Consider the following 57,671-nt stretch of genomic DNA (forward strand, 5'->3'; position numbering starts at 1 on the left):
ATTAGTTGAACCAATCGGGCTTTTATGGGCAGCCTGATCCCCACCTAACTTATTAGCTTCCGCTGAATTTTAAGGTGGGGGGCTTACTGCCCGTTAGTTCATCACTACCCACGAATTACGCGAATTGCTTCACCGCGGTCTTTTTGATTGTATACTGCTGACCCAGCTACAAGTACATTTGCTCCTGCTTCCACACAAAGTCTTGCTGTTTCAGCATTCACACCACCATCAACTTCAATTTCTACTTCTAGATTACGCTCTTTCACCATGTCTGCAACTTGTTTAATTTTCGGTAATACAGAATGGATAAACTTCTGTCCACCAAATCCAGGGTTTACTGTCATAAGTAATACCATATCTATATCTTCTAATACATGCTCAATCACTGAAACTGGCGTATGCGGATTTAATACAACGCCCGCTTTAATACCATGAGATTTAATTAACTGAATTGTACGATGTAGATGCGGACACGCCTCTACATGAACAGTAATAATATCCGCTCCCGCTTGTGCGAAAGTTGGGATATAGTTATCAGGATTTTCAATCATTAAATGTACATCTAATGGTAATGATGTAATCGGACGAATAGCTTCTACAATTAACGGTCCAATCGTAATATTTGGTACGAAATGTCCATCCATTACGTCAACGTGAATGTAATCCGCTCCGCCCTTTTCTACATCTTTAATCTCTTCCCCTAATTTTGAAAAATCTGCTGATAAAATCGATGGTGCAATTTTAATCATAACTAATACCTCGGCTTTCTCTCTCTAATTTCTTCCACGAATTGTTTATAGTTCTTATAGCGATATTCTGTAATCTTCCCTTCTTCAACCGCAGCTTTCACAGCACATTTCGGTTCAGAAAGATGTGTACACCCTCTAAATTTACAGTATTGACTCGCTTCTTTCAACTCTGGAAAACAATATGTAAGATCTTCTACTTCTATATCTATGAAATCTAACGAACTAAAGCCAGGTGTATCTGCAACTAGTCCACTCCCAATTGCAATTAATTCTACGTGCCTTGTCGTATGCTTCCCGCGTCCTAAATGGGAGGAAATATCATTTGTTTTCAGTTCTAATTCTGGACGTAGCACATTAAGCATTGAAGATTTCCCAACACCTGATTGACCCGCAACGACAGAAACACAATTTTCTAAGTATGGTTTTAATATATCAATACTTTCTGACGTATTGATAGAAGTAAATAACACATCATAACCCATCTCACGATAATCGTTCGCATAAGCTTCAACAGTTGCTTTCATCTTTTCATCCACTAAATCCATCTTGCTAATACAAATAATCGGCTTAATGTTATGATATTCAATCAGCACTAAAAATCTATCTAACAGTCCAGGATTAAAATCTGGTTCTACTGCAGAGAACACGAGGATCGCTTGATCAACATTAGCAATAGGAGGTCTAACAAGTTCATTTTTCCGATCAAACACCTCAAGCACATAACCTTCAGTTGGATTATCCGCCTGAAAAACAACTTGGTCTCCTACAAGTGGTGTAATTTTATTTTTTCTAAATACACCTCGCCCACGACATTGCGTAACCCCTTCTTCATGCTGCACGTAATAAAACCCACTTAAAGCTTTTATAATTTTTCCTTCTGGCATAGAATTCTCCTTTTTTGTATAAGGTGATGCTGAATTTAAAAATGAATGGATTTTAATTTTCCAAATAACGATTTCAAAATCTACCATATATACTTTCGCTAATATACATTAATTTTTTTCATTAAATGTAAAAAACATCTACAGCTGCATCACTTTACTAGCTTTTTGAATCATATATTATTGCCTGCTATACCGTCCACTTTGTAGACAGCATAACAGGCAATAATAATAATAATAAGTAGACTTTCACTATTATTGAGTTGGATATGGTACTTCTTTGTCAATAATGGTTACTCCATCTCGTACAATTTTATAGTGTCCCTTTGAACCTTCTTGAATTACAAATTCTAAAGAAATAGTCGCTGATTCAGTAATCGTTCTCGTTTCAACCGGTCTATCCATTTTTTGCTGCATATCTTCTTTATAAATTTCTATTGTTTGCGGCTTTTTCTCACCTGTTACAGCAGGCTCATATGGGACAGAAATATTGTCCACTTTTACCGTTTTAGTCACTTTAGGCTTTGGACCATCAGAGATAATAATAGTTACTTTATCTCCCTCTTTTAACGGCGTACCTGGCTTTGGAAATTGCGAAATTACAAGTCCTTTTTCAACTGTATCTGAATACTCTCGTTTTATATCCGAAGTTAGTTTTCTCTCATTCAAATAACCAGTTACACTATTTTCGGTCCACCCCGAAAAATCACCTGGTCTAATTTGATAAGGGCCTTTACTTACCCAGATTTTCAGTTCTTGCTCCGCTTCTATAACCATTTGATCAGGTGTCGGGATTTGCTCTACAATTTCACCTTTCGGCTTATCATTTTCAATATAATTTACTGTAACTTGTTTATATTTTTCTTCTAACTCAGTTTTTACACTCTCAAAGTTTTGTCCTGTGAAATTCTTCATCTTACTTTTCTTTTTTCCACCTGATTGATAGATAGTAATTTTAGCGTTTTCTTTTACGACTCTTCCTGCTACAGGATCTGTTTTTATTACATTCCCAACCTCAACATCATCTGTATATACAATATTAGGCTCCGTCACCTCAAAGCCCTTTTCTACTAATGTATTCACAGCTGTCGTGTATTTCATACCAGCCACATCAGGAACTTTCACATCTTTCGGAATAAATAATCCTGGAATAACCGTAAGCGCTAATGTTATTCCTATTGCTAAAAATAAAAATGTTGAAATTAAAACTTTAAGCCACTTGTTACTCCGTTTTTTCTTCTTATCTAACTCAGCTGCTTCTGCTCTTATTGGTTCCTCCACCTTACTCCCTTTTAAAACAATCGTTTCATCACTTACATTTGCAAATAATTGTTCTTGTTGAATAATTGGAATCGCTTTCGTCGCTTCCATATCTTCCGGTATGTAAAATGGTTGCTCATTTATCCTCTCTGGATATAGCGCAGTTTCAATATCTCGCTTCATCGCATTGGCAGATTGATATCGATGGAACGGATCTTTTGCAGTTGCCTTTAATATAATATTTTCAACACTTTGCGGAATATTTTCATTCCATCTTTTTGGTGATGGGATTTCACTTTGTAAATGTTTTAAAGCTATAGCAACAGCAGACTCGCCAGAAAACGGTTGTCTTCCTGTTAACAATTCAAACATAACTATTCCAAGAGAATAAATATCCGATTGTTTATTTGCTATCCCGCCGCGTGCCTGTTCTGGTGATAAATAATGGACTGAACCGAGTACTGAATTTGTATGTGTAATTGTTGTTGCACTTGTAGCTGTCGCAATTCCAAAATCTGTTACTTTTATTATTCCATCAGCTCGAATTAAAATATTGTGCGGCTTTATATCACGATGCACAATTTCAAAATGATGGGCGTGTGCCATGGCGGAGGTTAACTGCTCCATAATATCAAGAGCTTCTCCTATAGGTAACATACCTCGCTCAATTATGTATTGCTTCAATGTTTGCCCAGGTACATATTCCATGACAAGATAATATATACCATCTTCTTCTCCGACATCATACATATTCACAATATTTGGATGCGACAACGTTGTAACAGACTGCGCTTCTCGATGGAAACGTTTAATAAACTCTTCGTTATTTGAATAGTCGAGTCTTAATATTTTTACCGCTACATCTCGGCCAAGTATATCATCATGAGCTAAATATACATTGGCCATTCCGCCACCACCAATCATTTTCAGCAGCTTATAACGGTCATTTAAGCGTTTTCCAATCAGCACGTTGCACTTCACCTACTTTCGTTTGTCGAACCCGCATAATCAATAAGAACAAGTGTGATATTATCTTCTCCACCGCGATCATTCGCCAATTGAATGAGACGCTGCCCTTTACCTTCAAGCTGTTCATTTAACTGTAAAATTTGTTGCATATCATCAATAGAAACTTTGTTTGATAACCCATCAGAGCAAAGAAGCAACTGATCATCTTCCTCAAGCACCAACGTTTTAACATCCAATCCAACTTTTTCTTCTGTTCCTAATGCTCTTAATAAAACATTCTTTTTCGGATGATACTCTGCATCTTCCTTTGAAATTTCACCATGTCTCACAAGCTCATTTACAAGCGAATGATCTTCCGTTACAAGCGTCATTTCTCCTTCTGATACCATATAGCAACGACTATCTCCTATATGCCCTATTGTCACAAAACTTGGTGTACAAACAGCTATTATAAGCGTTGTTCCCATACCATTACATTCTACATTTTGCTGAGCGTATTCATATATACGCTCATTAATAATCCCAACACTAGTATGTAACCATTGTTCTACTTTTTTCGGTTCATTCATATTATGCGTTTGCTTCCAATAATCATGGAATAATTGAATAGCCATCGAGCTAGCTACATCACCAGCTCGATGACCTCCCATTCCATCTGCTACTACCGCTAAAACATTTCCATCTAAATTGTGAAAAACTCCTGCACTATCTTCATTATGTTGACGAACTTTTCCTTTATCCGATAGAAATACGGCTTTCATCTCGTCACCTCGTCTCTTCTTTGCGCTCCTTCGCACGCAACTGACCGCAGGCTGCGTCAATATCATGACCTTGTTCACGGCGAATCGTTACATTCACTCCACGATCTTTTAACGTTTTCTCGAACAAGAAAATTTGCTCACGTGGTGTACGTACATAATCACGTTCAGGTACGTAGTTTACCGGGATTAAGTTTACATGACATTTTACACCTTTTAAGAGCGCAGCAAGCTCTTCAGCGTGCTCAACTTGGTCATTTTCTCCTCCAAATAATCCATATTCAAAAGTAATACGGCGCCCTGTTCTATTTACATAGTATTTAATAGCTTCCATTAAATCCGGTAATTTATAAGCACGGTTAATCGGCATTAATTTTGAACGTAATTCTGAGTTTGGAGCATGCAATGAAATCGCAAAATTAATTTGTAGTTCTTCTTCAGCAAACTTATAAATTTTCGGGATAATTCCACTCGTCGAAACAGTCATATGTCTAGCACCAATATGAAGTCCTTTTTCATGGTTAGTGATGCGTAAGAATCCCATTAAATTATCGTAGTTATCAAATGGTTCTCCAATTCCCATAACAACAAGAGAACTTACACGTTCTTCTGTTTCATCAAGCGCACGCTGAACTTCTACTACTTGCGCTACGATTTCTCCAGCTTCTAGGTTTCGTTTTAGTCCACCAAGTGTCGAAGCACAGAACGTACATCCAATACGACAACCAACTTGCGTTGTTACACAAATGGAATTTCCATATTCATGTCGCATTAATACCGTTTCAATAGAATATCCGTCATATAGTTGGAATAAGAATTTAATCGTTCCATCCGAAGACGTTTGTTTTACTAACGTGTTTAAAGTAGTAATATCAAAGGAATTCGACAATTTATCACGCAATCCTTTAGAAAGGTTTGACATATCCTCATAATTTTTTACACGTTTTTTATATAGCCAGTCAAAAATTTGTCCAGCGCGGAACTTCGGTTCTCCTTGTTCCTTTAACCAATCTTGCATTTCATGAAGTTGTAAAGAGTAAATTGATGGTTTCTTCGTTTCTACATTTTTCTTTTGTTTTCTTACAGTTGTTTCCATGATGCTACACCTTCTTCCTTAAACAAGCAATATAAAAGCCATCCGTTGCAAAATAATGCGGTAAAATTTGTACTTGACCTTCATTAATATACGGACTTAATTTTTCTGGCATACGTTCTTTTATCGTAGTATCCCATTCAAATTCAGGATGTTCTTTTAAAAATTTATCTATTACTTGTTCATTTTCTATTTTCTCAATTGTGCACGTACTATAAACAAGACGACCGCCTTGTTTTAATAATGGTGCTATTTTTTCTAGTATCGCAAGTTGAATCGTCGATAATCTTTCACTATCGCCTTTATCTTTTCCTAACTTAATATCAGGCTTGCGTCTAATTACACCAAACCCAGAACACGGTGCATCTACCAATATTTTATCAAACGTTTCATTTGCAAAGTGCTCTTGCACTTTTCTAGCATCTAGCGCTTTTGTTTCGACATTTTCTAAACCAAGTCGCTCTGCTTGCTGTTTAATTAAACGTACTTTGTGTGCATGTAAATCAAGGGACATTACTTTACCAGTTCCCTTTAAACGCTCTGCTATATGCGTAGTTTTACCACCAGGAGCCGCACAACTATCAAGAACTGTCTCTCCCTCATTTGGTTCTAAAGCGCGTGCTACAAGCATAGAACTTTCATCTTGAATAGAAAGAAATCCTTTTTTAAACGCTTCTGTATGCGCTACATTTCCTCTTTCAATCTGAATTGCATCATCTGACAAGTCACCACGTTTTGCTTCTATACCTTCACTTGCCAACAACTCAATCGCTTCTTCTACCGTTATCTTATCAACATTCACACGTGCTGTTGGTACAGGTGGTAACATGTTTACTTCGCACATTTTCTCTGCAGTTTCTAAGCCAAATGCAGAAGTCCACTCTTGTACAAGCCAAACTGGATGACTCGTCGCAATTGCAAGACGTTCTACTGGATCCTTGATTTCATCTACAGAAGGTACACCTTCTCTCTGAATCGAACGTAATACACCGTTCACCATACCAGCAATTCCTTTATGCCCGCGACGCTTTGCAATCTCAACCGCTTCATGAATAGCCGCTCTTTCTGGCACTCGGTCTAAATAAATCATTTGATATAAAGATAAACGAAGCAATACTCTTACCCACGCCTCAACCTTCTTTTTTAAAAAAGGCTGTAAATAATAATCTAATGTGTCACGACGTTGAATCGTTCCATATACAATTTCAGTTAATAAACCAATATCTTTTCGATCAATTGCACTTTTTTCAATTAGATTATTTAAAAGTAAGTTGCTATATGCACCACTTTTTTCCACTTGAATTAAACCATCAAGAGCTAATTCACGAACATTTTGTCTCATGCATTTTCTCCTAACTTCGTTCCAATTTCAGGTTTTGTTCCACGTAAAAATTGTGAACAACTCATACGCTTTTTACCAGAAGGTTGCAATTCAGTAATTTTAACACCTGTTTCATTACTAGTTGCTACAACAAAACCATCTTCTTCGATTGCAACAATCGTACCTGCTTCAGCCGGTTCAGTTACAGGCACTTTTTCTCCCCACCATACTTTAACAACTTGTCCTGCTAAAGTTGTATAAGCAACTGGCCATGGATTCAATCCGCGAATGTGATTGTATACTTCTTCACCTGTTTTTGTCCAATCAATTTTCTCTTGCTCACGTTTTATATTGTACGCAAACGTTACTTCTTCTTCATTTTGCTTAATCGGTTCTAGCTTACCTTGAATTAATAAAGGTACTGTTTTAGATAGAAGGTGTGCTCCTGCTTCACTTAATTTATCAAATAATAAGCCTGTCGTTTCACGCTCTTCAATTTCCACTTCCACTTGCGTTAAGATATCACCAGCATCCAATTTTTCTACCATATACATAATTGTAATACCAGTTTTTTCTTTACCTTCCATAATTGCATAATGAATTGGTGCACCACCACGAAGTTCAGGAAGTAAAGAAGCGTGGACATTAATACATCCATACTTTGGTGCTTCTAAAATTTCATTTGGTACAATCTGACCAAATGCAGCTGTTACAATTAAATCTGGCTCTAATGCCAATACTTTTTCATATTCATCTTTTTCACGAATTTTTAACGGTTGTAACACAGGGATACCATGTTTTTCCGCTTCAACTTTAACAGGTGTAGGTGTTAATACTTTTTTTCTACCTACTGGACGATCAGGTTGCGTCACAACACCTACTACCTCATAGCCATCTTCAATAAGACGACGAAGCACCGGCACTGAAAAGTCCGGTGTTCCCATAAACACTACTTTTATCATTTAAAAACCGCTCCTTTTAACACCTATTCTAGTTCGTTTTCTTCATAATATCTTGTCACTTTCGATGTAAATAAAACACCGTGTAAATGATCGATTTCATGTTGAATTGCACGCGCTAAAAATCCTTCCGCTTCCAATAAAAATACTTTCCCACGGCGATTTTGCGCTCTTACTTTAATATAATCGGCACGTTCTACTTCACCATAAAGTCCCGGGAAGCTTAAACAGCCTTCGGGACCTACTTGTTCACCACGTTTTTCTAATATTGATGGATTGATTAACTCGATTTTCCCAGTATCATCATCGACATCAACAACCGCTACTTGCAAGCTTACACCTACTTGAGGCGCAGCTAAACCGACTCCGTCCGCAATTAACATTGTTTCATGCATATCTTTCAACAATTTCACTAACTTTTTATCAAAGTTAATTACTCTTTCGCATGGTGTTTCTAACACTTCATTTGGATGCTTTATTATTTCTAAAACTGCCATATTTCCCTCCGCTACATTAACATTGTTGGATTAAAATCAATTGAGATTTGTAGCTCTTTTTGCATTTCTGCTTGATAATGTTCATTTACCATTTTGAGCACGTTCTTTAAGTTTGGTTCCCATTTGTATTTTATCATGCATTGATAACGATATCTATCTTTTATCCTTGGAATTGCTGAAGCAACTGGTCCTAACACCATTGTTTGCTGTGAGCAATGCGTTCGTAAATACGAGGCAATTTTTTCCGTCACTTGCACCGCTTTTAATAATTCTGGATGAGATACGGTTACGAGTACAACATAGTAATATGGGGGATATTGTCTTGTTCGTCTCATTTGCATTTCTTGGTCAAAAAACACATCATATTGTTGGTTCTTCGCTAACTCTATACTGTAATGTTCTGGCGTATACGTTTGAATCACAACTTCCCCTGGCAATTCATGTCTACCCGCTCGTCCACTTACTTGCGTCAATAACTGATATGTCTTTTCACTTGCCCGAAAATCAGGTAAGTGAAGCATCGTATCCGCAGTTAAAACCCCAACAAGCGTTACTTTCGGAAAATCTAATCCTTTAGCAATCATTTGTGTTCCAAGTAATATATCTGCTTTTTCTTCCCCAAACGCCTTTAATAATTTTTCATGCATTCCTTTTCTACTTGTCGTATCTACATCCATTCGAATGACTCGCGCCTCTGGAAATAGTTTTGTAATTTCTTCTTCTACCTTTTGTGTACCTGTACCAAAGAAACGAATGTATGTACTTTGACAAGCTGGACACTCAGTTGGCATATTTTCTTCGTGACTACAATAATGACATTTTAAACGATGATTCATTTTATGATATGTCAATGAAATATCACAATGCGGACATTGTACAACATACCCACAATCACGGCACATAACAAATGTAGAATGACCTCTTCTATTTAAAAAGAGTACCATCTGTTCTTTCTTTTCTAATCGATCTGCTATTTTTTCATGCAGCGCCTTAGAAAACATTGATCGATTCCCGTCACGAAGTTCTTCTCGCATGTCAACAATCTCTACTGTTGGTAAAGCTTGTTCATTCATACGTTTTTCCATTGTTAGTAGTTCATAAACACCTTTTTTCGCCCTTGCAAACGATTCAAGTGTTGGTGTCGCACTACCAAGAACGATAGGACATTTATGATATTGCCCTCTCCAGACAGCTACATCTCTTGCATGATACCTCGGATTATCTTCTTGTTTGTAACTTGATTCATGCTCTTCATCAATAATGATAATCCCTAAATTCTCAAAAGGCGCAAAAACGGCTGAACGCGCACCAACTACAACTTTCACTTCTTTTCTTAAAATCTTACGCCACTCGTCATACTTTTCTCCAACAGACAACGCACTATGAAGAACTGCAACTTGCGAACCAAACCTACCTTTAAAACGATCCACCATTTGGGGCGTTAGTGCAATTTCAGGAACAAGAACGATAGCTTCTTTTCCTTTCTCGAGCACTGCTGCTATAGATTGTAAATATACTTCTGTCTTTCCACTTCCTGTAACACCATATAGTAAAAATGGATTATAAGTTTCATTTGTAATTGATGATAAAATCGGTGTAATAACTTGTTTTTGTTCCTCCGTAAGTGGAAATGGTTTCGTTTGTTCAAAATCATCATCGTCATACGGATTTCGGTATACTTCCACATACTTTTCTGAAATGAAGCCCTTTTTAACAAGTGCTTTTATTGGAGCATCTGTTATTTGTAACTCTTCTGTAATTATTTTCAACGGTACACTTTTATAATTTTCCACAAAATAATAAAGTACATCTTGTTGTTTTTTACTTTTCAGTTCAAATGCTGCTAATTCCAATTTATCTTCTGGCAACTCCGGCTGAACAACTCTTTGCTTCTTCTTTTGTACTTTATCTTTCACTTGATAAACGACTTCAACCGTACCATTTTTAATTTCTTGTTGAATAGTCCGGTATAAATGTGGCTGCTGCTCGATTACTTCAAAATCAATTGCTTCTTTATCCTGAAATAAATATAGTATTTCAGGTACTATTTCTTCCTGCTTACAAATTTGTAGACGTTTTTTATACGTTGCTTTTATCGCAGTTGGAAGCATCACTTGAAAAGCTGAAATCATGTAGCATAACGTTTCACTTGTAAGCCAATATCCAAGCTTTAATAATTCATCATTTAAAACCGGTGTTACATCTAATATTTCATGGATTGTCTTTAACTTCTTACTTTCTACATCCACCGAATCTTTAATCCCAATAATAAAACCTTGCAATTTCCTTGGCCCAAACGGAACTACTACACGCATTCCTGTCTGTACAATATCTTCCCATTTTTCAGGGATAATGTAATCAAATGGTCGATCTGTCTGACGGGCAGGTACATCAACAATTACACTTGCAAATTTCATAAACGATCATCTTCTAACATCATTTCAATTTGCTTTAATATTTCACTAGCTACCTCTTTTTTCAATAAAAGTGGTAACTCAATAACTTTTCCATCTTTTCTATACATTGTTACAATATTCGTATCCGTGCCAAATCCAGCTCCTTGCGCTTTTACATCATTCGCGACAATCATATCTGCATTTTTCTCACGTAGTTTTTTCGTTGCATATTCCTCTACATTTGTCGTTTCAGCAGCAAAACCGATAAGTAACTGTTTATCCTTTTTCTGACCTAACGTTTTTAAAATATCCACCGTTCTTTCGAGTTCAATGACAGCATCACCATTTTGCTTTTTCATTTTATTATCATGAACATATTTCGGACGATAATCTGCAACTGCTGCTGTTTTAATGACAACGTCTACGTTTTGATAATGTTGAAGAACTGCTTCTAACATATCTTGTGCAGATTCCACTTGCACTGTCGTTACATGTAACGGTGGATTTAATGCTGTCGGTCCTGAAACGAGTATAACATCAGCGCCTAAATTCGCCGCCACTTCTGCAATCGCATACCCCATTTTTCCAGAAGAAAAATTCGTCATAAAACGAACTGGATCAACTTTTTCACGTGTTGGGCCAGCAGTTATTAATATTCTTTTTCCCTGCAATGGTTTGTGTTCTGAGAAAGCTTCCTCTAACCGTGCAATAATTGCTTCAGGTTCTTCTAGTCGTCCCTTCGCTACATATCCACATGCTAAAAAGCCTTCCCCAGGCTCAATAAATGTATATCCTAGCGTTTTCAATGTCATCATATTTTTTTGAACAATTTTATTTTCATACATATGCACATTCATAGCAGGCGCAATCCATACCGGGGCTGTAGTAGCTAACAGAGTAGTTGTAATCATATCATCTGCAATACCACCAGCTAACTTTCCAATACAATTGGCAGTAGCAGGTGCGACAAGTACAACATCCGCCCAATCTGCTAAATCAATATGAGCAATAACAGCCGAGTCTTTCTCATCAAACGTATCCGTATATACATCATGGCGAGAAAGCGCTTGGAATGTAAGAGGCGTAACAAACTTCATTGCCGACTCACTCATCATTACTTTTACAATCGCGCCAGATTGTGTCAATTTACTCGTTAACGCAGCTGCTTTAAAAACTGCAATGCCTCCTGTTACACATAGAAGTATCTTTTTCCCTTTTAGCATATGACTCGTCCTCTTTCTTTTTCAAACTTATAATACTGAAATAGAATTCCCAGCTCGTCAGTACCAATATTTCATTCCTTTCGTAAAAAAATAACAACCTACTTGTAAATAGGTTGTTACCGTTACATAGAAAATTATAAAGTCTATGTTTTATTTTGTCGAAGGCAAAGGCTTATTCAGCTACTTTATCTTCACTTGGTACGTAGCTTAATGCTTCTGCATCGATTTCTTCTAATGCTTTACCTACACATTTATGAGAAACAGGTTGCTCTACAACACAGTTATTAGCAAGTTGCATTTCACGTGCGCGTTTTGCAGCCACTGTTACTAATGTGTACTTAGAATCGATTTTTTGTAGTAATGAGTCAATTGATGGATTTAACATAATTATAGACCCTCCGTCATTTCTTTATAATATTTTGCTACCCTTTCGCGGCGGCAATGTTCGCCAACCACAATTGCTTTAATTCTATCACAAGCTAATTCAACTTGATCGTTTTCTACTACATAGTCGTAAGCGTCCATCATCTCGATTTCTTCTTTCGCTACAGTTAAACGATTTTCAATAACATCTTCAGTCTCTGTACCACGTCCGACAATACGGCTCTTTAGTTCAGATAAACTTGGAGGTGCTAAGAAAATAAATACACCTTCTGGGAAAGCTTTCTTAACTTGAATTGCTCCTTGCACTTCAATTTCTAAGAATACATCTTTTCCTTCTTGTAATGTTTTTTCAACATAGTCAATCGGTGTTCCGTAATAATTACCTACGAACTCAGCCCACTCAAGTAATCTTTCATTACGAATCATTTCCTCGAATTCTTCTCTTTCTTTAAAGAAATAATCCACACCATCTACTTCACCTTCACGCGGCTTACGTGTCGTTACTGAAATAGAGTACTGAAAACGTGTATCCTCATGGCTAAACAGCTCTTTACGAACCGTTCCTTTTCCAACCCCAGAAGGCCCTGAAAGAACGATGAGCAATCCTCTTCTACTTCTCATAAATATGTAAAACCTACCCTTCCTCACTTAAATCTTCTTTATTATTCAAACGATGTGCAATCGTCTCTGGTTGAATTGGACTTAATACAACATGCCCATCATCCATAACAATAACCGCCCTTGTTTTTCTCCCATACGTAGCATCAAGCAAAGCATTATGTTCGCGTGCTTCCTGTACTGTTCGTTTAATAGGAGCTGACTCCGGACTTACAATAGCAATAATTCGATGAGCAGATACAATATTTCCGTATCCAATATTTAAAAACCGCATGGCCATAGTTTGCGCCTCCTAGTAAGTCTATCCGATTTCTCCACCACGTATAACTTTATATATTTTTTTGAAAGCTACTCAATATTTTGTACTTGTTCACGAATTTTTTCAAGGTTATTTTTCATTTCTACAACATATTTTGAAATTGTTAAGTCATTTGCCTTAGAACCAATCGTATTAATTTCTCTATGCATCTCTTGCACGATGAAATCCATTTTCCTTCCAACAGGCTCTTCAATCTGCAATGTTTCACGAAATTGCTCTAAATGACTTTGCAAACGAACTAACTCTTCATGAATATCACAACGCTCTGCAAAGATTGCGACTTCTGTTAGCAATCTTTGTTCATCTAACTCTTGATTATGTAATTCTTTTAAGCGATTTTCTAATCGTTCACGATATTTTTGTGTAACAATTGGTGCATGTGGAATAATTGCATTTACACAATTGCTAATCTCTTGTAAACGATACGCTATATCTTTATGTAATCGTTCTCCTTCGCCATCTCTCATCGTTTTCAACATATGAGCAGCTTGACGAACAGCCTCATATAAACTGTTCTCAAAATGTTCATTTACATTTTCTATTTCTTCAATTGCTGTTACTTCTGGCATTGCCATTAATTGCTCGAGTGTAATAGAATCTTGTAATTGAAACTTTCCTTTTATATCTTCCATCATCGATTGGTACTGCTCAAGAAGTGACCAATTCACACTTAATTTTCTTTCAACAAGTCCTTCACCTGCTATACTAATAGACACTTCAATGCGTCCACGTCGAACTTGCTGTGCAATTATTTTACGAATTTTGTCCTCAAATACCATCATTTGCTTAGGAAGTCGAATACTCATCTCTAAAAAACGGTGGTTCACCGATTTCATTTCTACTGTAATTTGAAAAGTATCACTTTCTACTTTCGATCTTCCAAACCCTGTCATACTAGAAATCATTTTTATCACATCCAAGCCATAAAATAACTCAATGAAAAAGGTAATAGAGACAAGGCTCTACTACCTTCTGTAAATTATATCACATTTTCATAACATTGACTATTTCAAGTTTAATCCCTTCTTATATAACATTGGCTTTTTCTTTTTCGCCTTTTTCCCTGTTAATAAAGAACCTACTAGTAAAAAAGTCGGAATTGATGACAAACCTCCAATTAATAACCAATCTCTTACTTGTATCGGCATTGTGCTAAAAATCGGTTGTAACGGTGGATAATATATCACCACTAGCATGAGTAGTAATGAAATGATAACCGCTCCTACTAAATACACGTTCCCAAATGGATTACGATGAAAGACAGAATGCTCACTACGACAATCAAATACATGAATAAGCTGAGCAAGTACCAACGTCGCGAACGCTAAAGTTTGTGCATATTTCAGTTCATTTGGATGTTGGTTATACGCAATAATAAACGCTACTAACGTCACTGCCCCAATTAAAAAACCTCGACTTATTATTTTCCACGCAAGCCCTCTAGCGAACACCCCTTCTTTCGGGTGGCGCGGCGTTCTCTTCATCACATCTCCTTCAGCCTTATCCAAACCTAATGCCATCGCTGGTAAACCATCAGTAACTAAGTTCACCCATAAAATTTGAATAGGAACCATCGGCAGTGGTAATGCAAGTAACATCGCAAATAACATAACTAAAATTTCTCCAACATTTGATGCTAATAAATATCGGATGAACTTACGTATGTTCTCGTATATATTTCTTCCTTCTTTAATCGCTGACTTAATTGTAGCAAAATTATCGTCTAGTAAAACAAGTGAAGAGGCTTCTTTTGCAACATCTGTCCCTGTAATCCCCATCGCTATCCCAATATCCGCTGTTTTTATAGCTGGAGCATCGTTCACTCCATCACCTGTCATCGCTACTATATGCCCTTGATTTTGCAGTGCCTTAACAATTTTTAATTTATGTTCAGGTGATACACGAGCGAATACATACGTATCTTCTACAACATTTTCTAATTCCTCCACATCCATATTCGCGAGTTCTACTCCTTCAACAACGCGTCCATCTGGTGGCAAAACTCCTAATTGTTCAGCAATCGCCATTGCTGTCACTTTATGATCACCTGTAATCATTACTGTTCGAATACCAGCTTCTTTACACTCTTTTACCGCCTGCGCCACTTCTGGTCTTGGTGGGTCAATCATACCTTGTATCCCAACCAACATAAAACCTTTTTCAACGTCTCTTTCATGTTCAATAGAATCCGTTATTTTTAAAGGTTTAAACGCTACTGCAATTGTTCGAAGCGCTTGACTACCTAAGCTATGAATAGCCGCCTGTACTTCTTTTCTATATAGCTCACTTAACGGCTGTTGCTTATCCCCCCATAAAATCGTTTGACTCATTTGTAAAAGAACATCCGGTGCTCCCTTCGTAACAATAAACTTTTTCCCCTCTCGATCTCGTACAATAACACTCATCATTTTTCGAGTTGAATCAAATGGAAATTCACGAATAACTTCAAATTTCCCTTTCAATGCCTCACGTGTTATCCCAGCTTTCATTGCTGCAGCTACAAGCGCTCCCTCTGTTGGATCTCCATCTAATACATACGCCTTTTTCTTTTGAATAATATTCGCATTGTTACATAGTGAACCAAATGTAAGTAGCTGATAAAGTGCTTTTGTCTTAGCTGGATTCACTTCTTTTTCACCTTTCATAAAAGAGCCATTAGGTTCATATCCTTGCCCTGTCACTTTCCACAATTCTCCGCCTGACCACATATGTGTTACCATCATTTTGTTTTGCGTCATTGTTCCCGTTTTATCAGAACATATAACGGAAGCACAACCTAACGTTTCTACGGCTGGTAACTTTCGTACAATTGCTCTCTTCTTTATCATACGCTGTACACCAAGTGATAAAGCTACTGTAACAATTGCTGGCAATCCTTCTGGAATAGCCGCAACAGCTAGCGATACGCCAGCTAAAAACATATGATATACTTCATTCCCTTGATACACACCAGCCAATACAACGAGTGCTGTCAAAATAAGAGCCACAATAATTAATATTTTTCCGAGCTGTTCTAACCTTCTTTGCAGTGGTGTTTCCATTTGCTCTGCATTTTGCAACATATTTGCAATTTGCCCCATCGCTGTATTCATACCAGTTGCTACAACGACTCCTGTACCAGATCCTCGCGTAATCATTGTCCCCATAAAAGCCATATTTTTTTGATCACCAATTGCAACATCTTGCCCTTGCAATGCTTCGACCTTTTTTTGTACAGGTACGGACTCCCCTGTCAAAGCAGACTCTTCAATATATAAACTTGATGCTTCAACAAGACGCACATCAGCCCCAATACGATCACCACTGGAAAACTTAATAATATCACCTAAAACAAGTGCTTTAGATGGTGCTTTTACCCACTTTCCATTCCGCATTACAGTAACTTGCGGAGCGGCTAGTTCCTTTAAAGCTTCCAATGATTTTTCAGCTTTTCTTTCTTGAAAAAAGCCGAGAATACCATTGATAATAACAATGGCAACAATAGCAATAGAATCAATGTATTCACCTAAAAACGCAGAAACAATTGTTGCTCCAAACAAAACGAGTACCATGAAATCTTTAAACTGTGCTAAAAATACCATTAGTGCAGAAGGCCTTTTTGCTTCTTCTAATTCATTAGTACCAAATTTCTTTACTCGCCCTTCTGCTTCTTTCTCTGTAAGTCCAACCTTTACATTCGTATTCGTTCTTTCTTCCACTTCATGTGCCCGCATTCCATACCAGTTCATCCTGCCATCGACCTCCTGATTCCAGACATACTCTATTGAAAGCTTATTCAGCCTCGTCCAAAAAAATGCTATAATTAACTTTTAGTTAGAAAGGAGTGTTCATTTATGGCATTCGATGGATTATTTACAAGAGCAATTACACATGAAATTGCAAATTCTCTTTACACAGGAAGAATTTCCAAAATATATCAACCTTCAAAGTATGAGATTTTATTACATATTCGAGCAAACGGAAAGAACCAAAAACTAATTCTTTCGTCTCACCCTACATATGCGCGTCTGCACTTAACGAATCAAAACTACGATTCACCAGCAATACCGCCAATGTTTTGTATGCTTCTTCGTAAACATTTAGAAGGTGGGTTTATTGAAAAAATTGAACAAATTGACTTAGAACGTATTATTCAAATTACAGTTCGCAGTCGGAATGAAATTGGAGACGAATCATTAAAAACATTAGTAATCGAAATAATGGGCCGACATAGTAACATTATCTTAGTAGATACGAAAACAAACGTTATTTTAGATAGCTTAAAACACATATCTTTAGCGGTAAACCGCCATCGTACTGTATACGCTGGAGCTGAATATATTGCACCACCAGCACAACATAAAATTAACCCACTTCAGATTGAAACAAATGATGAATTTATTAGACCACTAGACTTTCTATCTGGAAACATGGATAAACAGCTTGTCGGCACCTTTACGGGAATATCCCCGTTATTCGCAAAAGAAGTAGTAAAAAAAGCTGGTATGGTAAATGAAAAAGCATTAGCGGATGCATTTTTCTCCATACAAAAACCATTATTAACTCATACATATTCACCAGCAATGACTACTTCAAATGGGAAAGAATTCTTTTATCTTTTTCCTCTTGCACACTTGCAAGGAGAAGATAAGACGTTCTCATCTGTTAGTGAATTGCTAGATCGTTTCTTTTTCGGAAAAGCAGAGCGCGATCGTGTAAAACAACAAGCTCATGATTTAGAACGCTTTATGCAAAATGAAAAAAATAAAAACGAGAAAAAACTCATTAAACTCGAAAAAACACTGCAAGATGCTGGAAAAGCAGATAAATATCAACTATTTGGAGAGCTACTTACAGCTAATATGTACGCTGTGAAAAAAGGGGATAAAGATATTGAAGTCGTTAACTATTACGACGAAAATGGCGGAACTGTAAAGATTACATTAGATCCATTAAAAACACCATCTGACAATGCACAACGCTATTTCCAAAAGTATCAAAAAGCAAAAAATTCAGTTGTTGTTGTAGAAGAACAAATCGAAAAAACAAATGAAGAAATTCTTTATTTTGATAGCTTACTTCAACAAATGGAAGCTGCTTCTTCAAAAGATATTGAAGAAATTCGTGAGGAATTAGCTGAAGAAGGTTATGTGCGCAATCGTAAAACGAAAAACGCAAAGAAAAAGCCTACTAAACCAGTATTAGATAAATATTTAGCAAGTGATGGCACAGAGATTTTCGTTGGTAAAAACAATAAACAAAATGATTATTTAACAACGAAGTTTGCCCGCCGTGATGAAATTTGGTTACATACGAAAGACATACCTGGCTCTCACGTTGTCATTCGTTCTTTAGAGCCTGCTGAAGAAACTTTACTAGAAGCCGCCAAAATTGCTGCCTATTACAGTAAAGCGAAAGAGTCTAGCTCTGTACCTGTTGATTTCACGAAAATACGCCATGTCAAAAAACCGAGTGGTGCAAAACTTGGTTTTGTTACGTACGACAATCAGCAAACCGTATATGTAACACCAGATGCTGATATTGTAATGAAATTAAAAGCGTAAATACAAAAATGCGTTGCTTATAAGCAACGCATTTTTTATATTCGTTCACACTAGTTCATATACCCATTTACTAATTCATAACATCTTGCTTTTGTCATCTTGTATTTCTCTTCTGAAGCTTCTATACGCCTCATCGTTCCGTTATTTGTATCAGTACCAATTGCTTTAACTTTACTTTCTTTTTCTTTAACCCACGCAATTTGTTTCGTTTTTAACGACTGGAACGCATCAGGTGACATCGTACTTTTTAATGTACTGTAAATTTCATTTAGTTTATTATCCCACAGTTCATAATTTCCTTCTATTTCATTTACTATATCATTGGTTGACATAGCATTCGTATGTTTTTCTTGTTTATCTATAGCAGCTAATTCACTTAAAACATTTGCTCTATCTATCTTTGAAGAAGATTCTTTTTGTGATTGTTTCTCTTCTTTTGAGCCTGTATACGCACTCGAATCCTTTCTCTGTACTTGTTCTGTTTCTTGAATATTTCTTTCTTTCGTTACCTTTTCATACCTATTTTTATCTACATTGTATGAAATAAGAGATGTTTTCGCATTTACAGTAATTAATCCGTTACTATCTTTGAATATGTATTTCTTATCGCCACTATTTTCTTCACTTACAAATGACACATTCTTATCGTCTGGCATTTTTAAAATTCTATTCGCTTCTTCTTTTGTAAGTTTTAAATCTTCAGGAAAAACGAATGACCATTTATCCATTAACCATTCCCCTTCTTTATACATCAAATGAAATTCCCAATCTTGGGCCGCATGACCTATTTCATCTTCTAAACTTAATGTATGTACCGTTAAATTTTCTTTATCTTGTGAAGAAGAAAATCTTATTTCAGTTTGAAAATAATTCGGGAATGGTAACATATCAGTCTCTCTCGATCTATTAAAGTTAGCAAGCAATTCAGGAAGCTGATTCTCTACAAACTTTTCTGAAACTAATCCCTTAACTCCTTTTTTAGCTGTCTCTAAATCCCCAGGATTATTTCGGCTCCATCCATTTGCTTTTTCCATCTCACTAAACGCATTTGCTATTCCATCTACACTCTTTCTTACAATCTTTTTCGCTTCTTTTTCTGTCACTTCTGGCGCTTCATCAAGCTGTTCAATCGTTTCATTTACTTGAACTTTGTGTTCACTTGTTTCACACCCCGTTATAACAAGCATACTAGCGGCCAAACAAAATGACATTACTTTACTTAATTTCTTCATACACTCACATTCCTTAACCCAATTTTTTTCGTTACATCTCTTTACCTATAAAAAACGTAACAATCCCTTATTATACCAATTAACTTAATTTGTTTATATAAAAAACATAATATTTAAATTAAAAAGGTTTTCGTTTGCGAGTTTATATTATTGTTCAGTCACATAAAAACTTACTGTAAAAATTTTATATATATTTATTTTACATTCGTCTAGTTTTTTTGACACACAGCTACCCTCTTCTCTTTTATTCTAAATAAATATACTGGCACAATTCTTGCTTTATTAATGTAAAAAGGAGGAATTAAAATGAATGTAAGAATAACTAACATCCAAAAACAACTACATAATTACGGAATCGACGGGTTACTTATTACAAAAAAAGAAAACCGTCAATACGCAACAAACTTTACAGGTAGCGCAGGCGTTGTCTTAATCGCTGCGCATAAAGCTATTTTCATTACTGATTTCCGTTACGTAGATCAAGCAAAAACGGAAATAAAAGCAGCAGAAATTATTATGCATAAAGGAAATTTAGAAGAAGAAGTTGCAAATCAAGTATCAAAATTAAACATTCAAAAACTTGGTATAGAAGACAATAATATGACTTTGCAACAATTTAAGAAACTACAAAAATATATACATACAGAAATGGTTCCAGTGTGTGAGATCATTGAAGATATTCGACTTATTAAAGACACATCTGAAATAGAAACAATGAAAATCGCAGCTACGATCGCTGACGAAGCATTTCACCATATTGTTACATTTCTAAAGCCTGGAATAAGCGAGACTGACGTTCGAGATGAGTTAGAATTTTTCATGCGAAAAAAAGGGGCTACATCTTCTTCATTCCAAATCATTGTAGCCTCAGGCGTTCGTTCTTCACTTCCCCATGGAGTTGCATCAAATAAAATAATCGAACGAGGCGATATCGTTACATTAGACTTCGGTGCACTTTACGACGGATATTGTTCCGATATAACACGTACCGTAGCAATCGGGGAACCATCGGAAAAATTCCAAAAAATATATAATGTTGTACGTGAAGCGTTAAAGCGTGGAACTGAAGCAATTAAGCCTGGAGAAACTGCGAAAAGTATCGATGATATAACGAGAGATTACATTACAGAACATGGATACGGTCAATACTTTGGCCACTCTACCGGGCACGGTCTTGGGTTAGAAATACATGAACCACTTCGCCTATCCCAAGAAAGCAAGGCAACTTTACAAGAAGGTATGGTTGTTACAGTTGAGCCGGGCATTTACATACCGAACTGGGGCGGTTGTAGAATCGAAGATGATATTGTCATCACCAAAGATGGTTATGACGTTATTACAAAATCAAATAGAGAACTAATTATAATCCCTTGTTAATATTATGAAGGTTTAACAAAACTTTTTCTTTGCACATAGAATTCCTTCTCTGGAGTATTCATTTAAAGAGGGGGAATTTTAATTGAATTTTGTAATTGATAAATTGGAGGGTTTACATGTAGAATTTTCAAAGCTTGTTTCCATGATGAATTACGCTCGCTATACAACAATGCAAGCAGTGGAAAGTTTAACAATTGAAGAACTTGATTATTTATATGATAAGGAAGCAAATTCAATTGGCATGTTATTGTATCATATGGCTGCTATTGAATTTTACTACCAGATTCATACTTTTGAAGACCGTGAACCAACGGAGGCTGAATTAGAACGCTGGTTACCTGGCATTGAATTAGGCGATCTTGGGCGTGAGAAAATAAAAGGAAACGCTATAGAATTTTACATAAATACATTACAAGAAGTACGTTCCAAAACAATCGAGACTTTTCAATCGTTATCTGATGAATGGTTATTTAAAACGACAGACTTTTGGTATGACAAACCAGCAAATAACTAATTTAAGTGGTTTCACGTTTTTGAAGATGAAATCAATCATCGTGGACAAATTCGTTTAATTAAAAAGATGCAAAAAGCTCATGCAGTAAAATGAGGAAATGCCACCGAATAAGGTGGCATTTTCTTTTATTCATTAACGAATAGCTTTTCGTTTACTATTTTAGTGACTACCACTACCAACATTAAAATGCATATTAAATATAGCATTTTCGCAATAAACAACCACCCTTGAAACATTACAATTCCATCTATTATCTCATTTCCTTTCCATAACAAAAACGGAATTGTGCTGATTATAATGACAAATTCGATGCTGAAAACAATTTTCTTTTTGGGGCTATATGATTTCCATTCATTCCAGCGATACATAGGAGCAAAAATCAATACTCCTATACATAATATAACTGGTACCCATTCACTGTTAAGAAATTGTCCTGAAATAACTGATAATAGTAAACAAACTAGCACACCATAATATCCTATTTTTTCTCTCATTCGTACTCCCCCATTCTACTTCTCCTTTAATATGTAACTTGCTATACTTATAACAATTCTTAGAAAAATAACAACTATAATTACAAGATAAAGACCGTTTGCAGAAGACATCCATTCTTGAAAAATAGATATTTTCTCCATTTGTTTCTGACCCTCTATTAAAATAACCCCTGCGAACAATGAGCAAACAACGATGATACCTATCATAATTCCAATGCTTTTCTTATTATGTTGTTTCATGTCATCCCATCGGTATAACAGTATAAAAACAAACCCAAAAGGAGGGATGATACTTATCCATTCATTGTTTGTAAATAGATTTAAAATGATTAATAGACTACAAGAAATAATAAATCCCCAAAAACCAATTTTTTGCACATACGCCCTCCTCTAATTCCATTTTTAGGATTAATTGTATTTTATCATCCATTTTTCATTCTTACCATTACAGTACATGAAATTTCACTTTTTTCTGTTTCTTATACTCACATACTTTCCCTACTTTCATACAATAAACTACACGATTGCCTAAGGATGTGAATGTTATGGGAGTTGAATTAACTCTGTTGCACGCTCTCTATATTCTTTGTTTACTCACTATTATTACCTTTTTTATTCTCCGGAAAGATACGACGATTATTTGTATCGTTTTCATCTTTTTATTAGCATTAACCGCTACAAGCTCTATCCCTCTTGCCGTTAGCGGGATCTTTCAAAGCTTCATTTACGCTATCACTGAACTATTACCAACTATATTAATCATTTCCATTATCGTATCGATGAGTAACCTACTCGTTCATACCGGCATAAATGATACGATGATTTCACCATTTACAAAGATGATCCGTACCCCTACCCTCGCCTACTGGATTATTGGCCTTTTGATGATGACAATTTCTTTCTTCTTTTGGCCTTCTCCCGCTGTCGCCTTAATGGGAGCTATTTTATTACCGGTTGCTGTACGCGTCGGTCTCCCCCCAATTGGAGTAGCAATTGCTATGAACTTATTCGGTCATGGGATTGCTTTATCCGGCGACTTCGTTATACAAGGCGCACCAAAATTAACCGCAGACGCTGCTGGTCTCCCTGTTTCCAGCGTCGTATCTGCAAGTGTTCCACTCGTTATCGTTATGGGCGTTGTGACAACTTCCGTCGCTTTTTTCTTCTTACGAAAAGAGTTTCATACAGGCTTAGCTATACAAGAATCTATTCTATCAACTGAGTCTTCTAAAACGCTCACTTCATTATCTCCTCGCACAAAGAAATGGCTCGCTATTTGTATCCCTATCGTATATATCATTGATATCCTTTGCATGATTCAATTTCAACTACAAGGAAGCGACGCAACTGCACTTATCGGCGGAACAACTGTTATTATGATTATCATCATTTCTCTCATCGCCTACAAAGGTAATGGACTGAATAAAACGACCGATTATTTCATAGAAGGGCTCCAATTTGGCTTTAAAATTTTCGGACCAGTTATTCCAATTGCTGCACTTTTTTATTTAGGAGATAGCGGCTTTGCGAAAATTATCGGGGACTATTTACCGAAAGGTTCACACGGAATCATTAACGACTTAGGAATCGCCTTATCTCAAACTGTTCCTTTAAATCAATATGTATCGGCAGGGACATTAACTATCGTTGGTGTCATTACCGGCTTAGATGGATCAGGATTTTCCGGCATTTCACTTGCTGGTTCAATTGCAAATCTTTTCGGAACAGCACTTGGTCACGGAACAGCTACATTAACAGCACTCGGGCAAATTGCAGCAATCTGGACCGGGGGCGGGACGTTAATTCCTTGGGCACTTATTCCTGCTGCTGCGATTTGTAAAGTCGATCCATTTGAACTTGCACGCCGAAACTTTTTACCGGTTGCTATCGGTTTAATTGTCACCACGATCGGTGCGATGTTTATCCTATAACGTAAGCAAGTGTTCTCTTGCTTACGTTTTTTGCTTGTAAAATTCATCATGAATTATCAGTTTTCAAGAGGGATTCGTTATTACTTAGCGAAATTATATTAGGAGATTAATTATTTCAAAACGTTTACGAGAAACAGATTACTGCAATTAGAAAAGGGGACATACCTATGAATGAATTGATTTTCGTCTTATTAATTTGTCCATTATTTATCTTTATCGTATCTGTTATTGGAACACGCAAAACGAAAACGTATTACGTAATGCCGATTGTAACGTTTGCTAGTTTTTTAATAATAGGTGTTATCGCCTTTACTCCAAAATTTTTCTTTTGGGTTGGCATGTATAGCATCTTCTCATTTATTGTTTCTTATATGACGCTATTGTTTGTGAAAGGATATGAGGTTGCTGAAAACGCTAAATAGTTGTTAGCAAGGAGACAGGAATATGATTTTCTTTGATATTGATGGAACTTTACTTGATTATGAGGCTGCTGAAAGAAATGGTATTATAGATTTTTTTCAAATATATAATACTATTTTTTCAGGCAATGAATTAGAGGCAACGAAAGTCTGGCATGAATTATCAAAAGAATATTTCAAAAAATTTTTATCCAGGGAATTATCTTTTCAAGAACAACAAGTAATGCGAATGTATCATTTATTTAAAACATATGGAGTAAACCTATCACCCAAAGAATCTCAGCACAGATTCAAACAATATATGGAACTATATAAGAACAACTGGACCGCGTTTGAAGATGTACACTATACATTACAGACCTTGCAGCAAGGCGGTCACTCATTAGGTATCATTAGTAATGGTGACTATAAACAACAAGTCGAAAAATTAACTGCCCTAAACATTTTAAAACATTTCAAATATATATTTACTTCTAGTGAACTTGGTATATCGAAACCAGATCCTGAAATTTTTCACAGAGCCGTATTACAATTGAATCTTGAAATGAAAGATTGCTATTATATTGGCGATTGATTAGAGACTGATGCGATTAGTAGTACAGCAGCTGGGATGCAAGGGATATGGTTAAATCGAGATAACTCACAACTCAAGTACGATATTCCTACTATCTGTTCTTTACATGAAGTTTTAACAATAATATAAAAAACGACCGCGTTCCCCCGCGGTCGTTTTTTTCATGTTACGCTGTGATCCAAGCTTCGTTAGCTGGATTTTTACGCCACTCTTGTAATTTTTTCGTTTCAGCTTGTCCGATCATACCTTTTTCTGCTGCAACTTCAGTTAATGCACTGTAATCACTTAAAGAATATGATGCTACGTTAGCTGCTTCTAGCTTTTCTTTTCCTGCTTCTAGCTCGTATGTGAAGATTGATACGATTCCTAATACTTCACAGCCAGCTTCGCGAAGTGCTTCTACACATGTAATTGCACTCCCGCCAGTTGAAATTAAGTCTTCTACTACTACAACTTTTTGACCTTTTTCAGCTTTTCCTTCGATCTGGTTCCCTTTACCGTGTCCTTTTGCTTTACTACGTACGTAGCACATTGGTAAATCCATACGATCGCTTACCCATGCAGCGTGCGCAATACCAGCAGTTGCTGTTCCTGCAATAACTTCTACAGTTGGGAAGTGCTCTTTAATTAACTCTTCTAATCCAGCTGCAATCGCTTGACGTACTTTTGGATAAGATAAAGTTAAACGGTTATCACAATAAATTGGTGATTTCATACCTGAAGACCATGTGAATGGATCATTCGGTTGTAAAAATACTGCTCCAATTTCTAATAAATGCGATGCGATTTCTTTTTTCATACTGTTACACCTTCCCACTGTTGTTTTACTGTTTTATACGCTTCAAGCGGATTTTCTGCTTTTGTAATACTACGTCCAACTACGATGTAGCTTGAGCCAAGTTCCCTCGCACGTTTCGGTGTTGCTACGCGCACCTGGTCATTTACATCATCGCTTGCAAGACGAATCCCCGGTGTTACTGTTACAAATTCATTTCCGCATACTTCACGTAATTTTGGAACTTCAAGCGTTGAGCAAACAACGCCATCAAGTCCACTTTCTTTCGTTAGTTTTGCATAATGAGCAACCGCTTCTTCTAACGTCTTCTCAATGCCGATCTCTTTTTTCATCATAGCTTCCGAAGTGCTTGTTAGTTGTGTAACTGCAATACAAATCGGTCTCTCTTTTCCTTCTTGCTTACCTTCCTCTAATCCCTCAATCGCAGCTTTCATCATGCTGCTTCCCCCAGCAGCATGAACATTTACCATATCAACATCTAGACTAGCTAGGCTATGCATAGCGCTTTTTACTGTATTCGGAATATCATGAAGTTTTAAATCTAGAAAAATCTTATGTCCTTTTTCTTTTAAGTACGTAATAATTGCAGGGCCTTCTTTGTAAAATAACTCCATACCAACTTTGACAAATAACTCTTCCCCTTCAAAGTGGCGCAAGAATTGTTCTACATCTTGTTTCCCTGGAAAATCTAGTGCAACGATTAACGACTGTGACATTTTTGCTTCCAGCTCCTTCCTTGACATTCCGAAATGTGATCAAATCCTAATTCATCTAGTAATGCTGGTAACTCTTCAATAATTGTCGGACATACGAACGGATCGATAAAGTTCGCTGTACCTACTGCAACTGCGCTTGCGCCAGCGTAGAAGAATTCAATTACATCTTCCGCTGTTTCAATACCACCCATTCCGATAATTGGAATGTTAACCGCTTGGCTTACTTCATGTACCATACGAATTGCTACTGGCTTAATCGCAGGACCTGATAATCCACCTGTACGGTTTGCTAAAATTGGTTTAGCTGTTTTTAAATCTAGACGCATACCAAGCAATGTATTAATCATCGTTAAACCATCTGCACCTGCATTTTCAATCGCTTTTGCAATTTCCACTATGTTTGCCACGTTCGGTGACAACTTCACGTATACAGGTACTTCAGAAACCTCTTTTACTCGCTTCGTTAAATCAGCAGCAATTTCAGGATTTGTACCAAAGGCGATACCACCTGTTTTTACGTTCGGACAAGAAATATTTAATTCTAGTGCATGGACATTAGGCGCTTTAGAAATTTCCTTTGCAACCGCTACGTAATCCTCAGCTTGTGAGCCTGCAACGTTCGCAATGATTGGAAGGTCAAATTGTTCTAACCATGGTAATTCAGAATTCATTACTTTTTCTAACCCTGGGTTTTGAAGTCCGATTGCATTTAACATGCCGCCTGGTGTTTCAGCAACACGAGGCGTTGGATTTCCATAACGTGGTTGTTCTGTCGTCGCTTTAATCATGATTGATCCTAGTACACTTAAATCGTAAAACTGTGCATATTCACGACCAAATCCAAAGCATCCAGATGCCGGTATAATTGGATTTTTTAATGATAATCCTGGTAATTCAACTTGCAATCTGTTCATAGTACAACCTCCCCGATTGGAAATACTGGTCCGTCGCTACACACCTTCTTGTAAGAATGTCCACTTGGATCTTCTTGTAAATGGCATACACATGCGAAACAAGCTCCAATACCGCAGCCCATACGCTCTTCTAATGAAATATAGGCTTTTTTCTCTTTGTAACGTCCTTCTAATGCACGAAGCATCGCTAACGGACCACATGAATAAAGAATGTCAAAGTCAATTCCGTAATTATCAATTACATCTGTGACAAATCCTTTTGTACCGTGTGTACCGTCTACTGTCGCAACGTACGTATCACCAAGTTCTGCAAATTTTTCTTCATAGAAAACTACATCTTTCGTTTGAAAACCTAAGATGTGAATTACACGTACACCTTTTGCAACGAGGCGCTGTGATAGTTCATAAAGTGGTGGTACACCAATTCCCCCGCCTACTAATAAAGCTGTTTGACCAGCTTCTGCTTCTTCTACAGGAAAACCGTGTCCTAATGGTCCTAGTACATCTACCATTTCACCTTGTTTTCTAGTTGCTAATGTTTTTGTCCCTTGTCCTTCGGCACGATATAGCATTGTAAATTCGTTCTTCTCTTGATCTACATTACAAATACTAATTGGGCGGCGCAGAAGGGGCGCAATGCCCTCTGCTACCTTAATGTGTACAAACTGCCCTGGTTCGTTCATTTGCTGTACTAACGTTCCTTGAAGCACTAATTCGTAAATGTTTTTTGCGATTTCTTTTTGGTTAACGACGATCATATTTTGCTTTTGCATCATGCATGTACCACCTCGTGACGCTTTGTTTGCGTAATTTCTTTCATTGAATGAGCTGAGAATGTCATAGATTCTAATACTCGTAAGATTGCTCTCGTTGTATCAAGTGATGTTAAGCAAGCCACACCATTTTCTACTGATTCACGGCGAATGCGGAAACCATCACGCGCTGGTTGTTTGCCTTTTGTTAATGTATTGATTACAAACTGTGCTTTTCCTTGACGGATAATATCAAGTAAGTTATAGTCTTCAGAATCAATTTTGTTTACCACTTGCACTGGAATATTTTGCTCTGCTAACGATTGTGCTGTTCCAGCTGTTGCTAATAAGTTATAACCAATTTCGTGGAAACGTTTTGCAATTTCCATTGCCTCTTCTTTATCTTTATCCGCTACAGTAATGATTACTGATCCGTGCGTTGGGATGTTAATTCCAGAAGCAACTAATCCTTTATATAATGCTTTTTCAAGCGTTAAGTCTTTACCCATTACTTCCCCTGTTGACTTCATTTCAGGTCCTAATGTTGTATCAACTGAGCGTAGTTTCGCGAACGAGAATACCGGTGCTTTTACATATACTTCTTTCTCTTCTGGGTGATAGCCAGTTCCGTATCCTTGCTCTACTAGGTCTTGACCTAAAATAACTTTCGTTGCAACATTCGCCATCGGTACGCCCGTAATTTTACTTAAGAACGGTACTGTACGACTCGCACGTGGGTTTACTTCAATTACGTACACTTGATCTTTGAATACTACAAACTGGATATTTAGTAATCCAACAATGTTTAAACCTTTTCCAAGTGCAATTGTATGTTCAATGATTTGTTCTTTTAGTTTTTCAGATAAGCTTTGTGGTGGGTATACTCCAATTGAGTCACCAGAGTGAACTCCAGCGCGTTCAATATGTTCCATAATACCTGGAATGAATACATTCTCACCGTCTGAAATTGCATCTACTTCAATTTCTTTACCTACCATGTAACGGTCGATTAATACAGGATGCTCTGCATGAACTTTAACTGCATTTTTCATGTAGTGCAGTAGTTCTTCTTGACGATATACGATTTCCATCGCACGTCCACCTAGTACGTAAGATGGTCTTACTAATACTGGGTAACCAATTTCTTCAGCAATTGCTACCGCTTGTTCTACAGTTGTTGCTGTTTTACCAACTGGTTGCGGGATACCTAATTGTGTTAATGCAGCTTCGAATTTATCTCGATCTTCTGCACGGTCTAAATCTTCAAGTGATGTTCCTAGAATTTTCACACCGTGTTCTTCTAATTTCGCCGCTAAGTTAATTGCCGTTTGTCCACCGAACTGAACGATAACACCTTCTGGCTTTTCTAAATCAATGATGTGCATTACATCTTCGATTGTTAATGGTTCAAAGTATAATTTGTCAGAAATACTGAAGTCTGTTGAAACTGTTTCTGGATTGTTATTAACAATGATTGCCTCATATCCAGCTTCTTTAATCGCCCATACAGAGTGAACTGTTGCATAGTCAAACTCAACACCTTGACCGATACGGATTGGTCCAGACCCTAGTACAACCACACTCTTACGATCTGTTATAACCGATTCATTCTCGTCACCATATGTGCTGTAGTAGTAAGGTGTTGCAGATTCAAACTCTGCCGCACAAGTATCTACCATTTTATAAACAGGAGTCATATTGTTTTCTTTACGCATATCGTAAATTTCACGCTCTGTTTTGTTCCAAGCAGCTGCAATGTAGTGATCACTGAAGCCCATTTCTTTCGCAGCTTGTAGTACTTCCATATTTCCTACATTCGCTTTTACTTCGCGTTCCATGTTTACGATGTTTTCAACTTTTTGTAAGAAGAAGAAGTCCATTTCACACCATTCGTTAATTTCTTCTTTCGTTACACCTTGACGAATTGCTTCTGCTACAATAAACAGTCGCTCGTCATCTGCTTTAATGATGCGTTTTTTCATTGTTTCTTTATCAAGTTCTTTTAAATGGTCTAATTCTAAGTGATAAACACCAAGTTCTAAAGAACGAACTGCCTTTAATAACGATTGTTCTAAGTTACGTCCGATTGACATAACCTCACCAGTTGCCTTCATCTGTGTTCCAAGCGTTCTGTTCGCTGATTCAAACTTATCAAATGGCCAACGTGGAATTTTTGAAACGACATAGTCTAATGCTGGCTCGAAGCAAGCGTATGTTTTTTGCGTTACTGGGTTTATAATTTCATCTAATGTTAAGCCAACTGCAATTTTCGCTGCTAATTTTGCAATTGGATAGCCAGTTGCTTTAGATGCTAGTGCAGATGAACGACTTACACGTGGGTTCACTTCGATTACATAGTATTGGAAGCTATGTGGATCTAGTGCAAGCTGAACGTTACATCCACCTTCAATTCCTAGTGCACGAATAATTCGTAATGAAGTGTTACGTAACATTTGGTATTCACGGTCACTTAATGTTTGGCTCGGTGCTACAACGATTGAATCACCTGTGTGAACCCCAACTGGATCGATATTTTCCATATTACATACTACAATCGCGTTATCATTCGAATCACGCATTACTTCATATTCAATTTCCTTACAACCGGCAATGCTCTTTTCTAATAAACATTGTGTTACTGGACTATGTTTCAATCCGCCTGATACGATTTCAATTAGTTCTTCTTCATTACTACAGATTCCACCACCTGTTCCTCCCATTGTAAATGCTGGGCGAACAATAACTGGATAACCAATTTCTTTTACAAATTCATGTGCTTCTTCCAGCGTATGAATAATCGTGCTAGATGGAATTGGTTCATTTAAATCCTGCATTAATGTACGGAATAAATCACGATCCTCCGCTTGCTCGATTGCTGATAATTTTGTTCCTAAAATTTCAACTCCACACTCTTCAAGTATGCCTGATTTCGCAAGTTCAACAGCCATATTTAAGCCTGTTTGACCACCTAATGTTGGTAAGATTGCATCTGGACGTTCTTTACGAATAATGCGGCTTACGAATTCTAATGTTAATGGCTCGATATATACTTTATCTGCTGTTGCAGTATCTGTCATAATTGTTGCTGGGTTAGAGTTAACAAGGATTACTTTGTAACCTTCTTCTCTAAGAGATTGACAAGCTTGTGTACCAGAGTAATCAAACTCTGCTGCTTGCCCAATTACAATTGGTCCTGATCCGATTACTAAAATTGTGTTAATGTCTAGGCGTTTTGGCATAACTCTTCCCCTTCTTTCTTGAAGTTTTCGATCATTGCTAAGAAATCTTCGAATAAATCATTTGCATCTTCTGGTCCTGCAGAAGCTTCTGGATGGTATTGTACTGTAAATGCTGGGAACTTCGTATGACAAAGACCTTCTACTGTTCCATCGTTTAAAGCAACATGTGTAATTTCAAGGTCTGTATTTTCAACTGATTCTTCTTCTACTGCGTAACCATGGTTTTGAGATGTAATTGCTACTTTTCCAGTTGCAAGATTTTTTACTGGATGATTTAAACCACGGTGACCAAATTTCAACTTACTTGTATTTGCACCTGATGCTAGAGCGAATAACTGATGTCCTAGGCAAATTCCGAATAAAGGAACTTTACCGATAATGTCTTTTAACATTTCAATTGCTTCTGGTACATCTTTCGGGTCTCCAGGTCCATTACTTAACATAATTCCATCTGGACTAAGGCGTAAAATCTCTTCTGCTGTTGTGTTGTAAGGAACTACAATTACATCACAGTCACGCTTATTTAATTCTCGTAAAATACCATGTTTCATACCGAAGTCTACTAGTACAACTCGGTGGCCACGACCTGGGCTTGGGTATGGATCTTTCGTTGATACGCGTTTTACATGATCTGTAAATACTGTCGCTTTTAATTGGCTCACAATGTACTCTACATCTGCATCCATGTTACAAAGGCGTCCGCGTAATGTACCGTATTGACGAATTTTTCTCGTTAATTTTCTCGTATCAATTCCTGCTAATCCTGGGATGTTTCTTTCTTTTAAGTAATCATTTAACGAAATTTCATTACGGAAATTTGATGGGTGATCACAAATTTCGTTTACGATTAAACCATTTACAGATGGGTGAATCGATTCAAAATCGTCACGGTTAATGCCGTAGTTTCCGATTAATGGGTACGTGAATGTTACGATTTGACCGCAATATGATGGATCAGATAATGTTTCTTGATATCCAGTCATTCCTGTTGTAAATACAACCTCACCTGACTTTTCGATTTCGCCTCCGAAACCTGTTCCAATTAATACTGTTCCATCTTCTAAGATAAGTTGTCTTTTCATACTAATGCACTCTCCTTTTGCCATGCGATCTTACCACCAACGATTGTCATTACCGGCCATCCTTGGCATTTCCAACCTGCGAATGGTGTATTTTTTCCTTTTGATAAGAATGTTGTTGGATCAATCTCTTCTTCTTGTTCTAAATCAATGATTGTAATATCAGCTGCTCTACCTTCTTTTAGGCGACCTGCTTCTAAGCCGAATGTATCAGCTGGCTTTTCTGTTAAGAATTGAATTAACTGTTCTAGCGTAATAACTCCCTTTTTCACAAGGTTTGTGTATAGAAGCGGGAATGCTGTTTCAAAACCAGTAATTCCGAATGGTGCTCTTTCAATTCCTTGTGCTTTCTCTTCCGCTGTATGCGGTGCATGGTCAGTTGCAATCATATCGATTGTTCCATCTAATAAACCTTCAATTAATGCTGCATGGTCTTCTTTCCCACGAAGCGGTGGGTTCATTTTAAAATTAGGATCAGCTGATGGGATATCATCTTCACATAATACTAAGTGATGCGGTGTTACTTCTGCTGTTACTTTAATTCCAGCGCGTTTCGCATCACGGATTACACGTACAGAACCTTTCGTACTTACGTGACATACGTGATAGTGACAATCTGCTGCTTCAGCAAGCAATATATCCCTTGCAATATGTACAGATTCACATACTGATGGGATACCGTTTAATCCGTGTTTCTCAGAAAACTTCCCTTCATGTACACAACCTTTATTAATAAGCGTATTCTCTTCACAGTGCGCAACTACTGCCATATTTAATTTTGCTGCACGTTTCATAGCCGCTAACATCATGCTCGCATCTTGTACGCCTACGCCGTCATCTGTGAAAGCAAATGCTCCAAGTTCTTTTAATGTTTCGAAATCTGTCATTTCAGAACCAGCTTGACGTACTGTAATTGCTCCGTATGGTAGTACGTTAACATGAGCTTTTTCTTTAATACGTTTTTGCAAGTCTTCCATATGTTCCCTGCAATCTGGTACTGGGCGTGTATTTGGCATTGCGCAAATTGTAGTGAATCCACCTTTTGCCGCTGCTAGTGTACCTGTTTCAATTGTTTCTTTATGTTCACCACCTGGCTCACGAAGATGTACGTGTACATCTACTAATCCAGGTGCGATTAACTTTCCGTTCACATCGATTACTTCAGCATTATCTGCCGTAATATTTTCTGCTACCTTAGCGATTTTACCGTCTTGTACGAGAAGATCTGTTGCTACGATTTTTCCTTCTTCATTCATATAACGACCATTTTTAAACAAATAATTCATGTTTCATTCCTCCTAATACATTTGGTAAGGCGCGTTTTAGTACAGCCATTCTTACGTAAACTCCATTTTCCATTTGTTTAAATATGCGTGAACGCTCACACTCAACAAGTTCACTTGCAATTTCAACATCACGGTTTACTGGAGCTGGATGCATAATAATACTTCCTTCTTTCATACGTTTTTCTCTTTCCACTGTTAATCCATGTTTCTCATGATACTCTTTCATAATGTCTGTTTCATAATGATCATGACGTTCATGTTGTACACGCAGTAACATCATTACATCCACTTCTGGAACAAGTTCATCTAATGGTTTGTATGTTCCAAATGTGTTGTCTTCATCTTTCCACTCTTCTGGACTTGCAAAGTAAATTGTTGCACCAAGCTTCGTTAATGCTTCTGCATTAGAACGTGCTACTCGGCTATGACGAACATCTCCTACTATTGCAATCTTCAAACCTTCAAATCTTCCAAACTCTTGTTGAATTGTAAGAAGGTCGAGTAGGCACTGCGTTGGGTGGTTTCCACATCCATCTCCAGCATTTAAGATCGGGATATTCACCTGATCTTTTAGTTCATCGAAGTAGCGATCTTGCTCATGGCGGATGACCACTGCTTTTGTTCCGATTGATTCCAGTGTTCTTATCGTGTCGTATAAAGTTTCTCCTTTTTGTACGCTAGATGCATCAGCTGAAAAGTTTAAAACATCTAGTCCTAATCTCTTCTCAGCAACTTCAAAGCTAAATCTCGTTCTCGTACTATTCTCAAAGAACAAGTTTGCAACAAAAGTTTGCTCTGTCGTTTTGCTCTCTTTTCCATTCGCAAAATCTTCTGCGTCTTTTAGGATTTCTGAAATTTCTACTTCCGATAATTCACTCATCGTTAACAAATGGCTCATCGTCATCCCTCATCTTTCTGATTTTTATGTTACCACTTTTGCATATTTATAACAACATTTGTATAAAAATACCCTAGTCATGTAAGACTAGGGTGCAAGGAAGAAGCCACCCTTTTCTGTCTCACAGGACTGAATTAAAAGGTTATTATTATGAAGCAATCTGCTTAGGTTGTTTTATTTGTTTCGTTTCCGGTAGTAGTAGATTTAACAGTACACCTACAATTGCTGCTAGTGCCATTCCTTCTACTTGGAACGATTCCCCTACGTGAAGTACCGCTCCACCAATACCGATTACTAGTATTACTGATGCAATCATTAAGTTTCGTTTGTCACTTAAATCTGTTTTATCATCTACCATCATGCGTAATCCGCTTGATGCAATTACACCGAATAGTAAGATTGATACACCACCCATAACTGGTGTTGGGATCGAATGTATCAGTGCAGAAACCTTACCGATAAATCCGAACATGATTGCGAACACTGCTGAACCGATGAATAAGTATACACTGTATGCTCTCGTAATTGCTAGCACACCGATGTTTTCACCATACGTTGTATTCGGTGGTCCACCGATAAGTGATGCGATTAATGTTGCTACTCCATCACCGAAGATTGAACGGTGTAAACCTGGTTTTTCAATTAAATCTCTTTTAATAACATTTCCTAGTACAATTTGATGTCCGATATGTTCTGATATTGTTACTAGTGCAACTGGTACCATCAAGAGTACAATCTTCCATGAAAACTCTGGTGTGTATGTTACAAATGGTACTGTGAAATCTGGTACAACAAACCATTTCGCCTCAGCTACCGGCTTTAAGTCGACTAGCCCTTGGAAGTAAGCGAAGATATATCCGCCGATAATGCCAAGTAACACTGGTATGATACTGAAAAATCCTCTTCCGAATATCGAGCAGATAATTGTAATTGCTAATGTTACTAATGCTACTGAAAAGTGTGTAAAGCTATATTTGCCATCCGCACCGTTCATCGCCATGTTAACTGCTGTATGTGCTAAAGCTAGACCGATTACCATTACTACTGGACCAACTACGATTGGTGGTAGTAATTTCATAATCCACTCTGATCCTGATTTCTTAATTCCGAGTGAGATTAAGATGTACACAAGCCCTGCTAGCAAACCGCCAAGCATTGCTGCTCCCGGTCCACCTGCCGTTTTCGCTGTTATAATCGGTGCGATAAAGGCGAATGATGATCCTAGATAGGCAGGTACTTGACCTTTCGTTATAAGAAGAAACGCTAGCGTTCCTAATCCACTTGATATTAATGCTACTGATGGATTCAATCCTGTTAAAAACGGAACAAGCACTGTTGATCCAAACATCGCGAACAAATGTTGTATACTTAAAAATAACCATTTTCCCGGTTTCGGTACTTCATTAACGTCTAACACTGGCTTTTGTTCCATTGTTACATCCTCCTTCAGTTTAAATCTTTGCAATAAAAAAACTCTTTGTGCCTGTGCACAAAGAGTCCTACACTTTCGTATGCCAAATTTGACATATGAAAGCCAAGACCCTTTGGCAGCCTCACAGGACTACATTTAAAAGGGCTTTACTTATCGTATATGCTTACTCGATCTTGTTGATCTGTCTCTTGCAAATCAACTTCGATACGCTCTTCACTTGATGTTGGAATGTTTTTTCCTACATAATCAGCGCGAATTGGTAGTTCACGATGACCTCTATCAACAAGAACCGCTAGTTGGATTTGAGATGGTCTACCTAAATCCATAAGAGCATCCATTGCTGCTCGAACTGTTCTTCCTGTATATAATACGTCATCCACAAGGATAACTTTTTTCTTCGTAATATCTACAGGGATATCAGAACCTTTTACAAGTGGTTCTTTATTTTTCGATTGTAGTGTTAAATCATCACGATATAACGTAATGTCTAACTCTCCAACTTCCATTTCTTTTCCTTCAATTTGACCAATTCGTTCTGCCAAACGTTGTGCAATAAAAATTCCACGAGTTTTAATTCCGACAAGAACACAATTATCGACACCTTTATTTCGTTCCACGATTTCATGACTAATTCGTGTTAAAGCGCGGCGAATCATTTGGTCATCTAAAACGACAGCTTTCTCTTGCATGCTCTACACCTCCAAGCTTTTTTTTCTTGCGTGAGAGTAATGGTATAAAAAAAGTCCTCTCAGCGTGTGCGAGAGGACTTTTGAAAAAAGGGTACAGCATACCCTAAGTATTTCAAACCGTTACCTTCTCAACCTCACGGGGCTGTGTTAAAGGATCATTATTTAACTGTTGTCAGTATCTCAGTTTTCTTATGATTTGTCAATACTATTTCCGTAAAATATTTAATGCTTCTTCAAATACTTCTGGAATCGGTGCCTCAAACTGAATATATTCACCAGTACGAGGATGATCAAAGCCTAAAATACCCGCATGAAGTGCTTGCCCATTCATATCTAACGTTTTCTTCGGACCATACTTCGGATCTCCCGCAAGTGGATAGCCAATATATTTCATATGAACACGAATTTGGTGCGTACGTCCCGTTTCTAAGCGACATTCTACAAGTGTAAAGTCTTTAAAACGATCTAACACTTGGAAGTGCGTAACAGCGTTTTTACCATTTTCATCAACTGTCATACTTTGACGCTCTTTCTTATCACGAGCAATCGGAGCATCTATCGTTCCCTTATCATGCGGAATCACACCGTGTACAATCGCTTTGTAACGTCTCGTTACTGTTTTGGCTACAAGCTGATTTACAAGCGATTCATGTGCCATATCATTCTTAGCAACCATTAATAATCCAGATGTATCTTTATCAATACGATGCACGATACCCGGACGCATTACACCGTTAATACCTGATAGATCTGTACAATGGTGCATAAGGCCGTTTACAAGTGTACCACTTGTATGCCCTGGTGCTGGATGTACAACCATACCGCGTGGTTTATTTACAACAAGCACATCTGCATCTTCATAATAAATTTCTAAATTTAAATCCTCTGGTTGAATATCTAACTCTTCCGGCTCAGGAATCGTTACTGTAATTTCATCTTCTTCTTTTACTTTATAATTCACTTTTACTGCTTTCCCGTTTACCGTCACAACATCATCTTTAATCCATTGCTGTACTTGTGAACGTGACCATTCGTTATTTATTCCTGCAACGAATTTATCAATTCGCTCATTTTTTTGCTCTTCTGCAACTGTTACTTGTACTACTTCACTCATTCAATTACTCCTTCGCTTTCTTGCCTTCTAATAATGTTTGAATAATAATTAATACAACACCAATACATAATGCTGAATCAGCTATATTGAATACTGGATAGTTGTACGAGAAAATATACACGTGAATGAAATCCACTACTTCTTGTCTAAATACACGATCAATAAAGTTACCAATTGCCCCGCCCAAAATTAGGCCTAACGAAATACCTAGAAGCTTGTCTGTTTTCGCATACTTTTTCATATAAAATACGATAAACACTACAAAAACAACTGTAATAATGTAGAAGAACCACATTTTATTTTCTAAAATACCCCAAGCAGCGCCTCTATTTCGATGTGATGTTATGTATAATACATTGTCGATAATCGGAATACTCGTACCCAATTCCATGTTCTTTACAATTAACCACTTCGATATTTGATCGATAGCAATGACAAATAACGCTATTACATAATATATCATTTTCATTTCCCCCACAAAGACAGTGTACCTCAAAATTTTAGCATAGCTGCTACCTTTTCACAATGAACCTTTATAGAAGAATAAAATAAATTAAAAAAAGGTAATATAATATCGTTGTGCGTATTCATACATTTACCTTTTCATAGAAGAATTCATGAATCGTACGGGCAGTCGGCATTGCCTTCATTTGCTTTGTCGAAATTAATCTCCCCGTCTCTTCACAAATACCATACATGTCTATTTCCATTTTAAATAATGCGCGTTCTACATCCTTTAAATCCTCTTTTATATCATGTAATAGCAATTTTTTCTTTATCTCTTCCTTAATTTCATATCCAAGCTCTTGGCTGAACTCGACATCATATTTGTGCATTACTTCTTTAGCTAGTCTCTCTTGCAACTCTTTTCTCATCAATTGCAATTCTTCTTTTATTTCCATGTAAATTTCATTCACGTGTACATTCCTCCTAGCTGTAATGTACAGTTAGTGTGTCCGAAATTTATTTGCTTACCTCACACACATTTTTCCTTCACAGGAAAGAGCCTGAAAGTTATTTTGATATATCATCAAAATAAAAAAACTGACTGCATGAATAGCAGTCAGTTTTTTTATTATTTTACATAGTTTTCTTTAACAACTGTTGCACAACGCTCACATAATGTTTCATGTTCAGCATCTTTACCAATTGTTTCTGAAACTACCCAACAACGTTCACATGTTTCACCAGTTGCTTGAGCAACAACAACCGCTGTATGTTCATACTTCGGTGCATCTGCTGGCGCTTCTTCCATCATACCACCAAGTTTATACTCAGAAACGATGAATAATTGCTTTAAGTCTTCGCTAATAGACTCTAACATAGCTTTCATTTCTGCAGTTGGATATAGCGTAATGCTTGCATTTAATGACTTACCGATTACTTTTTCATTACGAGCTACTTCTAGTGCTTTTAACACGTCATCACGTAATGTCATAAATGCATCCCATTTTGTTTTTAATGCTTCCGCGTCATCTAATTGTACAGCTTCTGGCATATCAGTTAATTGTACACTTTCTTCTGTTACGCCTGGAATGTATGGCCATACTTCATCAGCTGTATGCGGTAAGATTGGTGTTACAAGTTTCGTTAACGCAACAAGAACATCATATAATACAGTTTGAATTGCACGACGATCTTCGTGGTTTGCACCTTCAATGTATAAAATGTCTTTTGCAAAGTCTAAGTAGAATGAGCTTAAATCAATTGTACAGAAGTTATGAATTGCATGATACACAGCAGCGAAGTCGTATGTCTCATATGCTTCTTTAACTTTTGTAATTAAGTCATTTAATTTCACTAACATGTAACGATCTACTTCACGAAGTTCAGCTACAGCTACTGCATTTTCACTTGGCTTAAAGTCGTCTAAGTTTCCTAATAAGAAACGGAATGTGTTACGGATTTTACGATACACTTCTGCTACTTGTTTTAAAATATCATCTGAAATACGTACGTCAGATTGATAGTCAACAGAAGATACCCATAAGCGTAAAATATCTCCGCCTAATTGATCCATAATTTTCTTCGGTACGACGATGTTTCCAATCGACTTACTCATTTTACGTCCTTCACCATCTAGTACGAAACCGTGACTTAATACGCCTTTATATGGAGCTTTACCTGTTACAGCAACTGCTGTTGATAATGAAGAGTTAAACCAACCACGATACTGGTCAGATCCTTCTAAATATAAATCAGCTGGACGCTGTAAATCTTCGCGCTCTTCTAATACCGCTTGGTGAGAAGAACCTGAATCGAACCATACATCCATGATGTCTGTTTCTTTACGGAATTCGCCATTTGGGCTACCTAGATGTGTAAATCCTTCTGGTAATAGATCTTTCGCTTCACGCTCGAACCATACGTTTGAACCGTGTTCACGGAATAAATCTGCTACATGGTTAATTGTTTCATCCGTAATAATTGGATCACCATTCTCAGCATAGAATACCGGAATTGGCACACCCCATGCACGCTGACGAGAAATACACCAGTCACCACGGTCACGAACCATATTATGAAGACGAGTTTCTCCCCATGCTGGTACCCATTTTGTTTCCGCTACAGCTTCTATTAATTCTTTACGGAATGCTTCAATAGATGCAAACCACTGTGCTGTCGCACGGAAAATAATTGGTTTTTTCGTTCTCCAATCATGTGGGTATGAATGCGTAATGAATGTTAGTTTCAGTAAAGCGCCTACTTCTTCTAATTTTTCTGTAATTGGCTTGTTAGCTTTATCATAGAATAAGCCTTCAAATCCAGGTGCTTCATTTGTTAATACACCTTTATCATCAACTGGGCAAAGTACTTCTAATCCATACTTTTTACCAACAATGAAGTCATCTTCCCCATGTCCTGGTGCTGTATGAACACAACCTGTACCTGCATCTGTTGTTACATGATCTCCTAGCATAACTAATGAATCACGATCGTAGAATGGATGTTTTGCAACTGTGTACTCAAGTTCGCTACCTTTTACTGTCTTCACAACTTCAGCATTTTCCCACTCTAACGTTTTTGCAACTGTCTCAAACAGCTCAGAAGCAATAATATATTTCTCATCATTTACTTTTACAATGCTATATTCAAGCTCTGGGTGAACAGAAATACCTAAGTTTGCAGGTAATGTCCAAGGTGTCGTTGTCCAAATGATGTACTTTTCATCACCTTCTAATACGTTCTTTCCGTCTTTTACAGGGAATGCTACGTAAATAGATGCTGATTTTTTATCTTGGTATTCAATTTCAGCTTCTGCTAAAGCAGATTCACTCGTTGGAGACCAGTAAACTGGTTTTTGACCTTTATAGATATAACCTTTTTTCGCCATGTCACCAAACACTTTAATTTGTTGTGCTTCATAAGCTGGCTCTAAAGTAATATATGGATTATCCCAATCTGCACGTACACCTAGACGCTTAAATTGTTCACGTTGACGTTCTACTTGTTCATATGCATACTCTGCACATAACTTACGGAACTCAGCAACTGTCATTTCTTTACGTTTTACACCTTTATTTGTTAAAGCTTGTTCAATTGGTAAACCGTGCGTATCCCATCCTGGAACATATGGCGCACTAAAACCAGTCATTGATTTATAACGAACAATAAAGTCTTTTAATACTTTATTTAATGCATGTCCCATATGAATGTCACCATTCGCATATGGAGGTCCATCATGCAATACAAATAAAGGACGACCTTTTGTATGTTCTTGTACTTTTTCGTAAATATTCATTTCAGCCCATTTTTCTTGCATTGCAGGCTCACGTTTTGGTAAATTCCCACGCATTGGGAACTCTGTTTTCGGCATCAGTAATGTATTTTTGTACTCCATGCTCAATTCCTCCTTACATGTATAAAAGAAATACTTAAAAAACGGAATAAAAAAGAGACTTTCTCATCCCAAAAAGGGACGAGAAAGTCTCCCGCGGTACCACCCTAGTAGATTTTATACATATGTATAGAATCCTCTTATATTCTTAACGCGAATACACGCCTACGCTTACTCTATTTGTTCAGCGCGGAACTCCAGGGTGATATTCCCACTATCTCCTTATCCTGAGCTTACACCATCCTCAGTTCGCTATATAAGGTTTGAAAAGGTACTTATCCCTATCTTCGTTTTTCTTAATAAATATGTTGTTTAAAATTATATGTAATAATGAGAAAAACGTCAAGCTTACACTGTTTCTTCTTTCTTCAACAGTTCATCTACTTCGTCTTCTAACTCAATTAGTTTATCCCAATCATCGTTGTTTAACATTTCAAGCTGTGTTTCTAATAACATACGGAAACGAGTTCGGAATACTTTCGCTTGTTTCTTTAGCTCTTCAATATCAAAAGCAACTTTTCTTGATTTTACTAATGCTTCGTTAATAATACGATCTGCATTCTTTTCAGCTTCACGCACAATTAATTTCGCTTCTTTTTGCGCATTACGTTTTACTTCTTCCGCTGCTTCTTGTGCAACAACGATAGATTTGTTTAACGTATCTTCAATATTAGAGAAATGATCTAACTTCCCTTCTAACTGCGCAACTTTTTCTTCTAAAGCTTTTTTCTCACGAATGACCAATTCATAATCTTTGATAATTTGATCAAGAAACTCATTTACTTGATCTTCATCATAGCCACGGAATCCGCGACCAAATTCTTTGTTATGAATATCTAATGGTGTTAACGGCACAACGCCACCTCCAAGTAGTTATCTAAATTTCCTCTTTCAATTATATCTTTTCTTCGACAAAATAGGAGGATTTCCTTCTAAAAAACCAATCATTTTAGTATACCATACAAAATTCTCCATTTGTCGCGTTTTGTTCTACCTTCTACAGAAAATAATTTGCTTCGTCCATATCCTCTAACAGAAAAAACATCTCCTGGATAACATTCATAAGAAGTTTGCTCCACTGTTTTCCAATTGACTTTTACTAAACCATTTTTTATGAAAGGTTGTACTTTCTGTCTAGATAAATGTAACATTTCAGCTAACATAACATCTAAACGAAGTGAAGAAACCGTTCCAGATTTCTCCCCCCACGTTTCATGTATCTGTAGAATTTGTTCTCCTTGCACTGACACTAAAGAGACTTTTACTTTCCCTATTGATTGTAAGTTCATCTCAATATACGATACGATTTCTTTCGCAACTACAATTTGGGCACGATTTTCTTGCAGCAAAATATCACCACATTTTTCTCTCGTTAAACCAAGTGACATAAATGTACCTAATATTTGCCTATGTTCTAGCGTATAAAACTTGGAAGGATAGTCAATTTCTAATACTTCTACTTGAAATTCTTCTTCATTTAATTCTAGATAGTCTGGATAAATGAGTGCTCTTTTACGCTCTGCATTAGGCGTTGCACCACCAAATTGCACAGCAACATCTCCTTGTCCAATTACCATAGAAACAACTTGTTGCTGTCTTGGATCAAGGAAGTCTGTTAATTTCACTTGATGGTACTCCGCCGTTCGCTTCCACTCTAGCACTTTATCTACAAAGACCTCTTCATCAGGCCTAAAATGTTCGTAAATGCTCATGTATTTAACCTCTTACTATAAGAAATAGCTGAACAAACTGAACAAACCACTTTTAGCAAGTTTTAACGCAAAAATCGCAACGAGTGGAGAAATATCAATCATACCAAGCGGCGGAATAAATCTGCGGAATGGTTCTAAATACGGTTCACAAATTCGCGCCAAGAACTCTCCAAAAGATGATTCCTTTGCACCAGGAAACCATGATAGGAGAATGTAAATAATCAGTGCCCACGAGTAAATCTCGATAGCAGAACTTAACACCATTAAAACTGTTGTCATGGCGTATTACCACCTCTTTATATTTGTTTCTTCTTCTTCACCGAATAACTCTGAAATTGCACCAACAATATCTACATTTTCAGGTGTACACATAAATGTTTTCGGTCCTATTTTTTGAATGTCCCCGCCTATAGCGTATACAGTACCACTTAAAAAGTCAACGATACGTACCGCTTGATCAGTAGACATTCTCTGCAAATTAATTACAACAGCTCGTCTACCTTTTAAGTGGTCCGCAATCCCTTGTGCTTCCGAATATGTGCGTGGTTCTAATAAAACAACTTTTGAAGATTGTTTTGCTGTTTCAATACTCACAACATTTTGCTTCGGTTGCGCTTTCGGAAACGTAACATCTTGTTGTTCTGGTGGATCTTGCTGCTTTTTCATGTCTGTTTGCTCCTTTTCATAACCATATTGAGCTGCCTCTTTTTCTTCCGGTGTATCAAAAAAGAAGTATTTTACTTTTGACCAACTCATAATAAGATTCTCCTTCCTTTTACGCTTTTCCTACTAAAATCGTTCCCAAACGAATATATGTAGCCCCTTCTTCAATTGCAATCGTGTAATCGTTGGACATTCCCATTGATAATTCTTTACATGGCGCATGTAATAACTCTAGCTCCTGCACCTCTGTTTGTAGCATACGTAATTCCTTAAAACAGCGTCTGATTTCTTCCTCTTCTTCTGTAAATGGAGCCATCGTCATTAGTCCAACCACTTCAATTTTATCGAATTCTTGCAAACTTTGAATAAAAGAAACAACCTCTTCTATTGCCAATCCTTGCTTCGATTCTTCAGATGAGGTTTTCACTTGAATAAAGCATTTCACTTTCTTATCAGCACGTTTCTGAATTTCTTTCGCCAGGGAAAGACGATCTAACGAATGTAAATAATCAATTTCATTAATAATTTCTTTTACTTTTCTCGTTTGTAATGAGCCAATAAAGTGCCAATTAACTTTTGAACCGAAATGCTCATATTTCTGTAAGAAACCTTCATTTCTATTTTCACCTAAATCGATAATTCCAGTTTCAATTACTTCGTTTGTTTTTTCAATCCCTACAGTTTTTGTAACTGCAATAAGTTTAACATCTTGCAACGAACGTCCAGCTCGAGCGCAAGATTCTTTAATAGCTTCGTTTACAATTACTAAATTTTCTTGTACTGTCACTTGCTTCCTTCCTCCTTAAAACCTATGAAACTCAACATTCTTCCTGTCTTACCTTGATCACGACGATGAGAGAAAAATAGTTGCTCTTCACAGCTTGTACAAAGAGATGACATTACAATATGCTCTTCTTTTATGCCTGCTTGTACGCATAATATACGATTAATTTCTTTTAAATTAATTGCGTACTGCCCGTCAGAAATTTTTTGATGAGGAACAGCACCGTTAATTACTTTCTGTGCTGCTGTTAATACACGATCATCCACAACATAACAACAAGATCCGATCGACGGCCCAATTGCAACATGAATTTCATCACTTGAAATACCTTCTGCATTCCACTTTTGAATCATTTCCTTTGCAATCTCTTGTACAGTGCCTTTCCATCCAGCATGCGCAAGTCCTATCATACCATGTGATGGTGCATAAAAATAGAGCGGAACACAATCCGCGTAACAAGACGTTAACAGAACATCTTCATTACTCGTATAAATGCCATCTGTTTTTGAAATGCCGTCCTCATATGAATAGACGCCACTTCCCTTTTCCTGTTGCCCTACTTTTTCAACATGATGATCATGAACTTGTTCAGAGCAAACCCAGTTTTCTAATGGTTTTTGTAACTTATTTGCTAAAATGCGTCTGTTTTCATGAACGTTCTCCACGATATCATTCACATGTAATCCTAAATTCATCGCATGAAAGGAGCCCGTACTTATCCCACCATCTTTTGTCGTAAATCCAGCAGTAATGTTTCCAAGTTCTTTCCACGCTTGTAAATACAGTATACCGTCCACATATTTAAATGGTTCTCTCATAATAAAGCGGCTCCTTTTAATTAAAATAACAGAAAAAGCATGGTACTTCCTGTCTATTTTACCATACTTTTATTTTTTCATAATCCTAACAGAAAAAAAAGAGGAATTTGTAATATTCTTTATGAAATTGTCGGTGTTTGTATTGATTCTGTTACAGTATTAACAGGATCTACTCTTACAAGTATGACATCCTCCCCAATTTTCACAATTTCCTTCCAAGGAATTACAATTTCAACATCTTTTCCAAAAATACCCAGCATACGTGTCTGTTTGGAAATAATAACAGAACAAACTTTCCCTGTGTTCATATCAATTTCAATATCTCCAATATTCCCAATCCTTTTTCCATCTGAAATATTTATAACATCCTTCATCTGTAACTCTGAAATTCGTATCACCATTTTTATCCTCTCCCTTATATGACGAATTGGAAGCTGTTTCTCATATTTACAGGAACCCACCTATACGAAACACCATGCTAGTTTCATTATATGAACACTAATCCCCTACTATGAGCACAAACCATATTACATATAAAAAGGTCTCACCATAATTGGTGAGACCTTATCCTTGAATCGTTTTATTCATTTGTTTAATAGCTGACTTCTCTAAACGTGATACTTGCGCTTGGGAAATCCCAATTTCTTCTGCAACTTCCATCTGTGTCTTTCCTTGGAAGAAACGTTTTCTAATAATCATTTTCTCTCGATCATTTAAACGCTTCATTCCTTCTTTCAACGCTAGTTCTTCAACCCACTGCTCGTCCTTTTGTTTTTCATCACTTAACTGATCCATAACAAAGATAGGATCTCCCCCATCATTATAAATCGGTTCAAATAATGAAACTGGATCTTGAATCGCGTCTAATGCAAAAACAATTTCTTCATGAGTCACTTCAAGCACTTTTGCAATATCCATTGCTGTTGGTTCTTTTGAATTTTCTGCAATCAATTTCTCTCTAACTTGTAACGCTTTATACGCAATATCTCGTAATGATCGAGATACGCGAATCGGGTTGTTATCACGCAAATATCTGCGTATTTCCCCAATAATCATCGGCACAGCATACGTTGAAAATTTTACATTTTGGCCTAAATCAAAATTATCAATGGATTTCATAAGTCCGATGCAACCAACTTGAAATAAATCGTCAACATATTCTCCTCTGTTATTAAATCTTTGGATGACGCTCAGTACAAGACGTAAGTTTCCATTCACTAATTTCTCTCTTGCGCTTATCTCTCCACTTTGCATTTCACGAAATAATTTACGCATTTCATCATTTTTTAGTACGGGAAGTTTAGCTGTATCAACACCGCAAATTTCTACTTTGTTTCTCGTCAAAGTGTTCCCTCCTATCGGGAGTTGCTGTACAGTGTAAAGTATTTCCTTTGAAGGGGATTTTATGCATGCGGTTTTCTCTTCATTTTTCATTTTCGTTATCTCTTCCCATACAACGAAAGAGAATAAGACCAGCCTAGATAACGGCTGGTCTTATTCTTTACACCATTTTATTAAATTCTTTTCGTAATCTTTTTATGATTCTTTTTTCTAAACGTGAAATGTATGACTGTGAAATCCCAAGCATATCCGCCACATCTTTTTGCGTCTTTTCCTCTTCTCCAGCAAGCCCAAACCGAAGTTCCATAATTTGTTTTTCACGATCATTTAATTGGTGTAATGCTTTCATTAAAAGGTGACGATCTACAGTAGCTTCTAAATCTTTTGTAATAATATCATCATCTGTACCTAACACGTCAGACAACAACAGTTCATTCCCATCCCAATCAATGTTTAGCGGTTCATCAAAAGAAACTTCCGAACGATTTTTGTTATTCCGACGTAAGTGCATTAAAATTTCATTTTCTATACAACGCGATGCATATGTTGCTAATTTTATTTTCTTTTCTGGATTAAATGTATTTACCGCTTTAATAAGGCCGATTGTTCCTATACTAATTAAATCTTCAATATTTATCCCTGTATTTTCAAACTTTCTTGCTATATATACAACGAGCCTTAAGTTACGTTCAATAAGTAATGACCTTGCTGCCTGATCTCCTTTTGGCAATTTATTCAAAAGAACTTCCTCTTCTTCTTTCGTTAACGGTGGTGGCAACGCTTCACTTCCACCAATATAATAAATTTCATCGGTCTTAATTCCTAATTTCAGCAATACTTTATACCAAAGGTATACTAAATAAAATTTTAATTTCATCATATTATCCCGCCTCTCATTATTAAGCGATCACCATTTTTTGTGAAATCAACATTTTTGGATGCACAATACATTGATACTCCCCATTAGTAGACAGTTGTTGTGTATTTAATCCAATTAATACTTTGTTTACAACAATAGAACTACCTTCATGATCAACTTGCACACTGTCAGGCTTAATTGCCCACAAAAATTGACTTTCTACTCCTACTGCACGGAAAGGAATTAAACGTAATTTTGTCGCCCAACCAGAATCATTTTCTGGTATTTGAGGAATTTCTGTTTTGGAATAAATTTGTTCTGTTAACCAAGATGGTAAGCAATGTTCTAATGATGAAACATGCATAATCATAACGGGTGTTTTTGTTAATGGGTCGTAAAGTTGATTCCCACTGTCAATAAGACCTGCCAGTTCTAGTTCTTCTTCGGCCAATTGAATTTTTACTTTCACAATTTGGTCATAGTGTATTTTCGTGACCTCTACGCTTTCAATACGCTTTTTAGAAAAATAATAAATTACCGGAAAACCAAAAATAACAAATAACCAACTAATTGGATCGCCGTAAGAAATTGACTGAGATTGAACCAATCCATTTACCATTTCATTCGTTTGCAAAAAGAAATGAGTTCCAATTAATCCTCCGCCAACCATAAAGGTTACAAAGTAAAAAGTAAAAACAGTTTGTGCATAATTTCTAAATGTTGTAAACCCAAATGCTGTATACACAATAAGCAGCGAGTACAGTAGTTTCATAATTGGATGTGTCATCATAGAAGCAAAAGGAGTAAAGGCAAAAATAACAATAGTTGAACCTATAAATGCCCCTAACACAAGCCTCCATCTTTTGATCTTCTTTTTTAACACGGTAGCTGTTAATAAAAGCAAAAGAAAATCAATGCAGGCGTTTAACAACCAAACAACGTCGGCGTAAACAACCAAACAATTCACCTCTTTTTTCAAGTTGAGACTAGTATAATGCATATCCAATAGGAAAGTGTGTCAATTTGCGGAGGTGTTTTTTTGTTATTTTGTGATTTCTAGACAAAATCTGTCGGTAAAAAATAAAAGTACAAATTCATAGAATGATATACTCTTATTTTCACCAACAAAATATATTGAAATATACGAAATAAAAAAAGACCTGCTAAGCAGGTCTTTTCCATTTAAAAAACAAAAAAGGAGCATAAAAGCTCCTTTTTTTATCGTCTACGACGGTTACGTAAAAATGCTGGAATATCGATATCATCTGAATCTGAATGACGCTCATGTACAACTGGCTCTTCACGCTTCATTTCACGTTTTACTTCACGTTGTTTTGAAGGTTGAGCTACTGGTTGTTGCTGTTGTTGAGTGTGGTTCGCATTCGGACGAATAATTGGTTTTGGTGGTTGAGTTGCAATGCTATCATCAAAACCAGTTGCAATTACAGTTACAACGATATCATCTTTTAATCCTTCGTTAATAACAGAACCGAAGATCATATTTACTTCTGGATCTGAAGCTGAAGCTACGATATCTGCCGCTTCTTGTACTTCATATAAGCTTAAGTTAGCGCCACCCGTAATGTTCATGATAACACCTTGAGCTCCATCAATAGATGTTTCTAGTAATGGACTAGAAATCGCTTTTTTCGCTGCTTCTGCAGCACGATTTTCCCCGTTACCAGAACCAATACCCATTAAAGCAGAACCTCTATTAGACATAATTGTCTTTACGTCTGCAAAGTCTAAGTTAATTAAACCTGGCGTTGCAATTAAATCCGAAATACCTTGAACACCTTGACGTAATACGTTATCAGCTTCACGGAATGCTTCTAACATTGGCGTATTTTTATCAACAATCTCTAATAAGCGATCGTTTGGAATTACAATAAGAGTATCTACATTTTCTTTAAATGCTGCAATACCAGATGCTGCTTGCGTCGCACGCTTACGTCCTTCAAAAGTAAATGGACGTGTTACAACACCAACTGTTAAAGCACCTAATTCTTTTGCAACTTGAGCAACAACTGGAGCTGCACCAGTTCCAGTTCCACCGCCCATACCAGCAGTTACGAAGACCATATCTGCACCACGAAGTGCTTCTTGGATCTGTTCTTTACTTTCTTCTGCAGCTTTTTTCCCTACTTCAGGGTTTGCGCCTGCACCAAGTCCACGCGTTAATTTTCCACCAATTTGCATTTTCGTTTCAGCTTTTGATAGATTTAATGCTTGTGCATCAGTGTTCACAGCGATAAAGTCTACACCTTGTACACCGTGTTCAATCATACGGTTTACAGCATTGTTTCCGCCACCGCCGACACCGATAACTTTTATATTCGCTAATTGATCTTGAGTAGTATCAAACTCTAACATGTCGAAATCCCCCTAGAACCTCATTTTTCGTGTCCAATTTTAATCCCATAAATAACGGAATACACGTTTTACTTTTGACATCATGCGGTCATCATTTTGATTATTATTGTTTTGATTACGAGTTTTTTGTTTTGCAGGTTGCTGTTGTACCGGCGTTGGTGCTGGTGCTGGTACTGGTTCAAAATGCTCTTGCTTTTCCTGCACATTTTTCCCACGTAATTTAGCTTTTTGATAAGAATGTTTAATTAATCCAACTCCACTTGTATATTGGGGCTCACGCACACCAATATAATCAGGAGTTGCTACACGAACATTTTCATGTAAAATATCATATGCAAGATCAAGAACACCCGGCATAGAAGCAATTCCGCCAGTTAGTACATAACCAGAAGCCACTTGCTTTACTCCTAACTTACGCACTTCATCTTGAACAAACATTAAAATTTCCTCTACACGAGCCTCTATTATATCCGATAATTCCAACTGAGAATATTGTTCTGTTTGATCACTTCCCATAATAGGAACCGTAAACATCTCTTCTTCAGATGCTGTATCATAAAAAGCATGTCCATATTTCAACTTAATTTGATCTGCATTTTCTGTTGAAGTTTTCAACCCAATCGCAATATCCTTCGTTATATGGTCTCCACCTAATGGTAATACGCTCGTCGCTTGTAACTCTCCATCTTTAAAAATAGATAGAGTTGTAGATCCTCCCCCCATATCAACAAGGGCTACTCCTCTATTTTTTTCATCTGAAGATATAGCAACTGTTGCAGCCGCTAAAGGTTGAAGACAAATATCAACAATTTCAAGACCTGCTTTTTCTACACAACGAAGTAGGTTATGTAGTAAAGTTCTCGAGCCTGTAATAAGTGTACCTTCCATTTCTAATCTTACACCGATCATCCCGCGTGGATCGTTAATCTCGTCAAGACCGTCTACGATGAACTGTCGAGGTACCACATCAATAAACTCACGTTCTGGAGCAATTGACACAACTTGTGCTGCATCTAGAACGCGTAAGACATCTTCATTCCCGATTTCACGATCTTCATTTGAAACAGCGACTACTCCGTGACAAGGAAGTAGCTGTACCTGGTTTGCATTGACACCTACTACAACTTGCTCAATGTGGATTCCCACCATGCGCTCAGCTTGTTCAATTGCTTTTTTAATTGATCGAACAGTCTCGTCTATATCAACTATCGATCCCTTCTTTAAACCATTTGATTTTACATTTCCAACACCAATAATGTTTAAGCTGTCATTAACCATTTCACCAATGATGACTTTAACATTGGATGTACCGATGTCAAGACTAACATATATTTCATTGCTGTTCATTCTTTGGCACCTCCTTCTTTATTTATACCATACAACTCAATATATGGAACAACAATCGCAACTTTACTATTTATAAGAAAAATATTCAACGTCTTTATACGTTTCCCTTTTTTAACCCTATATTTTTCTTATTTTTATTTAGCATTTCAATTAAGAATATCGCAGTAAACTATAAATAACTGCTTATCTTGAAATAATTCTATTTCGAGTGTAAAGTTTACCGCCAAGTATAAGTCTACACTAAGATGTACTCATAGAAAAGTGAAACTTGTACCAATACTAGTATGAATCTAAGAATTTTTACATATTTTTCATCAAATGAACCATTCTTCTAAATTCGTATACATATAATAGAACATTCGTTTCGTTTTTTCTGCTATAAGCAACGAAAACTACCATTCTATTCTTTTTTTTCTTCCGCACCTAATTCTTTCGTATATGCACCTACTTCTAAGTCAATTAATACCTTCTTACCTGGATCAATTGTTTTTAAAATAAGTGGATAGGCTTCCATACGTTTTGCGAAATTTTGAATCGTAGTGCTCACTTCATAACCTTCATTCATATATAAAGTAAGATGATCTTCATTCGCATTCGTTGGTGAATAGCGAATCTCCGAAATAGATTTTAAAATAGCTGGTGTTAATTTTTCTAGTTCAGCGATTAACTCCTTCATTTTCTCTTCTTTAAAAGGTTCGAAAATCGGTGCTGCAACAGGAAGTTTTCCATTAGGTAGTACATCAAGCGTTTTTCCATTCTCTAATAACGGTTGTAATTTTCCCTCTTTATTTATATAACCAATCGTTAAATATTCTTCGATATGAATATCAATCTTGTTTGGAAAACGTTTTTTTACATTTACTGCTTTAATTTCTTTTCGCTTCGTTAAGTTTTCTTCAGCTTTATGTGCTGTCACTCGGAAATAACTTGTATCATATGTCACGCCTGAATCCTTCATTACTTGCTCATCCGTCATATAGTGATTTCCAAACACACTAATCTTTTTTATATTACTAAGCGGAGACCGAAAATAAATTAAAAAGAGCACTAATAAAAATAAAATTGATATGTATAAAATCAATCGATGATTAACATTTTTTTTGTTTTTTTTCTTTTGATTTTTCAATTTTGGTACACGATCTTGTAGTTTAATCACTTTACTATTATTCATGTACGATCCCCCTATGTAACATAAAGAACGGCATGTTCCTCATGCCGTTCTTATCTTCTTATTATAACATAAATGATAATGAGCGGAACGAATAACCGTTATCTTCCAATGATTTCTACTTCTGTGTGCATATCTACATCAAATTTATCCTTAATTGTATATTTTATTAATTCAATTAAAGACAATACATCTTGCGCTGAAGCTCCCCCGGTATTAACAATAAAATTGCCATGCATTTCAGAAATTTGAGCTCCACCAATCCTATAACCACGAAGCCCTGCTTTTTCTACTAAATCTCCTGCAAAATGTGGGATTGGATTCCGAAATACACTTCCTGCACACGGGTGATTCCATGGTTGCGTTTCACGGCGGTAATCTTTATTATTTTGCATGCTGCGTACAATTTCTTCACGTTTTCCCGCCTTTAATTGAAACTCCGCCTCTAAAACAATACCAGGACGTTTCGTTTGCAATACAGATGCCCGATAAGAAAACTCCAGTTCTTTATTCGTTAACCAGTCAATTGTACCGTCTTCAAACAGAATGAGAGCCTTCGATAATACACTCGATATATCCGATTTATGTGCACCTGCATTCATATATACTGCACCACCGACACTTCCTGGAATACCGCTTGCAAACTCCAATCCAGCTAGCCCTTGACGACTAAGTAAAGTTGACAATTTAATAAGAGGATATCCACTACCAACTCTTACCTTATGTTTTTCGACCTCTAAGTGATCTAATCCTTCTCCTAAACGAATAACAACACCTTCTATGCCTTGATCAGATACAAGAAGGTTTGAACCGCGCCCAATTACAGTCCACTTCGTTTTGTATTGCTTTACTAACTGTAATGTTTTTTCAATACCGGCTACATGCTTTGGCACAATTAAAATATCCGCTGGTCCACCTATTTTCATAGTTGTATAACGTGCTAACGACTCGTTAACTAAAACACGACCAACATCTGCTTCTATAAGCTCATTTACTAATTGTTCCATAGACAATCTCCCCCATATTAAGTCTCCTTATGACAATAATATGCAGGGCGTTCACCTAACGTTATCCCTCTATTTACGGGCAGTACAGCTCCTAAATCAAAATTCGGCGGTAACAAAGAAGTTAAGTGGTATCGGGATGCCAGTAAACATCCGATTAGTAAAAGGTAATAATCAACGAGAGAGAATCACTCCCCACTGATTAAAGCCTCACTTTATTTTTTTACAAGCTTATTCATTACTTCATACAGCTTATTTGCTGCATCTGGAATACCTAGTTGCTTAGCAGCTAGCTTCATATTTTGTAATGTTTGTGCATCCAATAAAATCTCATCAATATCACGAATAAGCGTTTCAGCTGTTAAATCTTTTTCAAGTAACATTTTTGCTGCTCCTTTATCAACAACTGAACGTGCATTCTTTTCCTGATGATTATTTGTTACGTACGGACTCGGTATTAACACACTTGGTTTTCCTAACGCTGTTAATTCTGCAAGTGTTGTTGCCCCAGCCCTTGAAACAACAAGGTCTACACCAGTTAGTACCTCTGGCATATTATGAATGAACGGCTTAATAATAACATTGTTCGGGTTCCCTTTTTGCTTCACGGCTTCCATCACTTTGTCATAATGCACTTCACCTGTTACATATAGTATTTCGTAGCTTTTGTTCCCAAACTGTTCAATCGCTTCAACAAAGGCATCGTTAATCGGTCTAGCCCCGCGACTTCCACCAAATATAAGTACAGACTTTTTAGGAAGAGAAAGTCCAACTGAACGTTTCCCTTTCATTCCACTTTGATCCATTACCTCTGATGCTCGTGGATTACCTGTCATTACTACTTTTGACTCTGGAAAATGCTCTGTAGCTGCTTCAAAACAAACAGCAACTTTATCAACATAACGGCTTAAAAATTTGTTCGTTACACCTGGTACACTATTTTGTTCATGTACAATAGTTGGAATACCCAATTTGGCTGCAGCGTATACAACTGGTCCACATACATATCCACCCGTTCCAATTACGATATCTGGATTAAAACGACGAATATATCGTTTACTATCTTGTACACCTTTTAGAAAACGCATTACTGTTTTCACATTATCTAATGATATTTTTCGTTTAAATCCACTTATAACAATAGATTGAAATGGTATACCTGCTTTTGGAACGATTGTACTCTCTAGTCCATTTTCCGTACCAATATATAAAAATCTTGCTTCTGGATTTAACTTTTTTATTTCTCTAATTAAAGCAAGAGCTGGATAAATATGACCACCAGTACCCCCACCACTCACTAATACACGCACTACTAACTCCTCCGCTTCTCTTTTCTTATTTCCATTATATTTATTTCTATATACATATTGCATTTTTACACACACATACGAAAAACCCTGTCTTATAAACAGGGTTTAGTAGCGAGAATGGCGACTTATATTTAATAATACACCTACTGCCATTAACATTAATGTCAAACTTGATCCACCATAACTTAAAAACGGCAAGGTAATACCCGTAACAGGCATCAGCCCTGTTACAACACCAACATTAATCATTACTTGAATCGCAATCATCGCCACAATACCTACTGCTAAAAACGTACCATATAAATCTGGCGCTCCTAATGCGATACGAATCCCGCGCCATAATAATAGACTAAATAATAATAACACAAATGAACCACCAATAAAACCTAATTCCTCGGATAAGATCGCAAATATAAAGTCAGTTTGTGGTTCAGGTAAGTAAAGAAATTTTTGTCTACTTTGTCCAAGTCCAAGCCCAAATAATCCACCAGGTCCAATTGCGAGTAGTGATTGGATAATTTGAAATCCACTTCCAAGCGGATCTGCCCACGGATCTAAATATGATGTAATGCGTTTCATTCGATACGGTGCTGATGCGATTAACGCTACAAATCCTGCTACACCAAGTAAACCAAACATTGCAAAGTGAAAGACCCTCGCTCCCGAAATAAATATCATAATTATACATGTTCCAACCATTACCGTTCCTGTCCCAAGGTCTGGCTGTAACATAATCATCCCAAAAGCAAGAAACACAAAACTAAGAGCCGGTAATAAACCACGTTTAAAAGATGTAATCAATTTTTGCCGTTCCGCTAAAAACTTTGCCAAGAAAATAATCATCGCAAACTTCATAAATTCTGACGGTTGAATCGAAAAGGCTCCGATCCCAATCCAACTTCGTGCTCCTCCTCGGACAAGACCTACTCCAGGAATAAGAACGAGAATAAGAAGAATGAAGCAAACTAGCAAAATTACTTTTGAATACGTACGCCACACCCAATAATCAATTTTCATAATAAAAAACATAGCTACTACACCAAGACCCGCAAACAATAATTGTCTTTTGGCAAAAAAGAATGAGTCCCCCATTTTATAAGAGGCCCAAACCGCACTCGCACTATAAACCATAATCATTCCGATTGTCAACAAAGAAAGTGTTACGATGATGAGAATAAAATCAGGCGTTTTCTTCATTACCCACAAACACCACCTCTTTAGGCAGAACCTTTTGCCCTATGTAACAAAACATCAGTAGGTGTTAGCCTACTGATGTTTTGATTTACTTTATATAAGTTTATGCACAGCTTGTATAAAAATGTCTCCTCTTTCTTCAAATGTTTTAAATTGATCCCAGCTTGCACACGCTGGAGAAAGAAGAACAACATCACCATCTTTAGAATGAGCATAAGCTTTCACCACTGCTTCATCTAAAGTATCGACACTTTCAATTATATCTAATCCCGCTTTTTCTGCCGCTCTTACTAGTTTGGGAGCTGTTTGTCCAAATGTTACAATCGCTTTTACATTTTTGAAATACGGAATTAAATCATCGAATTCATTTCCGCGATCAAGCCCACCTGCTAGTAACACAATCGGTTGTGTAAACGCAGATAATGCTTTCTCAGTCGCTAACATATTCGTTGCTTTTGAATCATTATAAAACTTACGGTTGTTAATCGTTGTTACATATTCTAATCGATGTTTTACACCCGTAAAACGTTTTAACACGACCGTAATTGCTTCATTAGAAGTACCTAATAATTTCGCAATACTCATCGCAGCTAAAATATTTTCTAGATTATGTTGACCAGGTAAAACGATATCGCTTACTTCAACAACTTTTTCACCTTTGAAATAAAGAGCGTTGTCTTTTATACACGCGCCATCTTCAATTTCTTTCGTTGTCGAAAACAGGATTTTTTGGCCTTTAGTATCTGCAGATAAAGCCATCACGTCTGCATCATCCGCATTTATTACACTATAGTCGTTTTCTGTTTGGTTTTTAAAAATATTTGCTTTTGCTAA

The 57,671-nt window shown here is 36.9% G+C and carries 53 protein-coding genes, 2 pseudogenes and 1 other annotated feature (1 of these 56 running past the window's edge); of the genes and pseudogenes, 6 read left to right on the forward strand and 49 right to left on the reverse strand.

Going from position 1 to position 57,671, the window contains the following annotated elements; translation table 11 throughout:
- Positions 1-104: 104 nt before the first annotated feature.
- The 15 genes from rpe to RT27_RS19040 all read right to left on the reverse strand — a co-directional run bounded on the left by rpe (position 105) and on the right by RT27_RS19040 (position 17,155).
- On the reverse strand, positions 105-749 hold the full coding sequence (rpe, locus tag RT27_RS18970; RefSeq protein WP_000589974.1) for a ribulose-phosphate 3-epimerase: 645 nt from the start codon (positions 747-749) through the stop codon (positions 105-107).
- A 2-nt stretch (positions 750-751) separates the two neighbouring features.
- On the reverse strand, positions 752-1,633 hold the full coding sequence (rsgA, locus tag RT27_RS18975) for a ribosome small subunit-dependent GTPase A (protein WP_001113932.1): 882 nt from the start codon (positions 1,631-1,633) through the stop codon (positions 752-754).
- Positions 1,634-1,885: 252 nt separating this feature from the next.
- A complete protein-coding gene (gene pknB / locus RT27_RS18980) occupies positions 1,886-3,859 on the reverse strand; it encodes a Stk1 family PASTA domain-containing Ser/Thr kinase (RefSeq protein ID WP_029443121.1) in 1,974 nt (657 codons plus the stop codon).
- Between the two features lie 8 nt (positions 3,860-3,867).
- Positions 3,868-4,620 carry a Stp1/IreP family PP2C-type Ser/Thr phosphatase gene (locus RT27_RS18985; protein WP_000648708.1) on the reverse strand — a complete coding sequence of 251 codons (753 nt, stop codon included), beginning with the start codon at positions 4,618-4,620 and terminating at the stop codon, positions 3,868-3,870.
- 4 nt (positions 4,621-4,624) lie between these two features.
- A complete protein-coding gene (gene rlmN / locus RT27_RS18990; RefSeq protein ID WP_000450550.1) occupies positions 4,625-5,713 on the reverse strand; it encodes a 23S rRNA (adenine(2503)-C(2))-methyltransferase RlmN in 1,089 nt (362 codons plus the stop codon).
- Between the two features lie 4 nt (positions 5,714-5,717).
- Positions 5,718-7,052: a 16S rRNA (cytosine(967)-C(5))-methyltransferase RsmB gene (gene rsmB, locus RT27_RS18995; protein ID WP_016080514.1), complete on the reverse strand. Its 1,335-nt coding sequence runs from the start codon at positions 7,050-7,052 to the stop codon at positions 5,718-5,720.
- Positions 7,049-7,993, reverse strand: coding sequence for a methionyl-tRNA formyltransferase (fmt, locus tag RT27_RS19000; protein ID WP_043937034.1), 945 nt, complete (start codon positions 7,991-7,993; stop codon positions 7,049-7,051). Before fmt ends, rsmB begins: the two co-directional genes overlap by 4 nt.
- A 23-nt stretch (positions 7,994-8,016) precedes the next feature.
- Positions 8,017-8,487 carry a peptide deformylase gene (gene def, locus RT27_RS19005; protein WP_000279455.1) on the reverse strand — a complete coding sequence of 157 codons (471 nt, stop codon included), beginning with the start codon at positions 8,485-8,487 and terminating at the stop codon, positions 8,017-8,019.
- 11 nt (positions 8,488-8,498) lie between these two features.
- The gene (gene priA / locus RT27_RS19010) at positions 8,499-10,904 is read right to left on the reverse strand and encodes a primosomal protein N' (protein WP_043937036.1); all 2,406 of its coding nucleotides are present in this window, start codon (positions 10,902-10,904) and stop codon (positions 8,499-8,501) included.
- Positions 10,901-12,106 carry a bifunctional phosphopantothenoylcysteine decarboxylase/phosphopantothenate--cysteine ligase CoaBC gene (coaBC, locus tag RT27_RS19015; RefSeq protein WP_043937038.1) on the reverse strand — a complete coding sequence of 402 codons (1,206 nt, stop codon included), beginning with the start codon at positions 12,104-12,106 and terminating at the stop codon, positions 10,901-10,903. Before coaBC ends, priA begins: the two co-directional genes overlap by 4 nt.
- A gap of 172 nt (positions 12,107-12,278) precedes the next feature.
- Entirely contained in the window at positions 12,279-12,491 is a 213-nt protein-coding gene (rpoZ, locus tag RT27_RS19020; protein ID WP_000933961.1) for a DNA-directed RNA polymerase subunit omega, read from the reverse strand.
- A gap of 2 nt (positions 12,492-12,493) precedes the next feature.
- Positions 12,494-13,111: a guanylate kinase gene (gene gmk, locus RT27_RS19025; RefSeq protein WP_001257742.1), complete on the reverse strand. Its 618-nt coding sequence runs from the start codon at positions 13,109-13,111 to the stop codon at positions 12,494-12,496.
- Positions 13,112-13,124: 13 nt separating this feature from the next.
- Positions 13,125-13,388 carry a DUF370 domain-containing protein gene (locus RT27_RS19030; protein WP_001251456.1) on the reverse strand — a complete coding sequence of 88 codons (264 nt, stop codon included), beginning with the start codon at positions 13,386-13,388 and terminating at the stop codon, positions 13,125-13,127.
- Positions 13,389-13,456: 68 nt separating this feature from the next.
- A complete protein-coding gene (locus tag RT27_RS19035) occupies positions 13,457-14,332 on the reverse strand; it encodes a YicC/YloC family endoribonuclease (protein WP_016080510.1) in 876 nt (291 codons plus the stop codon).
- A 99-nt stretch (positions 14,333-14,431) separates the two neighbouring features.
- Positions 14,432-17,155 (reverse strand): calcium-translocating P-type ATPase, SERCA-type, encoded by a 2,724-nt coding sequence (locus tag RT27_RS19040; protein WP_043937039.1) that lies wholly within the window; start codon positions 17,153-17,155, stop codon positions 14,432-14,434.
- A gap of 105 nt (positions 17,156-17,260) precedes the next feature.
- Between RT27_RS19040 and RT27_RS19045 the strand changes: the two genes are divergently transcribed.
- A complete protein-coding gene (locus RT27_RS19045) occupies positions 17,261-18,970 on the forward strand; it encodes an NFACT RNA binding domain-containing protein (RefSeq protein WP_043937041.1) in 1,710 nt (569 codons plus the stop codon).
- Positions 18,971-19,020: 50 nt separating this feature from the next.
- On the opposite strand, the gene RT27_RS19050 is transcribed toward RT27_RS19045, so the two are convergent.
- The gene (locus RT27_RS19050; RefSeq protein ID WP_043937043.1) at positions 19,021-20,202 is read right to left on the reverse strand and encodes a lysozyme inhibitor LprI family protein; all 1,182 of its coding nucleotides are present in this window, start codon (positions 20,200-20,202) and stop codon (positions 19,021-19,023) included.
- A gap of 306 nt (positions 20,203-20,508) precedes the next feature.
- Between RT27_RS19050 and RT27_RS19055 the strand changes: the two genes are divergently transcribed.
- Both RT27_RS19055 and RT27_RS19060 read left to right on the forward strand, forming a co-directional pair.
- Entirely contained in the window at positions 20,509-21,579 is a 1,071-nt protein-coding gene (locus tag RT27_RS19055) for a Xaa-Pro peptidase family protein (RefSeq protein ID WP_016080506.1), read from the forward strand.
- Positions 21,580-21,661: 82 nt separating this feature from the next.
- Positions 21,662-22,186 (forward strand): annotated as a pseudogene (locus tag RT27_RS19060) (DUF664 domain-containing protein).
- Between the two features lie 32 nt (positions 22,187-22,218).
- On the opposite strand, the gene RT27_RS19065 reads toward RT27_RS19060, so the two are convergent.
- Together RT27_RS19065 and RT27_RS19070 are read right to left on the reverse strand one after the other, a co-directional pair.
- Positions 22,219-22,587: a YoqO family protein gene (locus RT27_RS19065; protein ID WP_043937045.1), complete on the reverse strand. Its 369-nt coding sequence runs from the start codon at positions 22,585-22,587 to the stop codon at positions 22,219-22,221.
- A 15-nt stretch (positions 22,588-22,602) separates the two neighbouring features.
- On the reverse strand, positions 22,603-22,965 hold the full coding sequence (locus RT27_RS19070) for a YoqO family protein (RefSeq protein ID WP_016080503.1): 363 nt from the start codon (positions 22,963-22,965) through the stop codon (positions 22,603-22,605).
- Between the two features lie 167 nt (positions 22,966-23,132).
- On the opposite strand from RT27_RS19070, the gene RT27_RS19075 reads away from it, so the two are divergent.
- From RT27_RS19075 to RT27_RS19085, 3 genes and pseudogenes are all read left to right on the forward strand, one after another.
- Positions 23,133-24,518: a membrane protein gene (locus RT27_RS19075; protein ID WP_043937047.1), complete on the forward strand. Its 1,386-nt coding sequence runs from the start codon at positions 23,133-23,135 to the stop codon at positions 24,516-24,518.
- Positions 24,519-24,685: 167 nt separating this feature from the next.
- Positions 24,686-24,940, forward strand: coding sequence for a YbeF family protein (locus RT27_RS19080; protein WP_001003915.1), 255 nt, complete (start codon positions 24,686-24,688; stop codon positions 24,938-24,940).
- Between the two features lie 22 nt (positions 24,941-24,962).
- Positions 24,963-25,640 (forward strand): annotated as a pseudogene (locus tag RT27_RS19085) (HAD family hydrolase).
- A 37-nt stretch (positions 25,641-25,677) separates the two neighbouring features.
- Here the strand turns inward: RT27_RS19085 and pyrE are convergent.
- The 31 genes from pyrE to murD all read right to left on the reverse strand — a co-directional run.
- A complete protein-coding gene (gene pyrE / locus RT27_RS19090; RefSeq protein WP_000711449.1) occupies positions 25,678-26,310 on the reverse strand; it encodes an orotate phosphoribosyltransferase in 633 nt (210 codons plus the stop codon).
- Complete coding sequence (pyrF, locus tag RT27_RS19095; protein ID WP_029443128.1) at positions 26,307-27,023, reverse strand: orotidine-5'-phosphate decarboxylase; 717 nt, start codon at positions 27,021-27,023, stop codon at positions 26,307-26,309. The genes pyrE and pyrF overlap by 4 nt, the downstream gene beginning before the upstream one ends.
- Positions 27,008-27,937 (reverse strand): dihydroorotate oxidase B catalytic subunit, encoded by a 930-nt coding sequence (gene pyrD, locus RT27_RS19100; protein ID WP_043937050.1) that lies wholly within the window; start codon positions 27,935-27,937, stop codon positions 27,008-27,010. Before pyrD ends, pyrF begins: the two co-directional genes overlap by 16 nt.
- On the reverse strand, positions 27,934-28,713 hold the full coding sequence (pyrK, locus tag RT27_RS19105) for a dihydroorotate oxidase B electron transfer subunit (protein ID WP_000983359.1): 780 nt from the start codon (positions 28,711-28,713) through the stop codon (positions 27,934-27,936). The genes pyrD and pyrK overlap by 4 nt, the downstream gene beginning before the upstream one ends.
- On the reverse strand, positions 28,710-31,928 hold the full coding sequence (gene carB, locus RT27_RS19110; protein WP_029443130.1) for a carbamoyl-phosphate synthase large subunit: 3,219 nt from the start codon (positions 31,926-31,928) through the stop codon (positions 28,710-28,712). Before carB ends, pyrK begins: the two co-directional genes overlap by 4 nt.
- The gene (locus RT27_RS19115) at positions 31,913-33,010 is read right to left on the reverse strand and encodes a carbamoyl phosphate synthase small subunit (protein ID WP_016080488.1); all 1,098 of its coding nucleotides are present in this window, start codon (positions 33,008-33,010) and stop codon (positions 31,913-31,915) included. The genes carB and RT27_RS19115 overlap by 16 nt, the downstream gene beginning before the upstream one ends.
- Entirely contained in the window at positions 33,007-34,293 is a 1,287-nt protein-coding gene (pyrC, locus tag RT27_RS19120) for a dihydroorotase (RefSeq protein WP_016080487.1), read from the reverse strand. Before pyrC ends, RT27_RS19115 begins: the two co-directional genes overlap by 4 nt.
- A complete protein-coding gene (gene pyrB, locus RT27_RS19125; protein WP_029443131.1) occupies positions 34,277-35,191 on the reverse strand; it encodes an aspartate carbamoyltransferase in 915 nt (304 codons plus the stop codon). The genes pyrC and pyrB overlap by 17 nt, the downstream gene beginning before the upstream one ends.
- Before the next feature lie 148 nt (positions 35,192-35,339).
- Positions 35,340-36,623 (reverse strand): uracil permease, encoded by a 1,284-nt coding sequence (gene uraA, locus RT27_RS19130; RefSeq protein ID WP_029443132.1) that lies wholly within the window; start codon positions 36,621-36,623, stop codon positions 35,340-35,342.
- A 146-nt stretch (positions 36,624-36,769) separates the two neighbouring features.
- On the reverse strand, positions 36,770-37,312 hold the full coding sequence (gene pyrR, locus RT27_RS19135; RefSeq protein WP_001156491.1) for a bifunctional pyrimidine operon transcriptional regulator/uracil phosphoribosyltransferase: 543 nt from the start codon (positions 37,310-37,312) through the stop codon (positions 36,770-36,772).
- Positions 37,313-37,517: 205 nt separating this feature from the next.
- Entirely contained in the window at positions 37,518-38,426 is a 909-nt protein-coding gene (locus RT27_RS19140; protein WP_016080485.1) for an RluA family pseudouridine synthase, read from the reverse strand.
- A 4-nt stretch (positions 38,427-38,430) separates the two neighbouring features.
- Positions 38,431-38,889 (reverse strand): lipoprotein signal peptidase LspA, encoded by a 459-nt coding sequence (gene lspA, locus RT27_RS19145; protein WP_000642180.1) that lies wholly within the window; start codon positions 38,887-38,889, stop codon positions 38,431-38,433.
- Between the two features lie 124 nt (positions 38,890-39,013).
- The gene (locus tag RT27_RS19150) at positions 39,014-39,343 is read right to left on the reverse strand and encodes a molecular chaperone DnaK (RefSeq protein WP_043937052.1); all 330 of its coding nucleotides are present in this window, start codon (positions 39,341-39,343) and stop codon (positions 39,014-39,016) included.
- A 158-nt stretch (positions 39,344-39,501) separates the two neighbouring features.
- Positions 39,502-42,267 carry an isoleucine--tRNA ligase gene (gene ileS2 / locus RT27_RS19155; RefSeq protein WP_016080483.1) on the reverse strand — a complete coding sequence of 922 codons (2,766 nt, stop codon included), beginning with the start codon at positions 42,265-42,267 and terminating at the stop codon, positions 39,502-39,504.
- Between the two features lie 71 nt (positions 42,268-42,338).
- Positions 42,339-42,561: a binding site (T-box leader), on the reverse strand.
- 51 nt (positions 42,562-42,612) lie between these two features.
- Complete coding sequence (gene divIVA / locus RT27_RS19160; protein WP_001131611.1) at positions 42,613-43,119, reverse strand: septum site-determining protein DivIVA; 507 nt, start codon at positions 43,117-43,119, stop codon at positions 42,613-42,615.
- 89 nt (positions 43,120-43,208) lie between these two features.
- Positions 43,209-43,976, reverse strand: a complete 768-nt coding sequence (locus RT27_RS19165) for an RNA-binding protein (RefSeq protein ID WP_043937053.1) — start codon at positions 43,974-43,976, stop codon at positions 43,209-43,211.
- Between the two features lie 15 nt (positions 43,977-43,991).
- Positions 43,992-44,255, reverse strand: coding sequence for a YggT family protein (locus RT27_RS19170; RefSeq protein ID WP_000214324.1), 264 nt, complete (start codon positions 44,253-44,255; stop codon positions 43,992-43,994).
- A 6-nt stretch (positions 44,256-44,261) separates the two neighbouring features.
- Positions 44,262-44,732 (reverse strand): cell division protein SepF, encoded by a 471-nt coding sequence (locus RT27_RS19175; RefSeq protein ID WP_000119129.1) that lies wholly within the window; start codon positions 44,730-44,732, stop codon positions 44,262-44,264.
- 19 nt (positions 44,733-44,751) lie between these two features.
- Positions 44,752-45,426, reverse strand: coding sequence for a YggS family pyridoxal phosphate-dependent enzyme (locus RT27_RS19180; RefSeq protein WP_016080481.1), 675 nt, complete (start codon positions 45,424-45,426; stop codon positions 44,752-44,754).
- Positions 45,423-46,241: a peptidoglycan editing factor PgeF gene (gene pgeF / locus RT27_RS19185; RefSeq protein WP_029443134.1), complete on the reverse strand. Its 819-nt coding sequence runs from the start codon at positions 46,239-46,241 to the stop codon at positions 45,423-45,425. The genes RT27_RS19180 and pgeF overlap by 4 nt, the downstream gene beginning before the upstream one ends.
- A 119-nt stretch (positions 46,242-46,360) precedes the next feature.
- Entirely contained in the window at positions 46,361-46,642 is a 282-nt protein-coding gene (locus RT27_RS19190) for a YlmC/YmxH family sporulation protein (protein WP_016080480.1), read from the reverse strand.
- 163 nt (positions 46,643-46,805) lie between these two features.
- A complete protein-coding gene (gene sigG / locus RT27_RS19195; protein ID WP_000197753.1) occupies positions 46,806-47,585 on the reverse strand; it encodes an RNA polymerase sporulation sigma factor SigG in 780 nt (259 codons plus the stop codon).
- A gap of 157 nt (positions 47,586-47,742) precedes the next feature.
- The gene (gene sigE, locus RT27_RS19200) at positions 47,743-48,462 is read right to left on the reverse strand and encodes an RNA polymerase sporulation sigma factor SigE (protein WP_000976947.1); all 720 of its coding nucleotides are present in this window, start codon (positions 48,460-48,462) and stop codon (positions 47,743-47,745) included.
- A gap of 19 nt (positions 48,463-48,481) precedes the next feature.
- Positions 48,482-49,399 carry a sigma-E processing peptidase SpoIIGA gene (gene spoIIGA / locus RT27_RS19205; protein WP_000261975.1) on the reverse strand — a complete coding sequence of 306 codons (918 nt, stop codon included), beginning with the start codon at positions 49,397-49,399 and terminating at the stop codon, positions 48,482-48,484.
- A 260-nt stretch (positions 49,400-49,659) separates the two neighbouring features.
- The gene (gene ftsZ / locus RT27_RS19210) at positions 49,660-50,814 is read right to left on the reverse strand and encodes a cell division protein FtsZ (RefSeq protein ID WP_000888984.1); all 1,155 of its coding nucleotides are present in this window, start codon (positions 50,812-50,814) and stop codon (positions 49,660-49,662) included.
- A gap of 39 nt (positions 50,815-50,853) precedes the next feature.
- Complete coding sequence (gene ftsA / locus RT27_RS19215) at positions 50,854-52,161, reverse strand: cell division protein FtsA (protein WP_001087557.1); 1,308 nt, start codon at positions 52,159-52,161, stop codon at positions 50,854-50,856.
- Between the two features lie 400 nt (positions 52,162-52,561).
- Positions 52,562-53,332, reverse strand: a complete 771-nt coding sequence (gene divIB, locus RT27_RS19220; protein WP_043937055.1) for a cell division protein DivIB — start codon at positions 53,330-53,332, stop codon at positions 52,562-52,564.
- A 98-nt stretch (positions 53,333-53,430) separates the two neighbouring features.
- On the reverse strand, positions 53,431-54,336 hold the full coding sequence (murB, locus tag RT27_RS19225) for a UDP-N-acetylmuramate dehydrogenase (protein ID WP_016080478.1): 906 nt from the start codon (positions 54,334-54,336) through the stop codon (positions 53,431-53,433).
- Between the two features lie 212 nt (positions 54,337-54,548).
- Positions 54,549-55,643 (reverse strand): undecaprenyldiphospho-muramoylpentapeptide beta-N-acetylglucosaminyltransferase, encoded by a 1,095-nt coding sequence (gene murG, locus RT27_RS19230; RefSeq protein ID WP_043315791.1) that lies wholly within the window; start codon positions 55,641-55,643, stop codon positions 54,549-54,551.
- A 105-nt stretch (positions 55,644-55,748) separates the two neighbouring features.
- Positions 55,749-56,840, reverse strand: coding sequence for a stage V sporulation protein E (spoVE, locus tag RT27_RS19235; protein WP_016080476.1), 1,092 nt, complete (start codon positions 56,838-56,840; stop codon positions 55,749-55,751).
- A gap of 90 nt (positions 56,841-56,930) precedes the next feature.
- A protein-coding gene (gene murD / locus RT27_RS19240; RefSeq protein WP_016080475.1) for a UDP-N-acetylmuramoyl-L-alanine--D-glutamate ligase crosses the window boundary here: on the reverse strand, positions 56,931-57,671 show its 3' portion. 612 nt of this gene lie beyond the right edge of the window; the window shows 741 of its 1,353 coding nt (coding positions 613-1,353); the start codon falls outside the window, past its right edge; its stop codon occupies positions 56,931-56,933.

The sequence above is a fragment of the Bacillus sp. L_1B0_5 genome, from assembly GCF_000836715.1.
Taxonomy (GTDB): Bacteria; Bacillota; Bacilli; order Bacillales; family Bacillaceae_G; genus Bacillus_A; species Bacillus_A thuringiensis_S.

Coding starts and splice junctions, on each gene's coding strand:
- RT27_RS19055 (WP_016080506.1), top strand. CDS start 20,509: ATGAATGTAAGAATAACTAACATCCAAAAACAACTACATAATTACGGA.
- pyrE (WP_000711449.1), bottom strand. CDS start 26,310: ATGAAAAAAGAAATCGCATCGCATTTATTAGAAATTGGAGCAGTATTT.
- RT27_RS19040 (WP_043937039.1), bottom strand. CDS start 17,155: ATGAACTGGTATGGAATGCGGGCACATGAAGTGGAAGAAAGAACGAAT.
- RT27_RS19140 (WP_016080485.1), bottom strand. CDS start 38,426: ATGAGTGAAGTAGTACAAGTAACAGTTGCAGAAGAGCAAAAAAATGAG.
- RT27_RS19190 (WP_016080480.1), bottom strand. CDS start 46,642: ATGGTGATACGAATTTCAGAGTTACAGATGAAGGATGTTATAAATATT.
- ftsZ (WP_000888984.1), bottom strand. CDS start 50,814: ATGTTAGAGTTTGATACTACTCAAGATCAATTAGCGAATATAAAAGTT.
- gmk (WP_001257742.1), bottom strand. CDS start 13,111: ATGAGAAGTAGAAGAGGATTGCTCATCGTTCTTTCAGGGCCTTCTGGG.
- fmt (WP_043937034.1), bottom strand. CDS start 7,993: ATGATAAAAGTAGTGTTTATGGGAACACCGGACTTTTCAGTGCCGGTG.
- spoVE (WP_016080476.1), bottom strand. CDS start 56,840: ATGAAGAAAACGCCTGATTTTATTCTCATCATCGTAACACTTTCTTTG.
- RT27_RS19065 (WP_043937045.1), bottom strand. CDS start 22,587: ATGAGAGAAAAAATAGGATATTATGGTGTGCTAGTTTGTTTACTATTA.
- pyrF (WP_029443128.1), bottom strand. CDS start 27,023: ATGTCACAGTCGTTAATCGTTGCACTAGATTTTCCAGGGAAACAAGAT.
- carB (WP_029443130.1), bottom strand. CDS start 31,928: ATGCCAAAACGCCTAGACATTAACACAATTTTAGTAATCGGATCAGGA.
- RT27_RS19115 (WP_016080488.1), bottom strand. CDS start 33,010: ATGAAAAGACAACTTATCTTAGAAGATGGAACAGTATTAATTGGAACA.
- rlmN (WP_000450550.1), bottom strand. CDS start 5,713: ATGGAAACAACTGTAAGAAAACAAAAGAAAAATGTAGAAACGAAGAAA.
- rsgA (WP_001113932.1), bottom strand. CDS start 1,633: ATGCCAGAAGGAAAAATTATAAAAGCTTTAAGTGGGTTTTATTACGTG.
- pyrK (WP_000983359.1), bottom strand. CDS start 28,713: ATGATGCAAAAGCAAAATATGATCGTCGTTAACCAAAAAGAAATCGCA.
- RT27_RS19045 (WP_043937041.1), top strand. CDS start 17,261: ATGGCATTCGATGGATTATTTACAAGAGCAATTACACATGAAATTGCA.
- RT27_RS19175 (WP_000119129.1), bottom strand. CDS start 44,732: ATGAGTTGGTCAAAAGTAAAATACTTCTTTTTTGATACACCGGAAGAA.
- RT27_RS19170 (WP_000214324.1), bottom strand. CDS start 44,255: ATGACAACAGTTTTAATGGTGTTAAGTTCTGCTATCGAGATTTACTCG.
- priA (WP_043937036.1), bottom strand. CDS start 10,904: ATGAAATTTGCAAGTGTAATTGTTGATGTACCTGCCCGTCAGACAGAT.
- RT27_RS19080 (WP_001003915.1), top strand. CDS start 24,686: ATGAATGAATTGATTTTCGTCTTATTAATTTGTCCATTATTTATCTTT.
- divIB (WP_043937055.1), bottom strand. CDS start 53,332: ATGAATAATAGTAAAGTGATTAAACTACAAGATCGTGTACCAAAATTG.
- lspA (WP_000642180.1), bottom strand. CDS start 38,889: ATGATATATTATGTAATAGCGTTATTTGTCATTGCTATCGATCAAATA.
- murB (WP_016080478.1), bottom strand. CDS start 54,336: ATGGAACAATTAGTAAATGAGCTTATAGAAGCAGATGTTGGTCGTGTT.
- rpe (WP_000589974.1), bottom strand. CDS start 749: ATGATTAAAATTGCACCATCGATTTTATCAGCAGATTTTTCAAAATTA.
- pyrC (WP_016080487.1), bottom strand. CDS start 34,293: ATGAATTATTTGTTTAAAAATGGTCGTTATATGAATGAAGAAGGAAAA.
- RT27_RS19030 (WP_001251456.1), bottom strand. CDS start 13,388: ATGGCCATGCGGTTTTTAAATATTGGATACGGAAATATTGTATCTGCT.
- RT27_RS19035 (WP_016080510.1), bottom strand. CDS start 14,332: ATGATTTCTAGTATGACAGGGTTTGGAAGATCGAAAGTAGAAAGTGAT.
- ftsA (WP_001087557.1), bottom strand. CDS start 52,161: ATGAACAGCAATGAAATATATGTTAGTCTTGACATCGGTACATCCAAT.
- pgeF (WP_029443134.1), bottom strand. CDS start 46,241: ATGAGAGAACCATTTAAATATGTGGACGGTATACTGTATTTACAAGCG.
- pyrD (WP_043937050.1), bottom strand. CDS start 27,937: ATGAACAGATTGCAAGTTGAATTACCAGGATTATCATTAAAAAATCCA.
- ileS2 (WP_016080483.1), bottom strand. CDS start 42,267: ATGGAGTACAAAAATACATTACTGATGCCGAAAACAGAGTTCCCAATG.
- RT27_RS19050 (WP_043937043.1), bottom strand. CDS start 20,202: ATGAAGAAATTAAGTAAAGTAATGTCATTTTGTTTGGCCGCTAGTATG.
- rpoZ (WP_000933961.1), bottom strand. CDS start 12,491: ATGTTAAATCCATCAATTGACTCATTACTACAAAAAATCGATTCTAAG.
- pyrR (WP_001156491.1), bottom strand. CDS start 37,312: ATGCAAGAGAAAGCTGTCGTTTTAGATGACCAAATGATTCGCCGCGCT.
- sigE (WP_000976947.1), bottom strand. CDS start 48,462: ATGATGAAATTAAAATTTTATTTAGTATACCTTTGGTATAAAGTATTG.
- def (WP_000279455.1), bottom strand. CDS start 8,487: ATGGCAGTTTTAGAAATAATAAAGCATCCAAATGAAGTGTTAGAAACA.
- RT27_RS19165 (WP_043937053.1), bottom strand. CDS start 43,976: ATGAGCATTTACGAACATTTTAGGCCTGATGAAGAGGTCTTTGTAGAT.
- RT27_RS18985 (WP_000648708.1), bottom strand. CDS start 4,620: ATGAAAGCCGTATTTCTATCGGATAAAGGAAAAGTTCGTCAACATAAT.
- uraA (WP_029443132.1), bottom strand. CDS start 36,623: ATGGAACAAAAGCCAGTGTTAGACGTTAATGAAGTACCGAAACCGGGA.
- pyrB (WP_029443131.1), bottom strand. CDS start 35,191: ATGAGCCATTTGTTAACGATGAGTGAATTATCGGAAGTAGAAATTTCA.
- RT27_RS19075 (WP_043937047.1), top strand. CDS start 23,133: ATGGGAGTTGAATTAACTCTGTTGCACGCTCTCTATATTCTTTGTTTA.
- rsmB (WP_016080514.1), bottom strand. CDS start 7,052: ATGAGACAAAATGTTCGTGAATTAGCTCTTGATGGTTTAATTCAAGTG.
- coaBC (WP_043937038.1), bottom strand. CDS start 12,106: ATGCTAAAAGGGAAAAAGATACTTCTATGTGTAACAGGAGGCATTGCA.